Genomic DNA, 54,511 nt, shown 5'->3' with positions numbered 1-54,511 from the left:
GGTCCGTAATGGCGAAGGGCTGGTCGATCACGAGGCGCAGGGTCGGACGTGCGAAGTAGACTTCCTGGTCCTTGCCGTTGACGGTGATCTTGCCGCTGCCCGGGACAAGCCATACGCGGGCAGTCGCGTCCTTGCGGCGACCGGTGGCGTAGGCGCGGCCCTGTGCGTCGAGTTCCTGCTCGCGCAGGGGAACGTCGGCTTTGGCGGCGATGTCAGCCGAATCGCCCTGCGGCGCGTCGGAAGCGATATCCTTCAGATCGGCGAGATCCGAGACGGTGTCGTTCTTGTTTTCGTCAGCCATTATGCAACAGCCTTGTTCTTGCGGTTCATCGAAGCAACGTCGAGCGTCTTGGGCTTTTGCCCGTCATGCGGATGCTCGGTGCCGTTGTAGAGGTGGAGCGCCCTCATCTGCGCGCGGCCAAGCGGGCCACGCGGGATCATGCGCTGAACGGCCTTTTCGAGGACGCGCTCGGGGAAACGGCCTTCCAGCACCTTGGCCGGAGTGGTTTCCTTGATGCCGCCCGGATGGCCGGTGTGCTTGTAATAGATTTTGTCGGTCATCTTCTTGCCGGTGAATTTCACCTTGTCGGCATTGATGACGATGACGTGATCACCGCAATCGACGTGCGGAGTGTAGCTCGGCTTGTGCTTGCCGCGCAGGATGTTGGCGATGATCGCGGCGAGGCGACCGACGACGAGATTCTCGGCGTCGATGATGTGCCATTCCTTTTCGACCTCGGCCGGCTTCGCCGACTGGGTCACTTTCGTGAGAGCCTTCATGGGCTTGATGTCCGTTTGCTCGAGTTTGTCGCACCCTGCAGGATGCGTTTTGTCTGGCGGACCCGCATAAACGGATCTGCAAAGCGCGCGCCCAATGGCGCCCAATGCGTGATTCGTCAAGCTAATCCGCGGGTCTCACGTGGGGTAAAATAATACCCCAAGCCCGTAGAGGGCAAAATCAGTGGCGGATATTACCGCCGCCGCCAAGATTTCGAAGCCAACTTTCAGCGGCCTTGCCCGCTACACATTGCCAGCCGAGTACAGCAGGCGCGTCGTAGGGATGTAGTTCCTCGAGACGCGAAATTGCCAGTTCCAGCAGATCTTCATCGGTCTTCAAGAGTGCGGGATATTCCTCGCCTTCACCCTTCTCGCCGCCCCATATGAAAAGCGATTGGATCGGGCCGCCGACATTGATGCAGCCGATCAGGCCTTCATCCAGCAACTGCTCTCCGATCTTGCGGGCGCTCTGGGTGTCGGGAAAGGGGCAGTAGATCAGCGCGCTCATCGGGCTCGTCCCAGCACATGGGCTCCCCATATATAAGCCGCCACCAGAAGTGCGCCAACGAGTTGGTGCAATACGGCCAGATGGAAATCCACGCCGGTCATCACGGTTGCGATGCCAAGCAGGATCTGGAGTCCGAATGCCGTCTGGATTGCAATCGAGACACGCCGATCCAGCGCTTTGACCTTGCGGGCCATGATTATCAGTGCTGCCACTGCGACCCAGGCCCACCATCTGTGCATCCAGTGAATAAGGAAGGGATCATGCGTTGCCGCCCAGAACAGGCCCTGAGAAAGGTCGAATTCAGGTATCAAGCGTCCCTGCATCAACGGCCAGCTGTCCGAAGCGAGTCCGGCGTTCAGCCCGGCGACCCATGCCCCCAGGAGTAGCTGGGCGAAAAGTATCACTCCGGTCCATGCTGCCAGCGCAGTCAGCCCGGCGGGCTTCGCCTGTCCGGCAGCCAGTCGCCTGAGATCCAGTGCGGTCCAGATAAGCCCGCCAAGCAATATCAGCGCAGTACACAAATGTATGGCCAAGCGGAAATGACTCACATCCGTCCGCGTTTCGAGACCTGAGGCCACCATCCACCAACCGAAACTGCCCTGCAGACCGACCAGCGCCACCAGCGCAAACAGGCGCCAGAAATAACCTTGGGGAATCATTCGGCGGATCGCGAAGATTATCAGCGGCATTGCCAGTGCGAGCCCTATGACACGGCCTAACTGGCGGTGAATCCATTCCCACCAGTAGATTGACTTGAAAGCTTCCAGATCCATGCCTGCCGGCCCGTTGATCTGCTGATATTCCGGAATACGCTGGTAGAGTTCGAATTCCGCCTGCCAGTCAGCCTGGCTCAGCGGCGGCAACGCCCCCAGAAGCGGTTTCCACTCGGTAATGGAAAGCCCGCTTTCGGTCAGGCGGGTTATGCCGCCGACCGTGACGATGGCCACGACCAGGGCGGCAACGATGAAAAGCCAGTTGGCAAGTAGCCTGGGGCGGGCATGCGATGTAGCATCGGTCATGGCGGGCGTGTTCGCTTCGATGACGGGTTTTCGCAAGTGCAAATGCCTCAATCGACGTAGCGACCCGGCAAATGACGAAATACGTCCCGATAGAAACTGGCTCTTGTAACAGGTAATACTATCACATATCTGCCATGACATGTTGCAACGCGCCATCAATCCGATTCGGCAGCGGCTCGATCGTATCGGCATCGGGCTGTCCGGTCTGTGTGCGCTGCACTGCCTTGCCAGTATTGTGCTGGTTTCGGGGCTTGGTATCGGCGGCGAACTCTTTCTCGCGCCTGATATTCACCGTTGGGGTCTGGTCGTGGCAACGCTGGTCGCGGCCGTCGCGATCGGGTGGGGCGCGCTGCGTCACCGGATGGCCATGCCCTTCGTCATTGCGATGACCGGGCTGACCTTTATGGGCGCCGCTCTCGCCGTTCCGCACGGCTACAAGGAAGCAGTGCTGACGATCATCGGGGTCGGCCTCGTGTCGCTCGGCCACATCCTCAACCTTCGTCACTGCCACTCTGCGGCTTGCAAGGAGCGCTGCGGGGACTAAGTGACGCGGGCTATGATAAGCCTGACCGTCAATGGCGAAACCCGCCGCACCGCCGCCTCCACCATCGCCGAACTCGTGCGCGAACTGGATCTCGACCCCGCCAAGGTCGCGGTCGAGCATAACGGCACTATTGCGCCGCGCAGCGAACTCTCCAAGCATACGGTTGCCGATGGCGACGTGCTTGAGATCGTGCACTTCGTTGGCGGTGGACATGCGGACGATAGCTGGAGTGTCGCGGGGCATACCTTCCATTCCCGCCTGATCGTCGGAACAGGCAAGTACAAGGATTTCGAACAGAATGCGGCTGCACTCGACGCCAGCGGGGCCGAAATCGTCACCGTGGCTGTCAGGCGGGTCAATGTGAGCGATCCGAACGCGCCGATGCTGACCGATTATATCGATCCGAAGAAGGTCACTTATCTCCCGAATACCGCAGGTTGCTTTACGGCCGACGAAGCCATCCGCACACTGCGCCTCGCGCGAGAAGCAGGGGGGTGGGACCTCGTGAAGCTCGAGGTGCTGGGCGAGGCGAAAACGCTTTATCCCGACATGCGCGAGACGTTGAAGGCGACAGAGGTGCTGGCCAAGGAGGGCTTTCACCCGATGGTTTACTGTGTCGACGATCCCATCGCTGCCAAGCAGCTAGAGGAAGCGGGTGCGGTGGCGGTCATGCCCTTGGGGGCGCCGATCGGCTCCGGGCTCGGTATCCAGAACCAGGTGACGATCCGGCTTATCGTGGAGGGGGCGAGTGTCCCTGTGCTAGTAGATGCGGGCGTCGGCACGGCCTCGGATGCGGCAGTGGCTATGGAACTGGGCTGCGACGGGGTCCTGATGAATACCGCGATTGCCGAAGCCAAGGACCCGATCCGCATGGCGCGTGCCATGAAGCTCGCCGTCGAGGCAGGGCGCGAAGCCTATCTCGCAGGCCGGATGGGCCGGCGCAAATATGCCGATCCGAGCTCGCCACTCGCGGGACTAATCTGAAGGTCGGGGGAAGGATGACGGACTTGCAAATCGAACTTGAGGAAACGGATAGCAAGGGCCGCTATTTCTACCGCCCGGAAGGTACCGATGATGAAGCGGAGATTACATTCTCGCGGGTCAGCCCTACGCGAATCATCGTCGATCATACTGGTGTTCCCGACACTATGCGCGGCCAGGGTATCGGTCAGCGGCTTGCCGAATTTGTGGTAAGGGATGCGCGGCAGAAGGGCATTTCCATTATTCCACTCTGCCCCTTCTTCAACGCGCTGGCGCAGCGCCACAAGGAATGGCAGGACGTCGTTCAACTCTAGCCCTTCCGTCCTTGCAGCGAAAAATTAACCATATTCGCCGACACTCCGATTCGACAGGGGAGTCGAATCATGGCTGTTACCAATGCTGCATCGCTGACCATCGCCGAGATGCGCGAATTCGCCGGCTTCACCGCTGCCGAGCAGCGCTATATCCGCCGCAGCCTCGATATCGGGTTAAGTCGTTGCGATGCCTTTCGCATCTGGGGCCGTACCCAGGGCGAAACCGCGGCGATCCGTAGCCAGTATGTTGCCTATCAGGAACTGAAGGCCCTGCGTGGTGCCATCCCGCATGAATCGGGCTTCGATGCCATCGAAAGCTTCATCGGCAAGATCACCCGCGTTGCTGCGTTCGATCTCGCACAGGAACGAATCGAGTGTTTCTCGGCCTTCCGCTTCTTGTACGAACGTCTGCTTGGCCCCGATGCTCGTCCATGGCTGCCCAGCGCCTTCTGCGCTGCCGCTGCTCTGCCGCAAATTCGCCCCGAACGCCGCAAGATGTTGCTGCAGTCATTGAGCGAAGCCGCAGCGACGGCTCCCGGGTGGAGCGACCGCGCGCCGAGCTTCTATCCCGAATTTATCGAGGAAGTGGCTGCTTGATTGATGGCAAATTCCACCGAGGCGATTTCAGCTGTAAATCATTGGCGCGGCCAGTGTCTTGATAACTTCGCTCGCGTCGAGAGGGCGATAATTGAAGCATTCTCTTCACATGGCATTTCTAATGCTAACCCTCCGCCAAAACTACACGAGAGCGCCGCTCAGCGGACCCGCAATCTAGCTTCGGCCTTGAAACAAAGTTTCGGCAAAAATCCTAAAGCTGCGAAAGCTGCCGCTCGTCTCCTCCATTGGTCACTACGAGAGAAACAGCGAAACTCGCTCGCTCACGGCTGTTTTACCGTGAGGGGAAATGATGCGAAGGATTGGTCGTTGGTGAATGAGACTGTCGAAGTAAAAAAGGGTGTGGCCGTCTCGACCAAAACCCCGATTTCCGCCATTGAAGCAGTGGCTTTTCTCGAAGCGATTATCAACGAACGAAAGGAATTGGAGTCCGCTTTGGCCGATCTAAAAGATCTGTCGAGCTAGTTCCGATAGAGCCCTTCTATCCGGTCGCCATAGCGTTCCTTGATCTTGTGGCGGCGGATTTTCATCGAAGGGGTCATTTCTTCGTTCTCGATGGTGAATCCTTCGTCGGCAAAGGTGAACTGGCGCACTTTCTCGATCACCGACAGATCTTTGTTCACCCGGTCAACTGCCTTTCGCACAGCACTGCGGAATTCGGGATCGTTCTGCAGCGCGGCTATGTCGAATTTCTTGCCGTTTTCGCGCGCCCATTCGAGTGCCCATTCGGCATCGGGCACGATCAGGCCGACGATATAGGGGCGCTTGTCACCGGCCACCATTGCCTGACCGATCTCGGGCTGTAGCGTAAGCATGCCTTCGACCTTTTGTGGGGCGATGTTGTCGCCCTTGTCGTTGACGATCATGTCCTTCTTGCGGTCGGTGATGACGATGCGGTTCTTCTCGTCGAGATGGCCGATATCGCCGGTATGGAGCCAGCCGTCCTTGATCGTCCGTTCGGTCTCAGCCTGGTTCTGCCAGTAACCGTGCATAACCAGTTCGCCGCGGCACAGGATCTCGCCGTCTTCCGCGATCCGGACCTCCACTCCGCGCATAGCGGGACCGACAGAATGCATGGCGATCCCGGCACTTGGGCGATTGCACGCCACGACCGGACCGGCTTCGGTCTGGCCATAGCCTTGCAGCATGGTCAGTCCCATCGCCTCGAAGAAAATGCCGACTTCGGGATTGAGCGGTGCGCCGCCTGAAACCATGGCCTTGATGCGTCCGCCGAAGCGCTGGCGTATCTTGGGTTTCAAAAGACGGCCGACGATCGCATCCTTGATCCCGTCGCCGAATTTCGATTTCCCCTCTGCCCGCCGCTCGCCGACCTCCAGCGCGGTCATCATCAGTTTTTCGGCCAGGCCGCCCTGCTTCATGACCTGCTTCATGATGCGTGCCCGCAAGACCTCGAACAGGCGTGGGACAACGACCATGATGGTCGGTTTAGTTTCCTCGATATTGCTGGCCAGCTTTTCAAGGCCTTCGGAATAATAGATCTGCGCGCCCACGCCGATCGGCAGGAATTGCCCGCCGGTGTGTTCGTAGGCATGGCTGGCGGGAAGGAAGGAGAGGAAGCGCTCCTCATCGTCGATACCGAAATCCTCAATCAGGATTTCCGCCGCGCCCGCGATATTGCAGAGGATCGCTCCGTGGTGCTGCATAACGCCCCGCGGTGCGCCGCCAGTGCCGCTGGTGTAGATGATACAGGCGGTATCGCCGCGACCGATCTTCGCAATGCGCTCTTCGACCGCCTTGCGTGCCTGTGCCGGATCGCCTTCCAGCATTTTCGCCCAATCATAATAGCTGAAACTGCCTGACTGCTGGCGGTGGAGATCCTCGATCCCGATCACATGCTCGGCAATACCGGTGGCCTGCAAGGCTCCGTGTAAGGGGCCAAGAAGCTTCTGATCCGAAACAATGACCGCTTTCGCCCCCGAATTGTCGAGGATGTGAATGTGGTCACGCTCGGTATTCGTAACGTAGGCGGGTACCGTGATGCATCCAGCAGCCATGATGGCGAGGTCCGATATGCACCACTCTGGCCGGTTCTCCGATACCAGGCATACGCGGTCGCCGGGTTGCAGGCCGAGGCGACGGAGGCTTTCCGCCAGCAGGCAGACCTGATCGGCTGCTTCGCGCCAGGTGATCGTCTGCCATTCTCCGTCGCGCTTGGCGCCGAGAAAGGCGCGATCGGGCCGCTCGTCCGCGCGTTTCAGGAAGAGTTCGACAAGGTTGTTGGCGGAATCGATATCCGACAGCACGGCAGGCTCCTCGAAATTATTATTCTTTTGTTGTGCGACCAACTGAGCGCGGATGCTTAAGCTCCCCCCGACGCTACGGCAAGAGAGGCTCTCGACTCCTCAGGGCATTTCGAGCTGGCTGGCGAGCCGCGGATCGCGCGCGCTCTGCCATTCGCCGCCGCGGTACAGCAGGGCGCCGCCCTTGAGCGGAGCGGGGCGGATCTGCAATTCCCGATGTCCGAGCGCGCGGAAGGCATCGGCAGACGCTTCCAACCATGTACCTTCTTCCAGTAGTACCTGGTTTCCGAAAGCCATCACGAAAGGAAGGCCCAGCGTTTCCTCCGCATCCAGTCCGAAATCGATAGCACCTATGATGCTGCGGGCGGTTTGTACGGGAATGGTGCTGCCGCCCGCGGCGCCGACAACCATGAAAGGCTCGCCTTGCGGGTCGTAGACCACGGTCGGTGACATCGAACTGCGAGGACGCTTGCCACCCTCCACCCGGTTGGCAACGGGCTTCCCTCCGACTTCTGGCGAGCGGCTGAAATCCGTGAGCTCGTTATTGAGATAGAAGCCGCCTACCATCAGCCCAGAACCGAAAGCGCCCTCGATGGTCGTAGTATAGCTGACCATTGTCCTGTCGCCATCGATTACTGCGAGATGGGATGTGCCCTTCTCCTCCGGCTCGTCGCCATCGGCCAGTGCCTGGAACGCACCTCGCGGATTCCCGGCCTCCACATTGGCCATGGCATTATCTTGTGAAATCAGGGCACTGCGCTGCGTCAGATATTCTTCGGCGAGCAATCCTTCAACCGGCACGCTGACGAAATCGCTGTCGGCAAGATAGATCTCGCGGTCGGCATAGGCGAGACGCTGCGATTCCAGGAACAGGTGCCAGGTGACGGGATTATCGATCCCCATTTCCGCGAGATCGAAGCGTTCCAGTTGGCCGAGCATCTGCTGCACCGCCACACCTCCCGAAGTGGGCGGACCCATCGAGCAGATGCGGTACTCGCGATAGGGCGTGCACACCGCTTCGCGCTGCCTGGCCTCGTACCCTCCGATGTCATCCAAAGTCATCGCACCCGGCCGGGGCGTTGCTGCGGCTACAGTAGCAGCCAGTTCTCGCGCCAGATCTCCCGAGTAGAAACTTTCCGGCCCTTGCTTTGCGATGGTCTCGAGCGTGCGGGCCAGGTCCTCGTTTCGTATCAACGTGCCTACAGGGTACGGTTCGCCCGAAGCATCGAAAAACAGCGCGCGGCCACTTTCGCTGAAAGCGGCGCGATTCTTTGCGGTGGATAGCGAGTTGTTCAGTCTCGGATTGATGCGGAACCCTCCCCGCGCAAGGCGTATGGCGGGCACAAACAGCTCGGCCCAGGCGAGCCTGCCATGCGCCTCATGAGCCTTTGCCGCGAGTGCGATATTACCCGGCACGCCTACACTCAGCCCGCTCAGAACGGAATCCATGAAGGGCGGAACCTTGCCTTCTCCATCGAGGAACCAGTCCGGTGTTGCGCCGTCCGGTGCGGTTTCACGCCCGTCATAGGTGATGACATCGCCATCGGCCTCGCCCCGGACGAGGAACCCGCCCCCGCCGATGCCCGAACTCTGCGGTTCCACCACGGTCAGCGCCAGCATCACCGCGATCGCCGCATCTGTGGCGCTCCCTCCCTGCCGAAGAATTTCCTCTCCGGCAGCTTGCGCGCGCGGGTCGGCAGCACTGACCTGGCCGACGAAGGCCTTCGCTTCGGGCTGGAGAGGGGCGGTGGCGCAGGCGGAAATCGCAAGCGCGGCGATCGCAAGGGGCAGTGTCCGTAACATCACGCGCGACGCTATTCGCTTCCAACCGCCTCTGCAATCGAGGAAAAGCCGTCACGCAGCATCAGGTGTTCTAGGCCGTGTATAATCTTTCGCGGCAGGCCCGGACCTTCGTAGACCATTGCGCTGTAAAGCTGGACGAGGCTGGCACCGGCCCTGATGCGCGCCCAGGTCTGCTCCGCAGTGGCGATACCGCCGACGCCGACGAGCGGTATTGCTCCCCCGGTTGCCTTGCGAAAATCCCGTAGGCGCTGCAGTGCGAGATCGTGCAATGGCGCTCCAGACAAACCGCCTGCTTCGCCCGCATGGGGAGAGGCAAGGGCGGGTCTGGAAATGGTGGTATTCGAAACGATCAGCGCGCCTAGTTGCTTGTCGATTGCAATCCTTGCGATGGCGTCGATGTCGGCCGGTTCCAGATCAGGAGCAACCTTGAGAAACACGGGCGGACCCCCTGGTCCCCGCGCATCGAACACCGCATCGAGCAGGCTGATCAACGCACTTTCGTCCTGCAACGCCCTAAGCCCCGGTGTGTTCGGGCTGGAAATGTTCACCGCGAGGTAAGTGGCCAGCGGCGCCATGATCCGGGTCATCTCGGCATAATCGGCGATGCGGTCGGTACTGTCCTTGTTCGCGCCTATGTTGATGCCGAGGACACCGGCGCGCTGTTTCCTCTGCGCAAGCCTTTGTGCTGCTGCTTCGGCGCCGCCATTGTTGAAACCCATGCGGTTGATGACTGCCCTGTCCTCGACCAGCCGGAAAAGACGTGGCTTGGGATTGCCCGCCTGCGGCCGCGGGGTGATCGAACCCACCTCGGCGAAACCGAAGCCCAGGGCGAGGAGCTTGTCAGGGACCTCGCCATCCTTATCGAAACCGGCGGCCATGCCCAGCGGATTGGGGAACCGGATGCCCGCCACTTCGGTTTCCAGCGGACCTGCTTCCGCAATCGGCCCCAAAGGAGCCATCTTGAGGGCCGCCAGCGTCAGCCGGTGCGCATGTTCCGGATCGAGGGCAAACACCGCGGGGCGAAGGAGATCGAACAGCATTGCGCGGCCTATGACCGAGGTGCAGGACCGTGTCGAGTATACCCATTGTCCTGCGGCGGGACTCTATTGTAAAATTCCGCCAAAGTGGCTTCTCCGGCACGACCATGTCGCGTGGATACAATCATTTGAAACAGAGAACCGCTATCACGATTCCTGCGACCCGAAGGGCTCGAAGCAGTAATGCAACGAGTTCTCACCTATAGAGGGCGGCTCCCTGTGGGCCGCCCTTTTTTGTCTAATATCGCAGGGCTCTCCATCCTTGTCGTATTTATACTGTTTACTGGTAGACCCCGACATGCTTGGACGTACTCCAGCGACATCACGAGAGGGTAAAAATGCGGCTTTTCAGCAAGTTTTTCGCTTCGGGCATATCGGCACTGGCCTTGTCGGCCTGTGCGACAACCCAACCCATGCCCGCGGAAAACGCCCAGGCGCCGGAACGCTCGCAATCGGAAAAAGAACGTCTCGCCGGGCTGTTCGAGGAATACGACCGCGCCTCGCTCGAGCTGTCGCCCCTGAGCAAAGCCTATCGCGGAATCCGGGATGAGGATTACGGGGAATGGGGCGATTTTTCCGAGGCCGCCGAAGTGCGCGAGGAGGAATTGCTGCAATCGACTGCAGCGAAGATGCGCAGCGACTTCGATCTTTCTGCTCTCTCGGCCGAAGACGCGCTGAGCTACCGTCTGTTCGCCGCCATGGCGGAGCGCAGCGCAGCAAGGTTTCCCTTCCGCGACTATGACTACATCTTCGACCAGATGAACGGTGCGCAAAGCCAGCTTCCGGCGTTTCTCATCAATATTCACCGCGTAACAGATACATCCGATGCCGAAGCCTATATCAGCCGGATCGAAGGCATGGGCCCCGCACTCGATACGCTGCTTGCACAATCGCGCGAGCATGCCGATGCCGGCATCATGCCGCCCGACTGGGTCTATCCCTACGTGATTTCGGACATCGAGAACCTGCTGGCAGCAGGTAACGACAACGCAATTCTCGAGGATTTCCGAGGAAAGGTCGCCGAACTCGATGGCAGCGCGACAATGATCGAGACGGCCGAAAGCGCATGGGCTTCCAGCGCCAGGCCGGCATATGAGCGATTGCTGGCGGAAATGAAGCGCCAACAGGCTATCGCGCCGACCGATGACGGCATCTGGCGTTTTCCCGAGGGCGCAGCCTATTACGAAGCGCTGTTGGCAAACTACACCACCACCGACCTGACCGCCGACGAAATTCACAATATCGGGCTGCGCGAGATCGAGCGGATCCACGGCGAAATGCGGGCGATCATGCAGCAGGTCGGCTTCGAAGGCGATCTGCAGGATTTCTTCCAGTATACCCGCAGCGACGACCGCTTCTATTATGATAGCCGCGAAGCCTATCTGGCCGATGCGGAAGCGAAGCTGGATGCGATGGAAGCGAGACTGCCCGAATATTTCAACACGCTTCCCACAGATCCGCTGGTCATCAAGCCGGTCGAGGCATTTCGCGAGAAGAGTGCGGGCAAGGCGTTCTACCAACGTCCCGCACCCGATGGCTCGCGGCCCGGCACCTATTATGTGAACCTCTACAATCTGAACGACATGTCGAAGAACGAGCTGGAGGCTCTCGCATATCACGAAGGGCTTCCTGGCCATCACCTCCAGCTTTCGATCCAGACCCAGCTGGGGGATGTGCCACCCTTCCGGCGTTTCGGCGGAGTTACGGCCTATAGTGAAGGTTGGGGCCTTTATTCCGAGGAACTGGGCAAGGACATGGGCTTCTATACCGATCCCTACTCCGATTTCGGACGGCTTGGCATGGAGCTGTGGCGCGCGGCCAGGTTGGTGGTCGACACCGGCATCCACCACAAGCGCTGGAGCAGGGAAGAGGCGATTGCCTATCTCACCGAGAACACGCCAAATCCCGATGGCGATATCCGGAAGGCCATCGAGCGTTACGTCGTCTATCCGGGACAGGCGACCGCCTACATGATCGGCAAGTTGAAGATCATGGAGCTGCGCGGACGCGCCCGGGAGCAACTGGGCGAAGATTTCGACATCCGCGCCTTCCACGATGTCATTCTCACCAGCGGACCCGTACCGCTCTCGATCATGGAAGAGAACGTCGATAGCTGGATCGCGCAAAACCGGTCTGCAAGCTGATCTTTGCGCTGACGGGGCGGACAGTATGGCCGAGGGGGACACGGGCGCGGCAGATTATGCGTTCGAGTGGGTGGAATCGCCCACCGATATCGCGCCCTATCTGAATTCTCTCTACATTCTGCGCTCTGGTGGAGCCGTGGTCGAAGATATGATGCCTGCGTACTCCGGGCAGCTGGTGGTATTGTTGCAGGGCGGCGGGAAAATGTTCTTCGCTGGCGGCGGTCTGGCCCATGCCCGCTCTGCTTTTTTCCAATGTCCGTTAACCCGGGCGCACAGGTTCGAAATCCAGCCGGATACCGTCATGCTCGGTGTGTCGCTCAATTTCCGCGGCTGGGCTGCACTAACGGGCCTCTCCGTGGATAAATTCAGGGATTGCGCCCTGCCCGTCGAGGAGGTTCTTTCCAAACCACTTGCCGAGCGCCTTCTTGCGATCTCTCCGCGCATAGGCGCCGGTGCACTTTCGCAGCGTGAGGCGCTGGAAGAGCTCGCTTCGATTGTGCGGGACGGGATTTCCCCGATACCGGTTCGCCACAGGCAGGTGATTGATCGCACACTCCTATGGCTGTCGTCGTCCCTCAAGCCGGAGGTCGCGACGCTTTACGAAGCGCTGCCCTATTCGGAGCGTCAGGTGCAGCGTTTGGTTTTGCGCTTTTTCGGCCAGCCTCCCGTGAGACTGATTCGGCGCTACCGCGCGATCCGCGCGGCTACGTTGCTATCGCTGCCGGAGCTTGCGCCTGGACTGGAAGCCGAAATCCGCGAGGCGTTTTACGATCAGGCTCACATGATCAAGGAAATACGTCACTTCACCGGCCGCACGCCGAGGCGGCTGAAACCGAAAGAGAAGTCGGTCGTCAAGGAAACCCTCGGCGAACCCGGCTATGGCTCGGTCGATCTCTTCGGCGGCAGTCAGGACGAGGCACTGGGACGCGGCTGAAGGCCCTGAGCCAATTGCTAACGACTCGCAATTGGCGGTTTTCCGTTGAATTTCGAAGGTCCGGCCCATAGCTGGTTAATCGGAGCGGATTCGTCCGATTTGAAATTATGCGCCTTTCGAACCTTGCAGATTATGCCGTCGTCACGATGAGCCAGGCTGCCCGCCATTGCGGCGGGGGCAGGGTCAGTGCGTCGGATCTCGCAGCCGAAACCGGGCTTCCGGCACCCACTGTACAGAAACTGGTCAGCAAGCTGGTTGGTGCAGGGCTGCTGCGGTCGGTGCGCGGCGCCGGTGGCGGGCTGCAACTGGCCCGCCCGGCCGCTGCGATCAGCCTTGCCGATATTGTCGAGGCGGTGGAGGGGCCGATCGCACTGACCGCCTGCATCGAAGGTACCGAATGCGTGGTGGAACACGAATGCCGCATCAGGCCGCACTGGCCGATGGTCAACGAAGCTCTGCGCGGCGCGCTGGCGGGGATCCCGCTGACGCAGCTGGCGCAGGAAAAGGAAGTAGCGTGAACGAACAGGTGGACATCCAGGACCGCGAAGCGAAGGAAGCCGCTGCGAAGGCTGCGGAATACGAGCATGGCTGGTCGTCGGACATCGAGACCGAATTCGCCGAGAAGGGGCTGACCGAGGATACGGTTCGCTTCATTTCGGCCAAGAAGGGCGAGCCCGAATGGATGCTCGACTGGCGTCTCAAGGCCTTCCGCATCTGGCAGGAAATGGAAGAACCCAACTGGGCGAAGCTCGGCTATCCGGCGATCGATTACCAGGACGCCTATTACTACGCTGCTCCGAAGAAGAAGGTGGAGCTGGAATCGCTCGACGAACTCGATCCCGAGATCAAGCGAGTTTACGACAAGCTTGGCATCCCGCTTGGGGAGCAGGAGGTCCTTGCCGGAGTCAAAGGGGCGAAGAAGGTCGCGGTCGATGCAGTGTTCGATAGCGTCAGCGTCGCCACCAGCTTCCGCGAGGAGCTGAAGAAGGCGGGCGTAATCTTCCTGTCGATCAGCGAGGCGATCAGGGAATATCCGGAGCTGGTGAAGAAGTGGCTCGGCAAGGTCGTGCCGCAGAAGGACAACTATTTCGCCACGCTCAACTGCGCGGTCTTTTCGGACGGCACCTTCGTCTACATCCCCGAAGGGGTGCGCTGCCCGATGGAACTCAGCACCTATTTCCGCATCAATGCGGAGAATACCGGCCAGTTCGAACGCACGCTGATCGTTGCCGAAAAGGGCAGCTATGTCAGCTATCTCGAAGGCTGCACTGCACCTATGCGCGACGAAAACCAGCTCCATGCCGCCGTGGTCGAACTGGTCGCGATGGAGGATGCGGAGATCAAGTATTCGACCGTCCAGAACTGGTACCCCGGCAATGCCGAGGGCAAGGGCGGGATCTACAATTTCGTCACCAAGCGCGGGCTCTGTCAGGGTGCGCGCAGCAAGATCAGCTGGACGCAGGTCGAAACCGGCAGTGCGGTGACGTGGAAATACCCTTCCTGCGTACTCAATGGCGAAAACAGCGTGGGCGAATTCTACTCGGTCGCCGTCACCAACAATTACCAGCAGGCCGATACCGGCACCAAAATGATCCATAACGGCAAGGGAAGCCGCTCGACGATCATTTCCAAGGGCATTTCGGCAGGCAAGTCGAACAACACATATCGTGGCCTTGTGCGCGTGGCGGCCAATGCCGACGGGGTGCGCAACCGCACCGAATGCGACAGCCTGCTGATCGGCGACCAGTGCGGCGCGCATACCGTGCCCTATATCGAGGTGAAGAACCCCTCCGCCCAGATCGAGCACGAGGCGACCACCAGCAAGATCAGCGACGACCAGCTCTTCTACGCCATGCAGCGCGGTCTGGATGAGGAAGAGGCGATGGCACTGATCGTCAACGGCTTCGCCAAGGACGTGATGAAGCAGCTGCCGATGGAGTTTGCTGTAGAGGCGCAGAAGCTGCTGGCGATTTCGCTTGAGGGGAGTGTGGGGTGATGCTCGGACTCTTGTCGATACTTTTCTTGATTGGTTTCCCCGCCGCGGTAGCCGCTTTTCTGGCTTATAGGATTAGCGTGGAGCTGCGCACGGGCCGCAGCTATGTCTTCGGCTACTGGACCAATCGCGAGGTTCAGCCGCGCATGTTCTGGTTTGACATCATGCTGAAGGCGGTCGGCATCGTTATTTTCATCTACCTGCCACTCTCGGTGGTTTGGACTTCGGTAGGATCCTTCGTCCAATGACTGACCGCAAGACGCTCCAGCTTCGCGATCCATCCGAGACCGCCGACGAGGCCCCTTCGATCAAGAAGAAGGGCCGGGGTTGGGAAATTTCGGAGAAGCGTCTCGACGCCCTGCACGAACAGGCGCGCGAGATGCGGCGCTATTCGACCGAGGCGCACAAGGCGCTGGCCGAGCGTTTCGCCAAGGCGGACATGGGCCGCTATACCTTCAAGCGCCACGCCGTCGTCGGCAGTGCGATCGTCGATTTCAACTGCCACAATCTCGGCATGGCGATCATGATCGACGAGGAAGGGCAGGACGATGCCCTCGCCAAGCGCCGCGACAAGAGCCTCGAATCGGTCGGCATTCGCGTGATGCGGATTGCCGCCAGGGACATCCTCGAGAACATGGACGCGGTTCTCGAACGTATAACGCTCGGCATGCGCAGCCGCATCGCCGACAAGCAACAGGCGCGCCGCGAGCACCAGCGCAGCAGCGCGCCGCGCCCCCGCTACACCAGGAACGACAATGCTTAAGATCGACAATCTCACCGCCGAAGTGGGCGGTACGCAAATCCTCGACGGCCTAAGTCTCGAAGTCCCTGCCGGAGAGGTCCATGCCATCATGGGCCCCAATGGTGCCGGCAAGTCGACGCTCTCCTATGTTCTGGGCGGTCGACCGGGATATGAGGTGACGGGCGGATCAGTCACCTTCCGGGGGCAGGACCTGCTCGACATGGAACCGCACGAGCGCGCTGCTGCCGGCCTGTTTCTTGGTTTCCAGTATCCGGTCGAAATCCCGGGTGTTTCGAATGTTCAGTTCCTTCGTGAAGCGCTTAATTCGCAACTGAAATCGCGCGGCGAAGAACCGCTTACGGGCGGCGAATTCCTCAAGCTGGCCAAGGAAAAGGCCGCTTTGCTCAAGCTCGACATGGACATGCTCAAGCGCCACGTAAACGTCGGCTTTTCCGGCGGCGAGAAGAAGCGCGCAGAAATGGTCCAGATGGGCATTCTCGATCCCGCCTTTGCCGTACTCGACGAAACCGACAGCGGTCTCGACATCGACGCATTGCGCGTCGTGGGCGAAGGGATCAACGCAATCATGCGCAATCCCGCCAAGGGCGTGCTGCTGATCACTCATTACCAGCGCCTGCTCGAGGTGGTGAAACCCGATCGCGTGTCGATCCTGAGCAAGGGGCGGATCGTCAGGACCGGCGGGCCGGAACTTGCCCAGCAACTCGAAAGCGAAGGCTACGATGCCGTGATGGAGGCCGCATGATTCTCGCTGCACTCACCCTCCTGCTTGTTCAATCTGCCGCGCCTGCAGCCGCATCGACGCCGACCGAAGAGGACGTCGCGCGCGAAACTGCCGCGATCGATAAGGTGTTCGATAAATGGCAGGGCGGCGTCTACAAGAAAGAGGACGACAAGCTGACGTGCCGCATGAAGCAGAGTTCGGGCGACCAGGCGGTCGACCTGCTGCGCTGCGGTGCCATGATCGGCTGCTATGCGCCTCGCGCAGAAGAGCTCGATACCATCGCCGCCTCCGATGCACCCGCCGAAGACCGCAAGGCACAGATGCAGGAAGTGATGGACGAGGTTCAGCCCTGCATCGAAAAGGCCCACCGCGAGGGTAAGCGCCGCATCGCCATCGTGAGGGCGGCAGAATGAGCGGGACGCTCGACCTTCCGACCCGCAAGGATGAAGCCTGGCGCTATGCCGCGGTGGAGAAACTGCGTGCGGACGATCTCGGCAAATGGCGTCAGCTCGACGTGGCGGCAGGCGAGAGCGTGCGCGAACTTGTCGTCATAAGCGACGAAGATTCCGGCGAAACGGAGCTGGTCCAGCTGCGCGTGAACCTCGGCGAGAATGCCCGCTGCGAGATTTTTGGCGTCATTGCTTCGGGCGAATATGCCCGGGTCGAAGTGGAAGCGACGCTCGGCAAGGGCGCGCATTTCGAAATGGGCGGCATCACCGTCGGCGGCCGCGATACAGTGCGCGAGTTCGTCACCCACGTGATCCATGCCGAACCCGATGGAACGAGCAATCAGACCGTACGGAGCGTCCACTGGGGCAAGGGAACGGGCAACTTCCTCGGCAGCATCGATGTGGTGCGAAACGCCCAGAAGACGGACGCGGCGCAGGATTTCAAGGGCCTGCTCCTCGAAAAAGGTGCAAGCGTGAATGCCGTGCCGCAGCTGGAAATCTTCGCCGACGATGTGAAGTGCGCGCATGGCGCCACCGTGGGCCAGCTCGACGAGAGCGCACGCTTCTACATGGCCGCGCGGGGGCTCTCGCCCGACCTCTCTCGCCGACTTCTGGTACAGGCCTTCATCGGCGATGCGCTGGTGGGTCTGGATGACGAGAAAACGCAGGAGCGGTTGATGCAGATCGCGCTGGACAAGCTGGACAAGCACTTGTGAGCGAAGCTGCCACCCTTACGCGGAAAGCCGATTTTCCCGGCCTTGTCACCCAGGACGGCAAGCCGTGGCACTATCTCGACACGGCCGCCTCGGCACAGAAGCCGCAGGTCGTTGTCGACGCGATGAGCCGGGCGCTCGGCCGCGACTATGCGACCGTGCACCGCGGCGTCTATGGCCGTTCGGCGCAGATGACCCTGGGATACGAAGCAGCCCGCCGCCGGGTCGCCGATTTCATCGGTGCGCGGTCGGAGAACGAGGTGGTGTTCGTACGCGGCGCAACCGAAGCCATCAACCTTGTGGCGGCGACCTGGGGCATGACCCGCATTGGCCAGGGCGATCGGATCATCCTCTCCACGCTCGAACATCATTCGAATATCGTGCCGTGGCAAATGCTTGCCGAACGGACCGGAGCGGAAATCGAGGTTTGCCCGCTGACCGAAGACGGCCGGATCGATCTCGGCGGACTGGAAGCACTCCTCTCGCAGCGAACCAAATTGGTAGCATTGGCACATGTGTCGAATGTTTTAGGTTCGGTACTCGATGCACGCAGGGCCGCCGATCTGGCTCATTCTGTCGGCGCGAAAATCCTGCTCGATGGCTGTCAGGCCGCCCCACGCATGAAGCTCGACATGGCTGCGCTGGATTGCGATTTCTACGTTTTCTCCGGCCACAAGCTTTATGGTCCCACCGGCATCGGCGTACTTTGGGCGCGCGAGGACATTCTCGACCATATGCCTCCATACCAAGGCGGCGGTTCGATGATCGAGAAGGTCGCATTCGACGGCACGACCTATGCCCCGCCTCCGCAGCGCTTCGAAGCGGGGACACCCATGATTACCGAGGCAATCGCGCTGCATGCCGCCATCGACTATGTCGACGCGCTCGGACCGGATTGGCTGTTCGAACATGAAACTGCCTTGGCAGCCAAGTTACGCGCCGAACTGCGCAAGCTGAACGACGTGACGCTTTTCGGACCTGAGGAAAGCGCCGGAATCGTATCCTTTGCACTCGATGGGGTTCATCCGCACGATTTGGGCACCATATTGGATGAAGAAAACGTCGCCATCCGCGCCGGACATCACTGCGCACAGCCTTTGATGGAGTATCTGGGCGTTCCGGCCACGGCCCGCGCCAGCTTCGGCCTCTATAGCGACGAAGACGATATAGCCGCGCTGATGCGCGGAATCGAAAGGACCCGGAGGATCTTCGGATGAACAAGCCAAGCGACGACAAGGATTTCATTGCCGCCCCCTCGCCTGCCGATACGATTGTCGGCAAACCCCCGCGGGCGCGTGTTGCGGACGCCGTCGATTCCGATGAGACTGCTGGCGAGAAGCTCGAGCGCAAGCGCGATTATCTCGAAGGCTTCCTCGCCAAAAAGCCCGAGACGGAAAGTGCTTCGGGTCCGGGCGGCAAACTGCAGCAGGCGGTGATCGATGCGCTCAAGGAAATCTACGATCCCGAAATTCCGGTCAATATTTACGATTTGGGCCTGATTTACGGCGTCGAGGTCGACGACGAGTGCGATGTCACCGTCATCATGACGCTGACCACACCTCATTGCCCGGTGGCCGAAAGCATGCCCGGCGAAGTGGAATTGCGCGCCGCCAGCGTACCCGGTGTCCGCGATGCCGAGGTCAATCTCGTCTGGGATCCGCCCTGGGGCCCCGAAAAGATGACTGACGAGGCCCGTCTCGAACTGGGGATGCTGTGAGCGATGCCCAGCCCGGCACTCTCGCTTGCTGCGAACGGCACCGCACTGCGCTTCCGGTGCTCACGGACCGGAAGTCCGCTGCGCCCCGGTTCTCGTGCGGCACCATTCTCGCGGCGCGATAGCACCAATCTGGACACCGCTCAGGAGAGCGAACGATGACCGAAACGAAAACCCGCCCCGCGCCCAAGGCCGCCGTCGTCCTGACGAAACGTGCCGAGGAGCGCATTGCCGAACTGATGTCCAAGGCACCCGAGGATGCGATCGGGGTCAAGCTCTCGACCCCGCGCCGCGGCTGCTCGGGGCTGGCCTATTCGGTCGACTATGTTTCCGAAGAGGCCAAGTTCGACGAGAAGATCGAGACGCCAGGCGGAGTGTTCTACATCGACGGGGCCAGCGTACTCTACCTCATCGGAAGCACGATGGACTGGGTCGAGGACGATTTCTCTGCCGGATTCGTTTTCGAAAATCCCAACGCCAAGGGCGCCTGTGGCTGCGGCGAAAGTTTCATGGTCTGAGGCTGACTAGCGCCGCAGGGCCCGGACACAACTTGCGCGGTCCACGTCCTCGCCATCGCTTGCACGCCGTGCATCTACATGGGTGGCGCTGGGTTCTGCGCCAGGCCGGAGCGGATATAGATAGATATCCAGCACGCAGGGACTGCCGCTGAACTGAAGCTTCATCGCGTCGCCCTCCTTAACCTCCAGCCTCGGCGGGCCGAAGATATTGGCGAGCGCCGTCGCGTTCCGGCCGATAACCCCCTCGAGACCTGGCACGTTCATCACCTTAGGCGCGATGAATGCCCCGGTCGAAGGCGCAGGCCGCACCGGCTGCTGTGGAGGTGGGCGAGTACTCGTCACGGGCCGCTGTTCTGCCGGAGTATAGGTCTTGGGCGCGCTCACGCAGCCTGCGAGGCTTGCGGCGAGCGCCACAAGGGCGAATATCTTATGCAAGGGTGGCTCTCCTGCGATGCACAAGGTGGGTGGCGCTCGCCGCACCAAGAACCGGGGCGAGCAGATTGAGGAACGGGACCATGAGTAGCGCCGCGACTGCTCCGCCAAGCAGAAAGCGCCTGCCCTGGCCCAGCGGTGCGATCTCGGCCGTATCCCTGCGATGCCGCAGCCAGACCATGTCCTGCAGCTCGCGGCCGAGCAAAAAGGCGTTCACGGCCCAGAACAACAATGCGGTGCCGATACCGGTGACCAGGAGCAGGATCGCGAACGGCAGGGCGACGAGATTGACCAGCAATGCGCGCAGGGTGGACCGCACGCCGTTCCGCATCTCCTCGTGAAAGGCGAGCGACCGTGCGGCGCTGGCGGCTTCAGGGTAATGCCTCGCCTCGACTGCCCGGACCACTTCTTCCGCAAAGAACTGCAACACGAACAGGGCGACGAAACGGAACAATAGCCACGCGCCGATCAGCGTGGCGAGGACGGCCAGCAGCGTTCCGGCATCGCTCCCCTCTTCCAGCCCCGCCCATTCCAGCGCGGCTTCGAACCCGAAACTCAGCCCCCAGCCGAGAAGGAGGAAAATTGCCAGCGTGATCAGCAGGCTCTTTCCCAGCACCTTGAGGATCGCCGGATCGCCCAGCTGGCTGAAGGACAGGGCAAGGGCGCGCGGAAGTGAGATCATCTTGCCGGATCGAATCGCCCGTGCACGCAGACAAGTCAACGCCGCCCTTGGCCTTTGTACGACGAACCGCTAACCGCGCCCGACACATTCCAAGTTTCGTTCACCTTCCGGAGTTTTCATGACCGACCCCCGTTACGACGTCGTCGCGATCGGCAATGCCATCGTCGACGTGATGGCCCCCTGCGAAGACGAGCTGATCGAAGAGCTCGGTCTTGCCAAGGGCGGGATGACGCTGGTCGATACCGAGCGCGCGCAGGAGCTTTACGACGCGATGGGCCGCGCCACCGAAATCTCGGGCGGTTCTGCGGCGAACACGCTCGCCGGGATGGCCGCGCTGGGCGCGCAATGCGCCTTCGTCGGCCAGGTTGCGAAGGACCAGCTGGGCGACATTTTCGCGCACGACATTCGCGCCGTGGGCATCGATTTCGACACTACCCCGCGGGAAGGCGATCCGCCGACTGCGCGCTGCCTGATCTTCGTTACGCCCGATGGCGAGCGGACGATGAACACCTTCCTCGGCGCTTCGCAATTTCTGCCGCCCGCCGCGCTCGACGAAGAGCTGATCGCCAGCGCGGGCGTGCTCTATCTCGAAGGCTACCTGTGGGACCCGGAAGAGCCCCGCAGCGCCATGCGCCGCGCGATCGACGTCTCGCGCGGTGCGGGCCGCAAGGTCGCCTTCACTGCCAGCGAAAGCTTCGTGATCGAGCGCCATGGCGACGATTTCCGCGCGCTGATCGAAGAAGGAAAGATCGACATCCTCTTCGTCAACGAACACGAGCTGGCGACGCTGACCGGCAAACCGGACTTCGAAGCCGGTCTCGACGCGCTGAAAGGCAAGGTTCCCACGCTCGTCGCCACCCGCAGCGCCAAGGGCGCAGTGGTCATCGCCGATGGCGAGCGGGCCGAAGTCCCCGCCGAGCCGATCGCCAAGGTGGTCGATACCACCGGCGCGGGCGATCTCTTCGCCGCCGGTTTCCTCAGTGGCCACACCCGCGGTGAGGATCTCGAGACCTGCCTGCGCATGGGCGCGATCTGCGCGGGCGAGATCATCAGTCACATCGGCGCACGCAGCGAGAAGGACCTGAAGGCGCTGGTGGCTGAGAAGCTGGGGTAGCCCCCGGACCGATCATCGGGTTACGATATCGACTTGCCGCCTCGCCGCATCAATTGCCATTGATCGATCATCATCATCACGCGCCAAATCGTGCTTTCCGATGTTCCAGTAGGCATCGGCCCGCATCCGCAAGGCGAAATAGTCCTCTGGATCGATCTCCAATGCCTGTGTAAGATATCTGATTACTATGGGATAGTTTTCGCTCTGAAAGGCCAGAACCGCCTGTCCGCGTAAAACAACCGGCCAACCGGGATCGCCCTCCCTTATATGTTTGAAATCGAGCTCGGCCATTTTCCGATTCCCAAGCCATGCATGGGCGATTCCGCGGTTTGCAAGTGCATAGGGATTGTCCGGATCGCTATGATGAAGTTGTGTGAAATCATCGATTGCTTCTCGAAACCGTCCGGAATCCAGATACGCTAAACCCCTGAGCAGGTATGCTTCCTCATTGTCTGGCCGCAAATCGAGTGAGGCAGTGAAATCCTCTATCGCCAGAGGAAGATTGCCCTGCTGCTCGTAAATAACTGCACGATTGTAGAGAGCGTAGGAATCTTCGGGATCGATCTGAAGCGCCCCGGTGTAATCACGCAGCGCGAGCGCATCCTTGCCCAGGCGGTGATGGACGCGTCCGCGACCCGCGAGCAGCTTGGCACGCCGTTCTGGACTAAGGCTATCCTCTGCCAGCATGGAGTTACAGGATTCCAAGGCTTCGATCAGTTCGTTTCGTTCGCCAAAATCGTTGCAATCTGGGTATTCGTTGTCGTAAATTACTCCTAGCGACGCGGTAAAAAGTGCCGCCCCTAAAATACCGTTCCAAATAAGCGATGCCCAATAGCGTTTGGGGTGTTCGGCTTTGCGATAGGCCTGAGCCACGCCGCGAACCAGAGGTTCTATTTCTCCGCTGCGCCAGCCGGATACGGCCGTCCCGAAAGCGTAGCTCCCCATTGCGCCGAACAACGTCGGAGCAAAGTAGTCAGACTTGGCAAAATCCTCGGCAAGAGGAGTGAAAATGAATACGCCTATTCCAATCAAGCCCAAAAGTATCGCGAGGCTTCGATATAGCTGTGGTTCCGATTTCCAGCTCAAGTCCTCCTCGGGAAGAGTAATGTCGCGGGGCACCCTGCCATGAGTAAAGTACCGCCAAGCATAGGTCGCTGGAGCCAAAGCCGTTATTGCCAGAGCAAGGGCGATCCAGATTTGCGGAGAAACATTATCGAACATGGGATGGTTAAATTATCCCCGCTCGCGCCGCACTTCCCTCTGGCCGATGTCGCGGCGGCAGAAACCATCCGGAAAGTCGATCGCATCGACTGCGGCATAGGCGGCGGCTTGCGCTTCGGTCGCGCTTGACCCGCTTGCCGTCACGTTGAGGACGCGGCCGCCACTGGCGACCAGCTGGCCGCCTTCCAGTTTTGTCCCCGCGTGGAAGACCTTGGCACCGTTCGCCTCGGCCTCGCCCAGGTCGATGCTGCCGCCCTTCTTCGGCGTGCCCGGATAGCCCTCCGCCGCCATCACCACGGTCAGCGCGAAAGTGTCGCTCATCCTGGGCGCCTCGATCTCGCCCAGCCGCCGCTCGGCGCAGGCCAGCATGAGTTCCACGAGGTCGCTTTCCAGCCGCATCATCAGCACCTGGCATTCGGGATCACCGAAACGCACATTGTATTCGATCAGCTGCGGTCCGGTCTTCGTCAGCATCAGCCCGGCGTAGAGTACGCCTGTGTAGGGCATGCCTTCCTCGCGCATGGTGCGCACGGTGGGTTCGATGATCTCGCGCATCGCCTGGTCGCGCAGGGCATCGGTGAGCACGGGCGCGGGCGAATAGGCACCCATCCCGCCTGTGTTCGGTCCCTCGTCGCCGTCGCCCACGCGCTTGTGGTCCTGCGCGCTGGCGAGCGGCACGATGGTCTTGCCGTCGGTCAGCGCGAAGAAGCTCGCCTCCTCGCCGGTCAGGAACTGCTCGATCACAACTTCGGAGCCTGCGCTGCCGAAGCGGCCGTCGAACATTTCCGACAATGCGTGCTGCGCTTCCTCGCGAGTTTCGGCGATAACCACGCCCTTGCCCGCGGCCAGCCCGTCGGCCTTGAGGACGAAGGGCGGGTCGAATTTCTTGAGCGCACCCCATGCCGCCTCTAGCGAGGTGCAGCGTTCGAAGCGCGCGGTGGGAATATTGGCGCGGGCGCACAGATCCTTGGTGAATCCCTTGCTGCCTTCCAGCTGCGCTGCTGCCTTGGAAGGGCCGAAGCTGAGGATGCCCGCCTCCTCGAGGCTATCCGCCACCCCTTCGACCAGCGGGCCTTCGGGGCCGATCACCACCAGGCCGATGGCGTTATCCTCGCAGAACTTGACCACCGCACCATGATCGCTGCTATCGAGCGCGACACAGGTGGCGCATTCTTCCATGCCGGGATTGCCGGGGCTCGCCCACAGCTTGTCGCAGCGCGGCGATTGCGCCAGTTTCCAGCACAGCGCATGTTCGCGGCCGCCGCCGCCGAGCAAGAGGATATTCATGGCCGCAAGTTTCCCACCGGATAGAGACAATGACGGACTGGTAGCGAAGCCCCGCCCCGGCGACAACGCCGAGCCGCTGTCGGTGAGCGAAATCTCGCAAATGCTCAAGCGGACGGTGGAGGATCGCTTTGGCTTCGTGCGGCTGCGCGGCGAACTGTCGGGCGTGAAACGCGCGGCGTCGGGCCATCTCTATGCCGCCCTGAAAGACGACAAGGCGGTGATCGATGCCGTGATGTGGAAGGGCAATGCTGGGCGTCTGCCCTTCCGGCCGGAAGACGGGCTGGAAGTGGTCGCCAGCGGCAAGATCACGACCTATCCGGGCCGCTCCAAGTACCAGATCGTGATCGAGCGGATGGAACTGGCGGGCGAAGGTGCGCTGTTGGCGCTGCTCGAAAAGACCAAGGCGCGGCTGCAGGCCGAAGGGCTGTTCGACGAGAGCCGCAAGCGGGCGCTGCCCTTCCTGCCGCGCACAATCGGTGTGGTCACCTCGCCCACCGGCGCAGTGATTCGCGACATCCTGCACCGGCTGGCGGATCGCTTTCCGAGCCGGGTGATCGTCTGGCCGGTGCTGGTGCAAGGACAGGGCGCGGCAGATCAGGTGGCGGGCGCGGTCCGCGGCTTCTCAGCCATGGCGCAAGGCCATCCCGATCGGCCCGATCTGGTGATCGTGGCGCGCGGCGGCGGCTCGATCGAGGATTTGTGGAGCTTCAACGAGGAGGCGGTGGTGCGCGCCATCGCCGAATGCTCGATCCCCACGATCAGCGCGGTGGGGCACGAAACCGACACCACGCTGGCCGATTTCGCTGCCGATCGTCGTGCGCCGACGCCCACTGCCGCTGCCGAGATTGCCGTACCTGTCCGTGCCGAACTTGCCGCCGCCCTCGCCGATTATGGTGCGCGCAAGAAACGCGCGATCCTGCGCCCGGTGCAATTGGGCCGCGAAAGGCTGGAGGCGCGCGCCGAGCGGCTGCCCTCGCCCGAGGCGCTGTTGCAACCGCAGGCGCAAAAGCTCGACGAATTGGCCGACCGGCTGCGGCGCGGATTGCAGGACCGTGCAGGGCAGGGGCGCGAAAAGCTGGGCAATTTGCGGCTTTCGCCAGCCATGCTGACACGCGGCTTGCGCGAGGCGCAGCGTTCGCTCGCGGGCGTGCGCCTGTCGCCTGCGGTGGTGCGCAAACCGATTGCGGAAGGCCGCGAACGGCTGGCGGCGCTGGAACGCGTGATGCGCTCGCTGGACCCCGATACGGTGCTAAAACGCGGCTATGTGCGGGTTACTGGCCCCGACGGGCGGACCCTGACCGACCGCGTCGAGGCCGCGAAGGAGGCACTGCTGACGCTCAAGTTCCGCGACGGCGACCTTGCCGTCTCGACCGGCGCCGCGCCACCTGCCCCAAGCTCGCCAGCACCGCGGCCCAAACCAGCAAAAAAGGGAACGCCGCCCGCGCAGGACGATTTGTTCGGATAGACACGGCCTGCTAGGGAGCTTCCCATGCTGATGAACAAGAATTCGGGTCCCGCTTCGGGCGAGGCCAAGCTGCAATACGGACCCAATGGCTTTCGCGTGCTGCGCGCGGGCAATCACGTGTTCTGCGCGGCGAGCGGTGTGCCGATTCCGCTGGAGGAATTGCGGTACTGGTCGGTCGAGCACCAGGAGGCCTACGCCACGCCCCAGCTCGCAACGGAGCGGCTAAAACCGTGAGATTACGCCGGGTCGCGCCGCTTTTCCTCCTTGCCGTTTCAGCCTGTGTGGCGCCCTCGCAGCCGGTGCCGGTTGAGCCTGCACCGCCCAGCGAGGTTGTGCAGCCGGTGCGCGAACCTGATCCTGCGCCCGCGCCTTCTCGCCCGGCGGTATTCTCCTTCGAGGGCGAGCTGACGCAGGGCGGCTGGATCCGCGGCACGGTTCCCGGTGGGACCGAAAGTGCGGCATTGGGCGAGAACGAGCTTGTCTTCGACGAGAAGGGCAATTTCTTCGCCGCATTCGACCGCGATGCAGGGCCGAGCGAAACGCTCGTCGCCACGCTGGCCGATGGCAGGGTGATCGAGAGCCCAGTCGCCATTTCGCCGCGCGATTGGGACATAGAGCGGGTCAATGTCGCCAGGCGTCCCTCGTCCTCTTCCGAAGCCTTTCTTGCGCGCCGCCGACCCGAGCTCGAAGCAATCTGGAACGCGCGGCAGGAGGAAACCCCGGCCGAGGGCTGGCGACAGGACATGGTCTGGCCGGTGACCGGACGTATCTCGGGCCGGTTCGGATCGCAGCGCATCTACCGCGGCGAACCGGGCAGCTATCATTCGGGCCTCGATATCGCGGGCGGCGCGGGAACGACCTATGTCGCCCCCGCCGACGGCATCGTGGTACTGGCCGAACCCGATTTCAGCCTCGAAGGACAGCTCCTCATCATCGACCACGGGCAGGGCCTCAACAGCGCCTTCCTGCATTCCTCCGAACTCTTCGTGCGCGATGGGCAGACGGTAAAGCAGGGGCAGCCGCTGGGCCGCATCGGCTCGTCGGGCCGCGCGACGGGGCCGCACCTCCACTGGAGCCTCGTGTGGCGGAACCTGCGGCTCGATCCGCTGCTGTTCCTGCCGCCGATGCCCTGACGACCTGGCTGCCCCGCAGCTACGTCGATCTGGGGGATGCTCCCAGTCCCGAAAACCGGTGGCGTAGAGACTGGACACGGCAAAAGGCGCGCAGGTGAACCCGCGCGCCTTTGCGTGATCGATCAGGAAAGCGCCGAAGCGCCGCGCAGCTTACGAGGCGGCGGTAGCTTTCTTCAGCTCGCGCTTTACCTTCAGCGCACCGGCCGAAAGCTTTTCGTCGCTGGTCTTCAGCAGCCAGTTGTCGAGACCGCCATTATGCTCGACCGAACGCAGGCCCTGCGTCGACACGCGGAACTTGAAGCTGCGATCCAGCTTCTCGCTCATCAGCGTGACGTTCTGCAGGTTCGGCAGGAAGACCCGCTTGGTCTTGTTGTTGGCGTGGCTCACATTGTGACCGACCTGACGGCCCTTGCCGGTGAGTTCGCAAATGCGCGACATGGATTTGTCTCTCGTTCGAATGGCTGGGCGAGTTCCCTTGGCCGCAAATGCGGACGGGGGCCTCATTTATCCCGGAAAGCGGCGCGCATAGCGGCGAGGGTGCGAATCGTCAAGCACGTTGCGCGGGATCGAACCGGGGGCTAGCGAGGCGCTGGTATGACAGGCTGGACCCTTCCGCAACCGATGCAACGTGCGCTCGAACTGGCCGAAGCCTCGGCCGCGGCGGGCGAAGTGCCTGTGGGTGCGGTGATCACGCGCGGCGGCGAGGTGATCGCCGAGGCGCACAATGCGCCGCGAGAGACCAGCGATCCCACCGCCCATGCGGAGATGCTGGCGATTCGCCGCGCGGCGGTGGCGCTCGGGCAGGAGCGTCTGACAGATTGCGAGCTTTGGGTCACGCTGGAGCCCTGCGCCATGTGCGCCGGCGCCATCGTCCACGCGCGGCTGGGCAAGGTCTATTATGGTGCAAGCGACCCCAAGGGCGGTGCGGTCGAACACGGCGCGCGCGTGTTTGAACAGAAACAATGCCTACACCGCCCGGAGGTCTACGCGGGGCTTGGTGGAGCAAGAGCGGCGGAGTTGCTTCGCGACTTCTTCAGGGAGCGTCGCTGAAACTGTCCGTCCGCACAGCATAGTGTTTCCATTTAGAAAAAGGGCTGCATGAAGCGGGTGGGCAATCCGTCGAGCTTTGGTTACGGTCCTGCCCGGAAGGGGGAAATACTGCATGACGAATTTTGGGACTGCGATTCTCGTCGCCGGTGCAAGTCTCGCGCTGTCCGGTGCGTCAGCGATGGCACAGGGCAGCGAGACAATCGGCACCTTTTCGCGCAGCGATCTCGAGGTGGCGCTAGGAGCGAACGATACGAAGTGGGAAGCGCATCCCGATAATAACTCGATCAACGTGATTTTCTCGAACGGCTTTCACGCGAATGCCGCCCTGATGGCGTGCGAGGATTCGGACATTCTGGAGAATTGTTACGGCACCTCGATTCTTGCGACCTTCGCGCCGCCCGAAAATGCGAGCCCGGCGGATATTGCGGAAGCGGTATCGGCCTATAATTACCGTCAGAACTTCGGCCGCGCCTATGTCGATCCCGAAGGCACTCTTTCGGTCAGAATATACATAATCTCCGATGGCGGCATCACTCGCGAGAATTACCGCCGGCAGATCGAGCTATGGTCGATGTCGCTGGAGAAGCTTTACGGCTACTTCGATTCTGCGGAATAGGAATCGCGAAATCGCAATGCTGCTGGGCTGGCTATAGCCCCCGCCAGATTTTCGCCGCCTCGCCATCCTTCGCTCCCGACCGGCGCTCATCACACGCCTTGGGCATGAAGCGTTTATCGTAACAGAGGCGCAGTTCCTCCAGCCATCCCTTGCCGTCCAGATGCACGCCTACCGCTTCGGGGAACCAGCCCGGGTTGGCATCGGCGAAGCGAGTGCGGATAGTGCCTGCAGTGAGATCGTCCTCGCGGCTGATGCGGACGAAATCGGGCCAGCGGAGGCCGCCGAACAGAATGCGCGTGACCTTGAGGTAGGTTTCCGGGCGGCGGGTCATGCAGGTGCCGTGCTTGGCCCATTGGCGCGTGACCAGCGCAGCGTCGGGGCTGATGCAGAGGTTCTTGCGCAGCGCGGCCAGCTCGATCGGTGTGCGGCTGCACCATTGCGGCCAGCTGCGCCCGCTGTCGGGCCAGAGCCCGTGGACCGTGAAGCCGAAGCGTCCCTCGCGCCCCGAGCATTGCCGCGCATGGCGGCGTTCGCTCTCGCGGAAGCGGCAGAATTCGGGAGTCCAGCTCAAGGCAAGCGTATAGCCCGTCACGGGCAGGCGCCGCGGCTCGCCCTCGTCGACATCGGGCACATGGGTGCTGCCGGGGATAGTGCATTGAAAGGCCTGGGCCGCAACTGCACCCGGCGTTGCGAGCGCGACTGCTGCCGCGATTGCCGCGGCGGATTTCATAGCGGCATAAAGTCCAGACCGATATCGGCTGCGGGCGCGCTCTGGGTAAGCCTTCCTACCGACACATAATCGACCCCGGTGGCCGCCTTGGCGCGGATCGTGTCCAGGTTGATCCCGCCGCTGGCTTCGGTGGGCACGCGCCCTGCCACCAGCGCCACGGCTTCGCGCAGGGTCGGCGGTTCCATATTGTCCAGCAACAGCCGCGTTGCGCCCGCTTCCAGAGCCGGTTCGATCTGATCGATCCGGTCGACCTCGCAAATGATGTCCCTCACCCCGGCCTCGACCGCGCGGCGTACCGCCTCTCCCACGCTTCCTGCGACGAGCACGTGGTTGTCCTTGATCATCGCCGCATCCCACAATCCCATGCGGTGGTTCGCCCCGCCGCCCATGCGCACGGCGTATTTTTCGAGATGGCGCAGGCCCGGAATGGTCTTGCGCGTGTCGAGCAGGGTGCAAGCCGGATTGTCCATCACTCGGACGTATTCGGCGACCATGGTGGCGATGCCCGAGAGGTGCTGGACAGTATTCAAGGCGCTGCGCTCGGCGGTGAGCATGGCGCGGGCATTACCTTCGAGCCGCATCAGGTCGGTCCCGGCGGGAACTTGCGCACCTTCCTCGACGAGGATGTCGATCTGCATATCGGGATCGAGCGCGCGGAAGAAGGCCGCGGCCACGGGCAGGCCCGCGACATGGATCGGATCGCGTGTGTCCATCGTTCCGGAAAAGCGGGCCTGTGCGGGGATTACGCTTTCGCTGGTAACATCGCGTCCGCCGCCGGACATTCCTTCGCCGAGGTCTTCGGCAAGCGTATCACGGATAAAAGCGGAAAGATCGAAACCGTCGAGCTTGAACAACTGACAACTCCCGTTCGTGCTGAGCCTGTCGAAGCACCGTTCTTGCTTTGGGCGCAGCGCTAGAAAAGAGGTACGGCCCTTCGACAAGCCCGGGGCGAACGGATCGAGGACTCAGCCCTAGTGTACGAACCGCGCCACGACGTCGCGGTAGGATCGCGAAACCTTCACCTCGGCCCCGCTATCCAGCACGAGGAAGCATTCGCCATTGGTATGCGGTTTCACCTGGCGGACCTGGTCGAGATTGACGATGGTGCTGCGATGCACGCGCTGGAAGGTCCGCGGGTCGAGGCGACGCTCAAGGTCCTTCATCGTCTCGCGCAGGATCAGCGAATTGTCGCCGGTATAGATGCACATGTAATCGCCTGCAGCCTCGATATGCTCGATCGTATCGACCTCGACGCGGAAAATCTGGCCGCGATCCTTGATGTTGATCAGCCTTTCATAGCGGCCGCCGGTCGTCGACTCGGTCTCGTCGCCATCCATGTCCTCAACCGCCTCGGGCGCCACTTCGGACAGCACGCCGCGCAGCCGGTCGGCCTCGTCGCTGCTCTTCTTTTCGGCCAGGCGCTGGCGCACACGTTCGACCGTGTCGGCCAGCTTGTCTTCGTCGACCGGCTTCATCAGATAATTGACCGCGTTCGCTTCGAAAGCCCGGATTGCGTGTTCCTGGAAGGCGGTGACGAAGACGAACAGCGGGGGATCGATTTCCATCACTCCCTGGACGACCGAGAAGCCATCGAAGCCGGGCATCTGGATGTCGAGGAACACGAGATCGGGCTTCAGAGTCTTGATTGCGCGGATCGCCTCGCGTCCGTTCTGGCAGGTTTCGATCACCTCGACATCCTCGAAGGGTTCCAGCCGCAGCTGCAGGCCCTGGATAGCGAGTTTCTCATCGTCGACGAGGATCGTTCGGATAGTCATTTGGCGGTACTTACCTTTTGGGGGGAATTCTCGGTTGCAACGGCTGAAGCGCTGGCCGGTTTCCCGGCGGTTGTCGCGGGCGGTGCGGCAGACGGCTCCATCTGATCGGCGAATTCGTGCGGAATCTCGATCAGCACCGTGAAACCGCCGCTCTCGGGCGAGCGGATTTCGAAACGGTGATCGTCGCCATAGGCCTGCGCCAGACGGTCGCGGATGTTGGCAAGTCCCACGCCGGTGGAATCGCGCCGCTTGTGCGTGGCCATAACAGCGGGGAGATCGTCCGATGTGCCCACGACATCCACGCCGGGGCCGGTGTCGGAAACCGTGATCCGCAGCCTCGGCCCCACAATCTGGGCGAGCAGGGAAATCTCCGCCCCTTCTTCCTGTGGGCTGACGCCGTATTTGATCGCGTTTTCGATCAGCGGCTGGAGCAGCATGGAGGGTATCTGCGCCTTGGCGGCTTTCTCCTCGACGCGGAAATCGGTTTGCAACCGCTCTTCAAACCGCATCCGCTCGATCTCGAGGTAGAGCTTTAGAGTCTCCACCTCCTGCGCCACGGTAACCTTGCCGCCGGGCTGGGTGACGAGCGTGTGCCGCAGGAAGCTGGACAGGCGCGTCAGCATGGCATTGGCCGGCTCGGTTTGTTTGAGCAGCACCAGCGTACTGATCGAATTGAGCGTGTTGAAGAGGAAGTGCGGATTGAGCTGGTAGCGCAGCATGGCCAGCTGCGCGCTGGTCGCCTGCGCTTCGAGCCGTTCCAGCCGGTCGGCCTGCTGTTCGACCTGAAGGAAGAAGTTGATGGCGTAATAAAGCGCGGACCACGCGCCCAGCAGCGTCAGATCGAAAAAATAGATCCCGATGAAGATGCGCACGAAGTCGGAATCGCCTGAGGAGCCCGTCAGGCCCAGTACCCAGCTGTCGATGAAGGAATAGACGCTGACCGCGATGGCGAGCGCAACTGCCGTCCCGCCCCATGTCACTAGCGGGCGCTGCCGGATGAGATAGGCATAGACCACCGACAGGATCAGGCTGATCGAAAAGCCGGTTATCATGGCGATCAGGATGACAAAGAAGAATTCCAGCGGCTGGCCGCCGGCAAAGGCCGACATGGCGCGTAGCACGGCCGTTCCGCCCCAGCCGGCCAGCTGGAGGTTCCAGAACGCCTGGTTCTTGTTCTCGAAGAAGGGCGTAGGGGTGAGGGGCAACACGGCCATCTGCTTCGCTCTCTAGCGCAATTGCGCGGGGCAATGCCAGTCGCTACTATCGCACGTGAGCAGGAGAGAGATGATGAACAAGCCCGAAAACCTCGCCCATTCGCTGGCCGAACGCGCCAAGTTTCGCGAAATGAAGGAAGGGACCAAGGAAGACTGGGCGATCATCGGGGCCGAATACCGCGAATTTGCCAAAGACCTGCCCGACCGCGTGCTGGAGCATCTGAAACTGCTCGACGGCGATTTCGGGGGCTTTCCCGTCTGCAGGTTGGAGCATTCTTTGCAGACTGCCACGCGCGCGCACCGCGACGGGCGGGACGAGCAATATGTCGTGATGGCGCTGCTTCACGACATCGGGGATACGCTTGGCAGTTACAATCACCCCGAGGTGGGTGCGGCGATCATCAAGCCCTTCGTGACCGAGGAAATCCACTGGATCTGCCAGAATCACGGCGCATTCCAGGGCTATTACTATTTCCACCATCTCGGGATGGACCGCGATGTGCGGGAGAATTTCCGCGCCTCTCCGCATTTCGAAGCCTGCGCGGAATTCTGCGAGAAATACGATCAGGCCGCGTTCGATCCGGATTATGACAGCGAGCCGCTGGAGTTCTTCGAACCCATGGTCCGCCGCGTGATGGCGAAGCCGCTGGCTTCGATGTACGCGAAAGCCATGGAGGAATAGGGCCTCAGCTGGCCGCGGTACCGGTTCAGCCGTCGCTATCGCCGACGATCTGCGCCAGCCGGTCGTAGCCGACTGCGCCCTCGAAGACCTGATCGTCGAACACCCAGCTGGGCGTCCCCGTGAAGCCGAGCTGGCGTGCGAAGGCAGCATTGCGCGCGAGTTCTGCAGTAACTTCGTCCGAAGAGCCGAATTCGCGGGCGGCGTCCATATCGATGCCTGCGGCTTCAGCAGCGCCCGCGATGCCGGCCGCGGTGGGTTGGCCGTTGGCGAACATGGCGTGATAGAATTGTTCGAACTTGCCCTGCTCCGCCGCAGCAAGACCCATGCGCGCGGCGGCTTCGCTTCCCTCGAAGATCGGCCACTCGCGCACGACCACCCGTAAATCGGGATTGGCGGCAATCAGGCGGTCGATGTCGGGGACGCTGGAGCGGCAGTACCCGCAGGCGTAATCGGTAAATTTGACCAGTGTTTTCGACCCGTTCGGATTGCCCAGCACGGCCCCTTCGAATGGCTGGGAAAGATCACCCGAAACCGATGCCAGCCGATCCTGCGCCTCCTGTGCCTGATAGGCATTGGCCATTTCGGGCAGGATATCGGGATTGCTCACGAGGTATTCGCGCGTTTGCGAATGGCCCAATCCGCTATAGGAAAAGGCCGCTGCACCGGCGAAGCCCGCCAGCAGAGCGACCACTACGGTCAGCACATGTTTCATACTTTACCCACCCTGTTGTTCAGCGCCTGCGATCGTCGCATTCGGCCCTGTCCATTTCGCACAACTGTTCCATCAGCGCACGCGCTTCCATGGCGATATCCTGCGCGCGCAGCCAGTCGGGCGAACCGTAAGGCAATTCTGCTTCGGCCGCCTGAGCACTGCGAAGCGCAAGGGGATATTGCCGGTTCATCACCTGCTGTTCCGCACTGGCGAGTCGTGCGCGCGCCATGTCGCCCCTTGCGGCATAGACTACGCCCAGCTGGTACCAGGCGAAAGGATTGTACCGGTCGCGGCCCACTGCGGCGCGCAGAACGCGCTCGGCCTCTTCGTAATTCGCCTTGTCCTCGGTCGCGATCAGCGCGTGTCCCAGCATGGAAGCGATCAGCGGTTCGGAACGGGTCAGTTCGGTGGCGTTTCGCAGCGGATCGAGCGCTTCATTCGCACGCCCGGATTCGAGCAGGACCTGGCCCTTCAGCTCGAGGAAGTAGGGATCGTTGGGAGACCGCTCGATAAGCGTGTCCGCAGCCGCCAGTGCCCGATCGATTCGCGCCTCCTTGTGATAGGCATAGGCGCGCGCAAGCAGGGCCGGGGTCGAATCGTCGCCCTCGGGGTAATCGCGCAGTGTATGTTCCGGATCGGCGACATAGCCTTGCAGTTTCGCCTTCACCCGCTGGAAACGGCTTTCCCACGCTGCGTTGAGCGGGGCATCCCAGGCGGGATCCTTGCGATAGGTATCGGTCAGCTTGGAGATGCGGTCCCCCGATAACGGGTGGGTGCGATAGAAGCCTGCCTCGTCGTTCTGAAGAATGGCGCGGCGATTTTCCTGATTGAGGAGCTTTTCGAAGAAGGCGAGCGAACCCTTCCCGGTAATGCCTGCCTTGGAAAGATAATCGGCGCCGGCGGCATCGGCGCTCGCTTCCTGGGTGCGGCTGAAGGCGAGGAATTTGCCCAGCGCAGCCTGCTGTCCTGCGGCAATGATGCCCATGGCCGCTTCACCGCCTCCTGCAAGGGCCGCACCGATCCCGGCGAGCATGGACAGGATCGAGATCCTGCTGGCCGTGGCCAGGCCTTCGCCGGTGCGGATCACGTGTCCCCCGGTAACGTGCCCCAATTCGTGCGCGATCACGCCCTGCACTTCATTGGCGGTGTCTGCCGCATCGATCAGCCCGCTGTGGATGTAGACCGCCTGCCCGCCGGCGACGAAGGCATTAATCGACGGGTCGTTGATGAGGACGACATCGACATTGCCCGGTTCCAGCCCGGCCGCTTCGATGAGGGGCGCTGAAATCTCGTCCAGGAAAGCTTCGGTCTCCGCGTCGCGCAGGATCGATTGCGCAGCTGCGGGCTGCGCGACGAGTACCGCGAGCGCGAAAAGGGCGAGGAAATGAGAGAGGAAGCGCATCGGCCGCGACACTAGGGCGTTTCGGCCTGAACCGGAACTGAAACCGGAACTGCGCTGCGGAGGAATTTCACGACCCGGACGAAAAACGAGCGGATTGCGCCGCAAGGGATGGGCGCCGTCTCACGTCATCGCCTCTGCTTCGCCCTTGCCGACCGAGTCGACGATCTTCGTCGCCTCGTCATCTTCCAGGAGGCCTATCGAGGCGAGAAATTCATGGCCTTCGCTGTAACCCTCGCCCAGCCAAAGAGGGATGTCTGCCGCTTCCAGCGCTGCCTTTGCAATCAGTTCTTCCGGGCTCATCGTCTCCCCGACCTTGCGAATGAAGACCGCGCGAATTCGTGCGGGATTGGCAACCGCGATGTCGGAAAAGGCCGTCAGATCGCCCTGCGAATCATCACCGATCAGCGCAAATTTCATCTCCGGATAAGTCGCGACGATCGCTTCGATTGCAGCGCGCTTGTGCGCCCCGTGGCTGGAAGAGGCGAACGTCTGGCGATTCAGGCCCCAGTCACGCAGGCTGATGGGCCCGAGCGGCAAACCGCGTCCCTTCATATAAGCGACGAGATAGGAGAACAGGTTCCAGGGGCTCGATGAGACGTAGAAGAACGGGCGGCGCGAGGCGTATTGGTGCTCGCCAGTGTGGCCCTTGCCTTCGGGCAGGCCCTCGTTGCCACCGAGGGCATTGTAGAACACGTCCGCGCCGGGCACCAGGATACGTTCTTCGGGCATTTCCATCAACACGCGGCGCCAATTGCGCATGACCGCGCGAAAATTGCCGGTGATGCCGGTTTCTATGATCGTGTCGTCGATATCGGAAATTACCGCCAGTCCGGTCGCCGTGCCGGGGGCAAGGACATGGCCGTCGATGCATTGCGCGCCTTCACCGTTGTTCCAGTGCAGGGTTACGGTCTCCCACTGGGGGTGCTCTTCATAGTCCCATTCGCCCTCCAGCCGGATGTCGAAATGGACGAAGCCCTCCTTGTCGGTGATCGCCTGGTGACGCCGCGTTTCACCGCCGGGCGATTGCACTTCCAGCTCGACCGGGAGGTCCTTCACCTCATGGCTGGCGAATTGGGCCATCATCGTGCGAAGCGCGCGCCATTTGCCCCTCTTGCCGAATTCGCTCTTGCGCGAGCGCAGGGCGCGCACGGTGATAAATAGCCGCTCCCGGTTGCGATAACCGAAATACGGCTGGATGCGGACGGGCGCGCGGAATGCGAATGGCATGGGCGGTGCGCTAGCCTGCGCGCCGCCGGTTCCCAAGGCCTTTATTTGCTGGCGAGTTTGAGCGTGGCCGTTTCCATCAGGATGCTGTCATGCGGCACTTCGCCGACAACTTCCGTTTCGCCATTCGCCTTGCGGCGGACCATTACCAGCGCTAGTTCCGGCCCGTTTTGCGATACCGCATCGACCGGGAATTGCTCGACCACGCCCCGGCTCGTGCCGGGATGGCGTTCCGAAGCGATCACCGCCTTGATGCTGACGTCGAAGGCGCGCCCGACAGCTTCGTAAAGTGCCCTGCGGCCGAGATCATCGGTCGTACGGGCAGCTTCCGTCAGGTCGCGCACCGCGGCGAGCAAACCGGTAAGGCTCTCGGGATCCTGCGTCTGCAAAGCATCGCCGCTTTCTTGAGCTTCGGCTCCACCGGTTTCCACCAGCGCGACCGACTCTTCTTCGAAAGCTTCCTCGGGCGACGCGGCTTCGGCGGTTTCGAATTCGCCGTACTCGGCTTCTGCGGCCGGCTCTTCGGCCTCCACTTCGGCATATGCCTCCGTCACCTCGGCTTCCGTCTCGCCGGAGGTTTCCTCGATGATCATTTCCTCGCCCAGCTCGAGCGGTTCTGCGAAAGCCTCCTCCGCGTGCTCGACATTCGCAGTCTCGGTGGGGCCGGATTCTGCCATTTCGGCAAACTGACTGGACGGTACATGTGCCGGTTCCGTCTCGCCGTGGCTGTAAGACACATCCTCCACCGGGACTTCGCAGGCGAATTCCCCGGCCATGTCGTAAGCTTCGAGCTCGTCCTCTTCTTCGTAAGGCTCGGGCGACAGCAACGTATCGACCGATGGTGCCTTGGGACGGAAAAGCTGCCGTTCTTCCTGCGCCTCTTCCTCGTCATCGGACGTTTTATCGGACAGCGTGCCGAGATCGACCGTCTTTTTCCCGCGCGTGCCGGCATTGACCAGCGCCAGCAGGCGGCTGTTGAGATCGATGTTCGCCAGCGGGTTCACCAATTCGTCGACATCTTCAGCTTCCGGCTCTTCCTCGTCCCAATCGGGCAGGCCGTAATCGGCGGCGGTGGTGATACCGGTGGGAGAAACGTCTTCCTCAGCGCCTACTTCCGTTGAAGCGCCTCCAACAACCGGATTGCCGAGCGCATCCACCGCCCGGTTGCGTTTGGGCGTCATGGGCATTTCATAGCTCCGGGAATCCTCTGAATGGGATAGGCCGTCGTCGTAACCGAAGCTGGGGGTCGGCAATTCACCGGAAGAACCCGTCTCCACCTGGGCATCGCGCAGGTCGAGGATGTTATCTTCGCCATCCCAGTGGGTTTCTTCAGCGGTGTCTTCGATGTCTTCGACCGGTTCTTCAGCTGTGTCATAAGCGTCGAAATGAACGATGTCGGCGGTCGTTGCCGGTGTGTCTTCCACCACCGCGCCTTCTGCCACTGTGCCAAAGTCCATCGCGCGGTCTATTTCCTCAAGGAGCGCATCCGCGGTCTGGGCGTCGGCGATTTCCTTCCAGTTGATGACGGCATAAACGAAGTCGATCGTGTCGAAATCGCTCGAATAGGGTAGCAGGATGCCGCGATAGGCGACGGTCTTGCCCCTGCCATTGGCCGATTCGGCCTCGAAACTGACCGGGGCCTGTGCCGAGACTACCTGGAGGTAATTTTCGGCGATCTTGCTCAGCAGTGAATTGCGCGGAATCTCCTGCAAGGTTTCGATGGCATCACCAAGCCTGCATTCCCTGCTCAGCTCCCTGCCGATGAACTGGATGGTGGGCGTGGTGCTGCCGGTCGAGAAATCGAGCAAGACGCTGTAAGGGCCGAAATCTCCAAGAAATTCGGGTTCCAGGTCCTCGATATGCGGTAGCTTCTCGCTGCCTAGCAGGCTTGACCAGTGATTGTAGGCGCGCACCTGCATGCGGCGTTCGTCCTGGCCTACCGGCGAAGGAGGCGGGTTGGAATGCGCGCCGTCGTCGGCATAGCCGCCTTCATCGCTATCGTCGAAATCCCGGCCTGCACCGAATGCGCCGAATTCTCCGCCAAGCCTGTCCATTGCAGCAAGTGCCCCCGAAACGAGTGGTTATCGGGCAAGGCTATGCGCCGCGCGTGCTGAAAAAATGGTTAAGGTTAATCGATTCCTGCGCGCTGCAGCGTCAGAGCATGTACCGCATCTTGATTGCCATCGAACGATCTTCGCCCGTCATTTCGAACACGGCATCGGAAAAGGCCGGCGGGCCCATGCGCACCGGCGCATCGCGGGAAAAGCCGAAGCCTTCCTTTGGCATCATGCCCAGCGCACGGTCTGCCTTGCCGTTGGAATTCTCGTCATGCAACAGTGCGATTGCATAGCGCCCCGGTTTCACGCCCCTGAAAGTGAGGGTTAGCGTGCCTTCGCGTGCATCTACGGTCGCAGCATGGGCACCTGCCACTCCGCGGCATTTCGGGAAGCTCTTTTCGACACCGGTCATGCAGGCGCGCACGATCCCGTTGGCATTGCGCAGGTTGGTGATGGTGATCGTAATCGTCGATCCGTCCTGCTTGGCGGGGACTCCTGCACCCAGTGCCAGCGCAGCGAGCGGCAGGAACGCCAACCGCTTCATAGCGCCTTGCTCAGCCCCTTGTCGGTTCCGCACAGACGGTCCCAGAACCGGAAATAGAGGCCGTAATTGCATCGATACTCTTCATGGTGCCGTTGATGGTGGCTGGCGGTTATCAGCCATCCCCCTAACGCCGAGTGAACCAGTTTGCGCGGAAACATCTCCCAGCCCATGTGGTTGGTCACCCCCATTACGGTCATCACCAGCAGTACCAGGCCGAGCATGGCCACGTGGATCGGCACGGCGAAGACCAGCAGCGGAATGACGATGGCACCGGTGATCGCTTCCCAGGGATGAAAGCTCATCGCGGCCCATGCGGTGGGCGGGCGGCTGGCATGGTGCACCGCGTGCATTGCCCGGAACCAGGCGGGCCGGTGCATCAGGCGGTGGGTCCAGTAAAACCATGTATCGTGCAGGAAGAGATAGATCAGTGGCGCCAGCGGCAGGTACCACAGCGGCAGCGCGTCCCAATGGGTGTAGATCCGCGTCCAACCCCGCTCCTGCCAGCCCCAGGCGACGACCCCCGCAGGTATGCCGTAAATTGCCGCCGAGGCGAGCGACCAGCCGATTTCCTTGCGAATCTGCTCGCCCAGTTTCGCGTGATAGTCCGGCAGCCGGCGATGGGTGAGCCAGGCGAACACCCCGCTCGACGCGAGATAGCGCAGGGCGACGATCCCGGTCATGGCGGCGGCGGAAAGTAGAATGGCGGTCCACATGGCGTAGCGCCCCTATGCCGCAAAACACCCCGCTTTCACAGGCAAACCGGCTATTCGCTGCCGCCCCAGGGCGCGCAATGCGGATCGATGGCAACAGTGGCCCGGCGCATGGCGGCTCGGGCAAGCCGCTCCACCTCGGTTTTGCGGCGCGTGGCGGCCAGCGGGTGCAGCGGCGCCGGCCGAACGATTTCGCCATCGTAACTATCGGCTACCACGATGCCGCAGCAATCGGGGCGATAGTCCTCGCCATTGAGAATATTCCGGTCGAGCTGCGGCGGAAGGCCCCAATAGAAGCGATCGCAGAAGTCGAGATAATCGGGCCACTTGCCGTCGCCCAGCAAATCACCCCGCTGGACCTTCACTTCGACGATGACGATCCTGCCCTTGGTGTCGAGACCCATCAGATCCGCGCGGCGGCCGTTGCGCAGCGGCATTTCAGGCATCAGCCAGATATCGTTGCGGGCAAATAACCTTTGGATGCCGCGGCAAACGCTGCCGGCATCGAGCGGGGTTTCGATAACAGGGGAATCGCTCATGGCGACCAAATGGAACAGAAAGCGAACGCGGTCAAGCGCGCGAACCGCTACTCCGGCGGTGCGAGAGCAAGTATGGCTGCCCGCGCGCAATGGAATTCACGCCACAGGGTGAGCGCGGCACTGGTGGTGTCGTGCCCTGTTGCGGTCAGCGAAAGCAGTGCCCGCAGGCCCGGTTGCATGACTGCGGCAAGATCGTCGACGCCGCGCGCCACCGATTCCAGGTTCAGACCGCCAAGTTCCAATGCCCGCTGCGGGAGACTGCGAATTTCCTCGCTCTCCTCTTCCTCGCCGAGTTGGGCGAGGATTCCGACCGCCGCTGCCGCTTCGTGCACCGCCTCCCATTGTGCGGTGAGCGCAGTAAGCCTGTCCGTGCGCATGCCCGGCTTGTCGGCTGGTGACAGCACCGTCGCTAGCGACAGGTCGAATTCGTGGGACATCGCGCTCATAGCTTGCGAAGCTACGCCAGCGCGCTTGCCAATTTCCTAACGCAGGATTCGCATTCGCGATTTTTCTGGCAGCATGGCGGACGCCTTGCTAAGCGCCCCGGCCACGGCATGCACCCGTAGCTCAGCTGGATAGAGCGCTGCCCTCCGAAGGCAGAGGCCACAGGTTCGAATCCTGTCGGGTGCGCCAAACCTCGAAAATCTACGGAATCAGAGCGCCTTAAAGGCGCAGGCAAAAAGTCGTGTAGCACAAGCGCGTCGCACGAGGACCAATCTCAAGATCGTCATTCCGATTGTCTTCAACAGGATGGAGGAGATGGTCGTCGTCGCCTTACCGTGTATCACAAGCGGCTGTCTGGCCTTTGGCGCCGAGGTGGAATCTATCAATTCAGGGTTCGCGTCCCCTCCGATCTCGTAGCCATCGTCGGAAAGACTCACATTAATCGGTCGTTGAAAACCGCCTCCTATCCGGAAGCCCTCCCAAGGGGGCGAGCAATGGCGTTCGAGATTGCGGAAGCGTTCGAGTCCGCACGGCGGAACGGTGCAGAAACTTGGACAGCGTATGACCCACCTTCGACCAGTGTGGCGGCAAGCGTATTTATCGCTCCAACCAACAGCCTAACGATCTACGAGGCGTGGAACCGGTATCTATCCGATCCCGGTAGTGCGCGGACTCGCAAGACGGTGCTGGCTTACGAGACTGTCAGAAACCTTGTGGTTGCCGTCCTCGGCAAGGACAAGCTGGTGACTGACATCTCTCGGCAGGATTGCCGCAGGGTGATGGAAGTGTTGCAGCAGTTGCCGAGACACTATGAACGGCGTTGGCCCGGTGCGACGCCATACGAGGCTATAGAACTGGGACAAAAACATGCAGTTCAAAAAATGGCCGCGTCAAACTGTAATGGGTATCTGACGCGGTGGGCTGGAATGATGAACTGGCTTGTGAAGGAGGAGTTCGCCACCCGGAATCCGGTGCGCGGCCTCCGGATTGCAGACCCGATCCCGGCCAGAGAAAAGCGGCTGCCATTCTCAATCGATCAGTTGGCCGCCATCTTTCAGGGAGAACCCTACACCGATTTGCTCTCCATCATTGCGGGGCGCACGAAGCCAGAATCTCCCGCGCACTTCTATGTCCCATTGATCGCGTTGTTCAGCGGCCAGCGGCAGAATGAAATCTGCCAACAGACGGTGGATGACATCGTGGAGATCGATGGCGTGCACTGCTTCATCGTCAAGGCAGATACCGCGCTCGGAAAGCGGGTGAAAACCGCATCGAGCGAGCGCATCATTCCCATTCACCCTGCACTGATCCGAGCCCGTCTCCTTGAACACTGGCGCAGAACGAAGGGTGCGAATGAAAGTCGCTTGTGGCCAGAGCTTCCTCTCGACAGGTTCGGCTACGCCTCGGCCTACTTCTCAAAATGGTTTGCGCGATACCTTATCAAGGTGGGCGCGAAGCAGGATCGGACAGCCTTTCATAGCTTTCGGCACAACTTTCGCGATGCCATGCGCGCTGGTCGTGTTGACCGGGAGCTTACCTATACCCTCGGAGGTTGGACGGGAGGTGGTTCTGGTGGTGCTTCGGTAGGTGATTTCTATGGAAGTGGATTTCCAATTTCTGCGCTCTACGAAGCGATTACGAGGGTAGAGTATCCTGTGCCTGCTCTCGCGCCGTTGATGATCGAGAGGGACGACTGATCTCGTCCCTCATGAGTAAGGCGACGACGACCATCTCCTCCATCCTGTTGAAGACAATCGGAATGACGATCTTGAGATTGGTCCTCGTGCGACGCGCTTGTGCTACACGACTTTTTGCCTGCGCCTTTAAGGCGCTCTGATTCCGTAGATTTTCGAGGTTTGGCGCACCCGACAGGAGAGCCAAGGGTTCGCCTATCATCCTGCACGGTAATTTCCATGGTTTCCTGACCATCCTCCACCGTTGCTGATGATGGTTGAGAGGCAGTATCTACGATCTCGGGAGCGTGCTTCCTGGTCATGGGATGAGTGTCGCACAGCCGCACAGGGCGTCAACGAAGTTCAGAAGATGATCCATGGACGCTGGGGGATCGTCTCGTCCCTCGGGTTGGCGAGAACGGTGCGGCTCTCTAACTTTTGGCAATGTCCTCGACCGAAGAGCCAGCGTTGAACTCGCTGCTGACGATCTTCAACATTGCGAAGAAGTCGGACCTAACCGATCATTGCCGGGATGCGGTGATTGATGGCTCGGATTTGGCCAGCCTGATCTTCGCCTGCATGACAGAGGCGATTCCCATTCGCCATTTCCGGTTCCATAAGCATCATCATCCCGAACATCTCGTGCCCAAGGACAGGGATCGCGAGGCATTGGCGCGCAATGGGGTGGGGCCTTTGTCGAAGGACGCGAAGCGGTTCGTGAACAAGATCGGGCAGATGTTCGAGCAGCGACGGCTCCTCAACGCCCATCTGTTTATCCCGGTCGAGTATCCGACTGACTGGCATCTGTTCTACTTCGACCAGAGGGATGTCGATCAGGATCGCAACCACTGGGAGCACGGCGAGCACATCCACCTGATGAACATGATCACCCATCCCCGGCTGCCGGTTCTCGATCTTGTGAAGAAGCTCGATGAGGAAGACCGACCGAAGCTCGGGGGCGGGCTTCACATCAGGTATCGGCGGTAGTCTCGGTCACGCCGCCAATGCCCGGTAAACACTCGCCCGACCGATCTTCATCTCGCGTGCAATGTCGGTGGGGCGCATCCCTTCGGCGTGCAGTTCCTTGACCCGGTTGAAGTCGATGGTCGAGGGGCGGCCTTTGTAGACATTGCGCAGCTTGGCGGCTTCGATTCCCCTGCGCTGGCGCGCCTTGATAAAATGCTTCTCGATGGAGCCCACAAGTCCGAAGACGATCAGCAGAACTTCCCCCATCATGTCCGAACCGTCGAAGGTGATCGCCGGGTCATGGATGCGCAGGATCGCCTTCTTCTCGACGATGCGCTTCGCAATGGTGAGCAGGTCGCCGGTATCACGGGCCAGACGATCAGGATGAAGGGCGAGAAGTTCGTCGCCAGGTTCGAGCAGACGCAGGGCCGCTTCAAGCTGGTCACGACCGTTGAGGGATGATCCGTTCCCGGTCTCGCAGAACACCACCACTGCACCAAGGTCTTCGAGCCGAGCCTTCTGGCTCTGGATGTCCTGCCCCTCGTTGGTGCTGATCCTTGCGTAACCCAGCGTCTTGCCCATCCAGCCTCCAAGTGTCTCGTATGGATGTAAGACCCTCTCACAGAACTGTCTTTTGGCAAGAAAAACCACCCGTGCGAGACGCAGATTCCGTCTCGGGAAGTGCCTTAAGTCCGGTTACCTAACTGAGGTGGGGCGCGCGCCGCAAAGCATCATCACACGCATAATTGGATAGGACTCTAGCAGTTCTGGAATCCATCAAGAAAATGGTCGAAAGATACGAGCATGGTTCAACTTCATAGTTCGCAGACGCAGTTCATCAGGGAATATGAACGACATTTCCCGCGTCCGTGGAACAAGGCGGTCCACTTCGTCCACGCTCAAGGGCGGTTACTCGATGTCAGAATTGGTAAAGGGATGTTCGATTCTGAGTATCTCGGCGTTTTCGACGGCGAAAAGCTAATCGCTATCATGAACACATGGGCACCCGTAGATTGCTTGCCTCACAGGCATATCGGCAAGACGATTGTCGAGCGGTCCTACCAAGGGCACGGCATCACTCGCCAGCTAATTGAGTGGTGGGTTCAGACGCACGGCCAGTGCCTCGCATCCGATGAAAATCAGACTCACGATGGCGCTTATGTTTGGAAGTCGATGATTAAGCGGGAACCGCGCCTGTCGTTCTCACTTTGGCGGCCTGATGGTCGTGAAGAACCCATTAGGGTCTGCAATGGGTGCATTGTCCCTGACCCGTGGGCTGAACAGCATACACGATTGCTGGCGAGACCAGCCTAACCCCTTGCATCGCGTCCTCTTCTGGATTGCTCAAAACGACATTTGAGAAGCACGGACTTCTACGGCTTCCCGAGGGACAGATGCAGAGGTTTTTCTGGGTCGGGGGTTGGAGTAGGTCGGCTCGCGCCGAACGAAGCAGCCCTCTAGAGTCGGTCTAAATATGAGATGCCCAGAAAGCCTTTCCCTCTTCTCTCTTTCGTCGAACGCTTCGAGCAGAATTCCCACATTCGGGCATTGCGATACCGCTACGACTTCAAAGCCTCTGTGGTCATCGACACCTATGGAATGTTGGATTTTTACAGCGCACGAAATTATGCGTTCTCGTCAGAGATGAAGGGACGAGTGCGACCTCAAGCGGACAAGCGAATTGGCCTCGTGAGTTGGCACTTTGAGCACCCCGAAGACGGCATCTTGTTTGCATTGAAGTTCGGAACGCCGCTACCGCGCAAGGTGTCTTAGTCTCTCTTTCTGCAAAGCTAAGTCACATCGTGAAACAGATGGTGATTGGGATTCCGCAGGCCGCATTCCACGGGCAACGATGCGCCTTACACGGCGGTCAATCTCCGATGGCGAGAGGTCTGGCCGCTGGCGGATAAGACGCTCCCTCGCAGCCTTGCGGATAGCCCAGAATGGCATAGCTGCGTCATCTTGCTTGCCGATTTGCGTCTTTGGTTTGGTGCTAAAGTTTTGTCCGTAGTTTAGTTTTCGTGCCATGCTCCGAGTATATACGAGACGGTATCAAGCCACATTATTTAATTCGAGCTAAAGCCACTTTTCTGCGAGCCTTTCGGCTATCTGTTGCCGCTCCTCACGGCTTAAATGGAACTGGAAAACCTCAAGTTGAGAAGCGGGAATTTGTGCGTCAAAGCTGCCGTGCTCGTCATCGATGAAGCGGCATAAGAAGCGTGCAATGGCTTCTTCTTTCACATACTGGCCGACACCGAATTCGCCGTGCCTTACTAAGTCGGAACGACGAGGTTGAATCTCTGTGGCAGGCCTCCATGACCCATTTTGCACCGAGGGTTGGTCAATTCCCTCGATAGCTTTTCTAAAAGCAATCCGAGCGGCCTTCGTCGGAGGCTGCGGCAATTCGTAGACCGCAGGCTGATTAACCTTTGCCGTCAGCTTCTTGGCTGTGGTGTTATGGCGTTTGAAAACATTGTGCAGCTTTTGGGTCGTCCAAGGCGAACCGCTGGCTGAGGGATGGCCAATGTCGTTTAGCTCGGAAACATAGCCTCTGAGCGTGCGCGGTTGCTCCCAGCGAGCAATCGCAAGGACAAAATTCCACGTCAACTTGTCGTGCAGTGCACTGCGTGACTTGCGGGTCTCCAAGCTGCGTTCGCGACCCAAGTCGGAGTTCTTCAGAGGTCGTGTTTTTCGAGCCATGATGAGAGCAATATTTTCGAATAGCGAACTCCGCCAGTTCAAAGATTCCCACCAAATCTGAAAAAATCGCAGTTTTCATTTTGCATCACCAAAACTGAAAAATGGGACCCTTTTGCTCGGCGAATTTTCGCACTCCCGCTAACTGTCTGGTCGATGGCCATCACGGCGTCGGCATGTCCGATGCAAGTTCGTCCAAGTGGCGGGCGTCGCCCCAGCGCAAGGGGCAAATCAATTGGTTCTTTCCATGGGGGAGAGCCTCACTTCATCGGCCTCCGTCATCGACGAGGGCTAGAAACAAAACCACGTCTTTGGCGAACCAAGTGGCTCGTCAGGACACGGGTGGCGCTACCCATTTTCTGGGAAACGAGCATGACGAAAAATACGAATGTCGGGGTCAAACGGTCGCCTGAATGGAAGGCTGAAGCGACGCCGAGAAGGACCAAGAAAGTTGCCGCAGCTGAAGCTCCTGAGACAAGGAAACTTCAACGACCAGCGAGAACTGAACCCAGCAACTCAGCAAAGGACGTTACGAAGACCAAAACACGCAAGACCGTCGCTCAATGGCGGAAGGTCCTCTTGGAGAACCCGATTGCGCGCCAAATTGGACTTGTCCGCTTCAAACTAGCTGACGTCGGTCAAGTCGGTGGCGTAGGTCTGCGCGCGCTCTACATTTGCGGCCCGCAAGGTGTCGGGAAAACGCACAGCATTGTCGAGCAGGAAGCGGTTTGGCGGTCGCGCAAATTGCGGCCCATCAGGTGCCGACCCCGCAATGTCCACGAGCTTGTTGACCAGTTCAAGGAAGCGAAGGGGCTTGGGCCTCTCATCATGGAAGAGGCAGACATCATCTTTCGCTCGAAGCCAATGTTTGAAATCCTCAAGCAGGCGACCGACCCGAAGACACCCGACATCTTCTCTCGAATGGAGAAAACGAAAGAAGGGAAGGTTCGCGTGGACATCAACCTCAACGTTCCCATCGTGGTGAGCACCAATATGGACCTTTGGGACGACACCCAATGGGACAAGACGTTGATGAATGACCGCGACGCACTTTTCGAACGCTCAGCACCAATCGTGCTTATGCGGGACCCTTTCATGTTGTGGGAATGGAGCGTCTACCTCGCGCTCGCTTCGCACCTCACGCGTGATGTTTGCGTGCGCAATCCGAGCGGAGGGAGGCCATTGCTGCTGTCTAATTCGCTAATCGTTCAAAGTGAAGCGATTAGCTGGTTTACGGATAATGCTCGTGCCCTGAAATCCATCAGCCCCCGCACCCTCAAAAAAGTATCCGAGATTTTCGGAAGACGTCAACGAGGCGATATGCCTGATGAAATTGCCACCATCGAACTCCAAGCGTTGCTGGGAGAAGCGCGAGCTATGCCTCAGCCAACAAACGCGGACTGGGCCAAGCTCTTGCAAGAGATGCCCAAAGCGTCCTCGACAGGTTCCGAGACAATGAAGCCCGAGAGGGCGACGAGCCGATGACGCAACGAGATTTCGAACTATTCCTCGCGACAGTCGAAGCTGACCCCGCAAGGTGGAGTGGCTTCAACAGAAGCCTGAAAGCGCATGCTCCTTTGTGTCTAGCCAACCTCATTGCGTCAGAGACCAAGTGGTCGCCAGAAGACCCACCTCCTTCATGGGACAAGGCGGTAGGCTTGCAACTCACGCTCTATGACAACTGGCTCTACAACGATGGCAAGCGGCCTCGCAAAGGACGTAAAGCGGGAGCGAAGTCTATGCCCAATGCACAAAAGGTTCGATACCAACTCGAACTCGAAGTGTTCGGCGAGAAGCGGAGAGGCAAATGGTGGTTTGGCTTTCTCACGCCCAAGGAAATCCGTGCGCTCGCAGCGAAGCGCAAAGGACGCGAATGGATGGTCGAATGGGGCGACGTTGCTGAAGACAGCGACGGGGTTCTAATTGGATTTGCGCGTTCAAAGGTGAACGGAAACGGCACGAAATATCATGAGGGATACTTGGCAGTTTTCGACGTCGAGGAGACTGCTGTCGTGATTCGAACTCCTCATGGACATCGCGCCTTCAAGAACCCCACGACGGTTACAATGCAAGGCCAACCCCTGTTCGACCCCACTATTATTGAGGGCAAGGTCAAGTCGAGTAGCTTCGCGGCTTGGCGTGTTGGCAGAAATCCCAATATAAAATCCACGGCGTGGGCATCGCATCCATGGACCAAATAAATTGGTTCGGCCTGTTCTCTAATTAAAATATTATGGTCCTGTTTATGTAATAAACACTAATTAGAGAACAGGTCACGTCGCGACCTTTGCTCAGGTCAGCCCTTCTGTCGAAGTGGCGCTGCGCGCAGGCTATTTTCGTGGAGCGAATCTTAGGCGCGCTTCGCTTCACTCGTGACTTCGCTTTCGCGCAAGGGACGCGGCGGCCACAAATCGATTTCAGAGCAAGCACCTGCTCGATGAAGCAGAGGCTAAATCATCTCCGTCTCAGTTGCTTCGTCGAGTTCCTCGAATCCGAAATCGAGATTGAATTGGAGCAGGTCCGAGCAAATGAGATTGTGCAGCGAATCCCAGCGTGTTGGTGCTCTCGGTTCGCGTCGTTCGATGATAACACCGTGCTCTTCCAAATAGGCTTCAATCCACTCGCGCGTCGGTCTTGAAGGACGACGATTTCGAGATTTGAACAGCCCTTCCAGCTTCCAACCCGCCTTCCCACGAACAAGATGCACAACGGTGCGATGCTCGGCGCGAGAAACCATTGCGAAAGCATTTCCTTGCCCCTCATCGAGAAACGCACATGTGTAATTGCGCAGGCAGTTTCGAAATTCACGTGCAACAGCAAAAAGCTCTTCGCCAGTTTCGATTGGGCGATAGAATTCCGAAGCTGGCACGGGATGGGGAGGAGCTTTGGCCCGACGAGCAGCCCTTTGAAATACCGAGGACAGCGCGCTTTGTGTTCTCACTTCCCGTAGTGACCTCACCAGCCATTCCTCATCGACACCATTGTCGAGAAGAACACGAAACGCTGTCACGACATCGCCTGCTTCATTCTCGCTCATAAGAGCCTCGACGAGGGAAGGTGTCCGAAGCGAGTTAGGGAGTGCATTGACGGTCATAAGCTTCGAATGGTCGAGCCGAGGAAGGTGGGCCAAACATTTTCTGGCTTCGCTATCGTCGGAGGAGAGCAGGTGCTTCAGGAGAGAGTAAAACTGCTCGGGATGAATAGCAGGCCCTGACCGACCTAGTGCACGCCGTAGTCCCCTTGGAACGTCACCATCATAGGCGACGCTCAGAATTTCGTGATGTGGGGCAGACAACAGGAACTGGCCGACATCCTTCGTCTCGCTGTCCTTCGGCAGCTTGGCGGATAGATACGCAGCAACGACGTGTCGGCGCTCTTCGCTCATGCGAAAAAGCGCACCACAGAAGGAATGATGCAGGTCGATTTCTATCGCCAGAAGAATGACCCACGACGAATGAGTAGTAATGATGGTCAATAAAAGTCCCCTTACAAATGTAAGGGGACTGTTCCAAACCGATAGCGCGCCTCATTCATCTTAGTGGTATATCACATATCAGTTTTTGAGCGAGCTTAAACAACGTGGCCGCTCAACAAGTGGGCTTACTTTCGGAAAATCTCTTTGCGGTGATATTCAAGGTAAGGCAGATGCTTATCGTCGAGTGCTGGTGAGCACTGGTCATTCGTAATTCCCCAAGCTTTGAGAACTTCGACATCTAGCTTCTTGGACACCATGAGCTTGCCGTCCGCCCCAAAAGAAATCCAACCTTTATCGAACAGATGGTCCACATGAGGAGCAAGAAGAAAGCCGTTATAGCCGTCTAAACGCTCAGCATTCGAACAGTCCCTCCAAGGCTTTATGTGGCTCGCAATGAGCATCGCCTTTTCTGCAATGTCGGTGAGTCTGCATTTCTCGCTTATGGATTGGACATTGCGGCGAAACTCGCCTTGACCCCGACGAGCCATGACAAGCTGTTCCTTCTCGGTTTGCTTGAGGCTTGCATCTGCCAGAAGCCGTGCAATCTCTTGTTCCTCAGCGATGTCTTCGCCCGCAACATCATCAGACTCCGTGAGTGGCTCTGTCGGCTCTTGTCCGCCCTTTTCTTCAGCGGCCAGTTGTTCACCTGCCGCACGGCCTTCCTGAAAAGCTTCATAAGCGCATTTATGGCGGTGCGGTCCTGCTTGCGACGCTGGCAAATCAACCAGCATATCATGTGGAGCCGAAGCGTGCTCTTGGTCACACTCTTCAGCAGGGCCTTGGAAACTTTTCCCTAATGCGGCTTGCTTGCCCGCTTCATATGCGCAGACTGCACATTTGTGCCTACCTGTGCCTGCTTGGCATTCAGAAAGCTTTCGCACCACCTGAATAGGTGCGGTATTGCCGTGAGAACATTCGACCATTTTTGACTCCCTCAAATTTGAGGGATGAGTTAGGCCGCTAAGCTCTTCTGTGAAAAGGACCATCGCTCTGAATCAAGGGGGTTTTCACCCACTTGTTCGAGTTGACGATGAGGAAACTATTGCGGGCGAAAAATCGCCAATAGTTCCTGAGCATTGCCACGCGTAGAGGCCTTGCTGGATATGAAGCGTCTGACCGCAAAGCTCTGAATTTCTGCCCCGCGATACAAGGCACGAGCGTCGGCGGTGTCATGGTTAGAAATCAAAACAGCAATACCGCGCTGCGCGCTTTCCCGCGCAACTTCCGCCAAACGTTTTTGATGGGGGAAACCAAAGCCCTCTTTAGCGTAGCTGGTGAAATTCGACGTGGCAGAAAGCGGAACGTATGGAGGGTCACAATAGATGACGTCTCCCTCTGTCGCCCGCTTCATCGCGTCCTCAAAGGATTCGCAATGAAACTCAAATGACTGTGTTCGCTTGCTGAATTCTAGCACTTCGCGCTCAGGGAATTTGGGTCCTTTGTAACGACCGAATGGGACATTAAATTTGCCCCTCCCGTTATATCGGCAAAGACCATTAAACCCGTGCCGATTGAGATAAACGAAAAGCACAGCGCGCCGAAATGGGTCAGTCGTTGTGTTGAATTCGGCCCTCAGGCTATCGAACGCTTCTCGGGTGTTGGCATTCGCAAAGGTGGCTTTGCCCTCCGCGATGAACTCAGATGCGTTGTCCCGAACAGCTTCATAAAGTTCAATAAGGTGGGGATTGAGGTCAGACACGAGAGCTTTCTCGTAGCCAGCGTTGATTGCGACTGCTGCTGACCCAGCAAACGGCTCTATCAGCCTTTTGCCAACAGGCAGGCGCGGAAGAATCTCGTCCAGAACTCGGAATTTTCCGCCTGCCCATTTCAGAAATGGACGCGCCCTCGTTGGCATCACCAACTCTGTTTGGGCATCTTTGGAAACGCTGACACTCGGCATTCGGAACCACTATCAGGAAATGGCTATACGACAAGATTTGCACGCTTGAGACAGTGGATTTCCGTCCGAGCTAATCGCCTTCAGAAGCCCCGCTCCCGACAAAGAGCGTCTATCTCGTGAGCCTTCATGCCTTTGGAGAAGTTCACGACCTTTGACACTTCTAAACCTTCGTGGACAAGCTGATGCATTGCTAGCCTTTTGATACGCTTACCAAGCTTCGTGTTGCGCTTGTTCTCTTCGGCAATCATCCCAAGATAGATGCATGTCAGAGCAATATCGATTGCTACAGCATCATCGCCGAAGCGTTCACTGACTACCGTAATCCCGCTGAGCACATCATCTTCGACCTGCCTGTTCGTGCGCTCGTAAATCCGCTCGTAAATGCGCCATAACTCTTCACTTCCGTGCCGATTACAGACATCGGCAACAACTGCGAAATAGTCGGAATCCAAAGGCGCTCGGCGATTACCGTCCTTCTCGATAACGAAGACACACCAATCATCGAAACTCCCACGGCCAAAATCTATCTTTCGACCATCTGCGAAGGTTTTCAATTTTTATTCTCCGAGTTTCTTTCGAGGGTGGATGCGCCACGCGTCGTTGAAATTCGGTTAGGAGAAGGACGTCCAGAGCAGCCTGACTGATTTCCCCACCTCAGTTAGGTAACCAGAAGCGAGACAGATTTGAGACGCCGAAACTGTCTCATGTGGGTTCGTTTTCCTTGACGAAACACAGTTCTGTGCAACGGTCTTAGAGCCATACGAGACGGTTGGAGAGAGCATGGGCAAGACGTTGGGTTACGCGCGCATCAGCACGAATGAGGGTCAGGACATCCAGAGCCAGAAGGCTAGGCTCGAAGAACTTGGCGCGGTCGTAGTCTTCCATGATGTCGGCAATGGCTCTTCCCTCAACGGTCGTGACCAACTTGAAGCTGTCCTTCGCCTGCTCGAACCCGAAGACGAGCTTCTGGCGCTTCATCCCGACCGTCTTGCCCGCGACACTGGCGACCTGCTGACCATCGCCAAACGCGTTGTCGAGAAGAAGGCCATCCTGCGTATCCACGACCCCGTCATCAGCTTCGATGGCAGCGACCTTATGGGCGAAGTCCTGCTAACCGTGTTTGGTCTTGTGGGGTCCATCGAAAAGCACTTCATCAAGGCTCGGCAACGTCGTGGGATTGAAGCCGCGAAATTGCGGAATGCCTACAAGGGCCGTCCCGCGACCATCGACCCCGATGAGGTCAAAGCCCTTCGAGCAAAGGGCATGGGGGCCTCTGCAATCGCCCGTGAGATGAACATCGGTCGTGCCAGCGTCTATCGAGCACTGGCAGCGTGAAGGGCACCAGAACGGCTCTACGGCCATCCCAGCACCATCGTCTTCGTCATGAAGCACCTCAACATCGTTGACGGAACGATGAACTGTGCCACGCTCGAAGAATGACCAAACCCACCGTTGCCGAAAACGCCGATGCCATCGTCACCATCACCATGACCGAAACCGCCGCTGGCAATGAAACGGATGGTCACGATGACGATGACCAACGTTGGGCGGAGGCCGTCATTACCAGCCTGCCATCACGCTCACGCGAAGCACGAAAGGCGTTGGTAAAGGCTCTGTGGGACGGTGAGGGTTCGATGCCTCTTCTGGGACTCGAACTGACCGACGTTGAAAACAAAGCGGAAAATGCTGGTCTGGATGGAGAATCGACCCACGAAAACTCGCACCTTCCTCTTCTGGGCACCATCCTATTGAAATCATTGGATAAAAATACAGAACCACGGTCTTCGGAGCGTGTTTGCTACGGTTCAATGCTACGGTTTGAACCCGACGGCCAAGACTTAAACCCCAGTGAAATAACGAAAAGCAATCCTCGCGGCTGCTATTTGGAGCGAAGCTCCAAATGGGAGATATCAAGTCCCTCGAAGTTGAGTTTTGCGATTGCCTCGGAAAGTGCCTTAACTCGATGTCCCGCTCCATAGTTATCTGCCGCAATCTGAGAATTGCCTGATGTAGCCCAGCCTCCGAGCCACATCGCTACATCATGCTCGATACGAGCCGCTCGTAATTCATCTCTGAAGTTATGGCGGAATGAATGGAAACACGTCCGTTGTTCATACGCTCCGCAATTACGGGTGAATTGCGTAAACCACTTGGAGAATCCAACAGACCGCTTTCCGTTGGGACCAACCCCCAACTCAGGAAAAAGCTTAGCATGTCGTGTGTTGCGCCGCTCGTGCAGGAACTCCGAAAAGCCGCAGCGATAAAGCGCAGCATGGACGGGAATTAAACGTTCACTTGCGGCTGTTTTTAGAGATTTTTCCCGTTTATCGAATTCAGATGTCCCCGTAACAATGAAGCATTCTATTCCGTCTATCAGACGCAAATCGACGACATCCAACTGGCAAATCTCGTTCAGTCTCATTCCCGTATGCAGGGCAATCAGCGGTATCCAGAAGCGCGCATTGCGAGGCTGCTCACCACCTGAAATTGCATAACCACGCTCGCCATTCTTACAGCCTCTATAAAGTGGTGAATTGAATATGCGCTCAAGCTGCTTGCGGGAGAACGGATTCCGCTTATCCCTCTTTGAAACCAAGTCTGGCAAACGGAGACCCTTCATAGGGTTCCGAACAAGAAGCTCCTCATTGACAGCCCAATTTAGAAAGCTTGAAAAGTTCGCAAGGTTCACGTTGGCGTGGGCCGCACTGACTACTTCAACCTGACCCTCCGAGCGGGCCAATTCCGATGCTTGACGGAATGAAAGCTTCGGAAATCGCTTTCTCGAATTTCGAGGTAGGTGGCGAACTACATCAAGAAAATCACGGCATTCTTGGCGTGCTAAGCTCTCGACAGGCATAGCTCTGTCAACAATCGAGAGCACCAGGCCCTGTTGACAAACTGGATTCACAATCGCTGCGAGATGTGATTCAAGATAGCTTTTGCGGAGGTTATCTTGGCG

Annotated in this window: 61 protein-coding genes and 1 tRNA gene (1 of these 62 cut by a window edge); 31 read left to right on the top strand and 31 right to left on the bottom strand. The window is 59.7% G+C overall.

Translation table 11 applies throughout. The features are described from left to right. The 4 genes from rpsI to K3180_RS02685 all read right to left on the bottom strand — a co-directional run. Nucleotides 1-301, bottom strand: the 5' portion of a protein-coding gene (gene rpsI / locus K3180_RS02700; protein WP_247710259.1) for a 30S ribosomal protein S9. Its footprint begins 224 nt before the window's first position; only the first 301 of its 525 coding nucleotides appear in the window; it begins with the start codon at nt 299-301; the stop codon falls past the left edge of the window. Beyond that, nucleotides 301-780, bottom strand: coding sequence for a 50S ribosomal protein L13 (rplM, locus tag K3180_RS02695; protein ID WP_221538136.1), 480 nt, complete (start codon nt 778-780; stop codon nt 301-303). The genes rpsI and rplM overlap by 1 nt, the downstream gene beginning before the upstream one ends. A gap of 178 nt (nt 781-958) precedes the next feature. Then, nucleotides 959-1,285 (bottom strand): divalent-cation tolerance protein CutA, encoded by a 327-nt coding sequence (cutA, locus tag K3180_RS02690; protein WP_221538135.1) that lies wholly within the window; start codon nt 1,283-1,285, stop codon nt 959-961. Next, the gene (locus K3180_RS02685; RefSeq protein ID WP_221538134.1) at nt 1,282-2,304 is read right to left on the bottom strand and encodes a COX15/CtaA family protein; all 1,023 of its coding nucleotides are present in this window, start codon (nt 2,302-2,304) and stop codon (nt 1,282-1,284) included. The genes cutA and K3180_RS02685 overlap by 4 nt, the downstream gene beginning before the upstream one ends. A gap of 139 nt (nt 2,305-2,443) precedes the next feature. Between K3180_RS02685 and K3180_RS02680 the strand changes: the two genes are divergently transcribed. The 5 genes from K3180_RS02680 to K3180_RS02660 all read left to right on the top strand — a co-directional run bounded on the left by K3180_RS02680 (nt 2,444) and on the right by K3180_RS02660 (nt 5,223). Then, nucleotides 2,444-2,848, top strand: a complete 405-nt coding sequence (locus tag K3180_RS02680) for a MerC domain-containing protein (RefSeq protein WP_221538133.1) — start codon at nt 2,444-2,446, stop codon at nt 2,846-2,848. Between the two features lie 12 nt (nt 2,849-2,860). Next, the gene (gene thiS / locus K3180_RS02675) at nt 2,861-3,832 is read left to right on the top strand and encodes a sulfur carrier protein ThiS (protein ID WP_221538132.1); all 972 of its coding nucleotides are present in this window, start codon (nt 2,861-2,863) and stop codon (nt 3,830-3,832) included. Between the two features lie 14 nt (nt 3,833-3,846). Continuing rightward, nucleotides 3,847-4,143: a GNAT family N-acetyltransferase gene (locus K3180_RS02670; RefSeq protein WP_221538131.1), complete on the top strand. Its 297-nt coding sequence runs from the start codon at nt 3,847-3,849 to the stop codon at nt 4,141-4,143. 69 nt (nt 4,144-4,212) lie between these two features. Further along, nucleotides 4,213-4,740, top strand: coding sequence for a hypothetical protein (locus K3180_RS02665; RefSeq protein ID WP_221538130.1), 528 nt, complete (start codon nt 4,213-4,215; stop codon nt 4,738-4,740). Between the two features lie 3 nt (nt 4,741-4,743). Beyond that, nucleotides 4,744-5,223 (top strand): hypothetical protein, encoded by a 480-nt coding sequence (locus K3180_RS02660; RefSeq protein ID WP_221538129.1) that lies wholly within the window; start codon nt 4,744-4,746, stop codon nt 5,221-5,223. On the opposite strand, the gene K3180_RS02655 is transcribed toward K3180_RS02660, so the two are convergent. From K3180_RS02655 to K3180_RS02645, 3 genes are all read right to left on the bottom strand, one after another. Further along, a complete protein-coding gene (locus K3180_RS02655) occupies nt 5,220-7,022 on the bottom strand; it encodes an AMP-dependent synthetase/ligase (RefSeq protein ID WP_221538128.1) in 1,803 nt (600 codons plus the stop codon). The genes K3180_RS02660 and K3180_RS02655 overlap by 4 nt on opposite strands. A 99-nt stretch (nt 7,023-7,121) precedes the next feature. Beyond that, nucleotides 7,122-8,822 (bottom strand): gamma-glutamyltransferase, encoded by a 1,701-nt coding sequence (gene ggt / locus K3180_RS02650; protein ID WP_221538127.1) that lies wholly within the window; start codon nt 8,820-8,822, stop codon nt 7,122-7,124. A gap of 11 nt (nt 8,823-8,833) precedes the next feature. Next, nucleotides 8,834-9,862: a quinone-dependent dihydroorotate dehydrogenase gene (locus K3180_RS02645; protein WP_221538126.1), complete on the bottom strand. Its 1,029-nt coding sequence runs from the start codon at nt 9,860-9,862 to the stop codon at nt 8,834-8,836. Nucleotides 9,863-10,272: 410 nt separating this feature from the next. Between K3180_RS02645 and K3180_RS02640 the strand changes: the two genes are divergently transcribed. From K3180_RS02640 to K3180_RS02585, 12 genes are all read left to right on the top strand, one after another. Further along, nucleotides 10,273-12,003 carry a DUF885 domain-containing protein gene (locus K3180_RS02640; protein ID WP_247710258.1) on the top strand — a complete coding sequence of 577 codons (1,731 nt, stop codon included), beginning with the start codon at nt 10,273-10,275 and terminating at the stop codon, nt 12,001-12,003. Nucleotides 12,004-12,028: 25 nt separating this feature from the next. Next, a complete protein-coding gene (locus K3180_RS02635) occupies nt 12,029-12,937 on the top strand; it encodes an AraC family transcriptional regulator (RefSeq protein ID WP_221538124.1) in 909 nt (302 codons plus the stop codon). 107 nt (nt 12,938-13,044) lie between these two features. Next, nucleotides 13,045-13,455: an RrF2 family transcriptional regulator gene (locus K3180_RS02630; protein WP_221538123.1), complete on the top strand. Its 411-nt coding sequence runs from the start codon at nt 13,045-13,047 to the stop codon at nt 13,453-13,455. Then, nucleotides 13,452-14,933, top strand: coding sequence for a Fe-S cluster assembly protein SufB (gene sufB / locus K3180_RS02625; RefSeq protein ID WP_221538122.1), 1,482 nt, complete (start codon nt 13,452-13,454; stop codon nt 14,931-14,933). Before K3180_RS02630 ends, sufB begins: the two co-directional genes overlap by 4 nt. Beyond that, the gene (locus K3180_RS02620) at nt 14,930-15,178 is read left to right on the top strand and encodes a hypothetical protein (protein WP_221538121.1); all 249 of its coding nucleotides are present in this window, start codon (nt 14,930-14,932) and stop codon (nt 15,176-15,178) included. The genes sufB and K3180_RS02620 overlap by 4 nt, the downstream gene beginning before the upstream one ends. After that, a complete protein-coding gene (locus tag K3180_RS02615; protein ID WP_221538120.1) occupies nt 15,175-15,693 on the top strand; it encodes an endonuclease domain-containing protein in 519 nt (172 codons plus the stop codon). Before K3180_RS02620 ends, K3180_RS02615 begins: the two co-directional genes overlap by 4 nt. After that, on the top strand, nt 15,686-16,435 hold the full coding sequence (sufC, locus tag K3180_RS02610) for a Fe-S cluster assembly ATPase SufC (RefSeq protein ID WP_221538119.1): 750 nt from the start codon (nt 15,686-15,688) through the stop codon (nt 16,433-16,435). The genes K3180_RS02615 and sufC overlap by 8 nt, the downstream gene beginning before the upstream one ends. Continuing rightward, nucleotides 16,432-16,827 carry a hypothetical protein gene (locus K3180_RS02605; RefSeq protein WP_221538118.1) on the top strand — a complete coding sequence of 132 codons (396 nt, stop codon included), beginning with the start codon at nt 16,432-16,434 and terminating at the stop codon, nt 16,825-16,827. The genes sufC and K3180_RS02605 overlap by 4 nt, the downstream gene beginning before the upstream one ends. Beyond that, complete coding sequence (locus K3180_RS02600; protein WP_221538117.1) at nt 16,824-17,579, top strand: SufD family Fe-S cluster assembly protein; 756 nt, start codon at nt 16,824-16,826, stop codon at nt 17,577-17,579. Before K3180_RS02605 ends, K3180_RS02600 begins: the two co-directional genes overlap by 4 nt. Then, nucleotides 17,576-18,793, top strand: a complete 1,218-nt coding sequence (locus K3180_RS02595; protein ID WP_221538116.1) for a SufS family cysteine desulfurase — start codon at nt 17,576-17,578, stop codon at nt 18,791-18,793. Before K3180_RS02600 ends, K3180_RS02595 begins: the two co-directional genes overlap by 4 nt. Further along, entirely contained in the window at nt 18,790-19,293 is a 504-nt protein-coding gene (locus K3180_RS02590) for an SUF system Fe-S cluster assembly protein (RefSeq protein ID WP_221538115.1), read from the top strand. The genes K3180_RS02595 and K3180_RS02590 overlap by 4 nt, the downstream gene beginning before the upstream one ends. Before the next feature lie 155 nt (nt 19,294-19,448). After that, nucleotides 19,449-19,808, top strand: a complete 360-nt coding sequence (locus K3180_RS02585) for a HesB/IscA family protein (RefSeq protein ID WP_221538114.1) — start codon at nt 19,449-19,451, stop codon at nt 19,806-19,808. A gap of 6 nt (nt 19,809-19,814) precedes the next feature. Here the strand turns inward: K3180_RS02585 and K3180_RS02580 are convergent, their stop codons facing one another. Together K3180_RS02580 and K3180_RS02575 are read right to left on the bottom strand one after the other, a co-directional pair. Beyond that, the gene (locus tag K3180_RS02580) at nt 19,815-20,243 is read right to left on the bottom strand and encodes a hypothetical protein (protein WP_221538113.1); all 429 of its coding nucleotides are present in this window, start codon (nt 20,241-20,243) and stop codon (nt 19,815-19,817) included. Further along, nucleotides 20,236-20,922, bottom strand: coding sequence for an EI24 domain-containing protein (locus tag K3180_RS02575; RefSeq protein WP_221538112.1), 687 nt, complete (start codon nt 20,920-20,922; stop codon nt 20,236-20,238). The genes K3180_RS02580 and K3180_RS02575 overlap by 8 nt, the downstream gene beginning before the upstream one ends. Before the next feature lie 118 nt (nt 20,923-21,040). On the opposite strand from K3180_RS02575, the gene K3180_RS02570 reads away from it, so the two are divergent. Then, nucleotides 21,041-22,036 (top strand): adenosine kinase, encoded by a 996-nt coding sequence (locus K3180_RS02570; RefSeq protein ID WP_221538111.1) that lies wholly within the window; start codon nt 21,041-21,043, stop codon nt 22,034-22,036. A gap of 12 nt (nt 22,037-22,048) precedes the next feature. Here K3180_RS02570 and K3180_RS02565 read toward each other — a convergent pair whose 3' ends face one another. Then, complete coding sequence (locus K3180_RS02565) at nt 22,049-23,257, bottom strand: tetratricopeptide repeat protein (protein ID WP_221538110.1); 1,209 nt, start codon at nt 23,255-23,257, stop codon at nt 22,049-22,051. A 12-nt stretch (nt 23,258-23,269) separates the two neighbouring features. Then, nucleotides 23,270-24,544 (bottom strand): phosphoribosylamine--glycine ligase, encoded by a 1,275-nt coding sequence (gene purD, locus K3180_RS02560; protein WP_221538109.1) that lies wholly within the window; start codon nt 24,542-24,544, stop codon nt 23,270-23,272. Here purD and xseA point away from each other — a divergent pair. Genes xseA through K3180_RS02545 form a run of 3 tightly spaced genes read left to right on the top strand, consistent with a single transcriptional unit; the run spans nt 24,543 to nt 27,142 of the window. Next, nucleotides 24,543-26,009, top strand: coding sequence for an exodeoxyribonuclease VII large subunit (xseA, locus tag K3180_RS02555; protein WP_221538108.1), 1,467 nt, complete (start codon nt 24,543-24,545; stop codon nt 26,007-26,009). The genes purD and xseA overlap by 2 nt on opposite strands. Nucleotides 26,010-26,033: 24 nt before the next feature. Further along, nucleotides 26,034-26,243 (top strand): DUF2093 domain-containing protein, encoded by a 210-nt coding sequence (locus tag K3180_RS02550; RefSeq protein ID WP_221538107.1) that lies wholly within the window; start codon nt 26,034-26,036, stop codon nt 26,241-26,243. After that, nucleotides 26,240-27,142 carry a peptidoglycan DD-metalloendopeptidase family protein gene (locus K3180_RS02545; RefSeq protein WP_221538106.1) on the top strand — a complete coding sequence of 301 codons (903 nt, stop codon included), beginning with the start codon at nt 26,240-26,242 and terminating at the stop codon, nt 27,140-27,142. The genes K3180_RS02550 and K3180_RS02545 overlap by 4 nt, the downstream gene beginning before the upstream one ends. A gap of 150 nt (nt 27,143-27,292) precedes the next feature. Here K3180_RS02545 and rpmB read toward each other — a convergent pair whose 3' ends face one another. Next, nucleotides 27,293-27,580 carry a 50S ribosomal protein L28 gene (rpmB, locus tag K3180_RS02540; protein WP_221538105.1) on the bottom strand — a complete coding sequence of 96 codons (288 nt, stop codon included), beginning with the start codon at nt 27,578-27,580 and terminating at the stop codon, nt 27,293-27,295. Nucleotides 27,581-27,736: 156 nt separating this feature from the next. Here rpmB and K3180_RS02535 point away from each other — a divergent pair, with 156 nt between their 5' ends. After that, complete coding sequence (locus K3180_RS02535) at nt 27,737-28,192, top strand: nucleoside deaminase (RefSeq protein ID WP_221538104.1); 456 nt, start codon at nt 27,737-27,739, stop codon at nt 28,190-28,192. 112 nt (nt 28,193-28,304) lie between these two features. Then, a complete protein-coding gene (locus K3180_RS02530; protein ID WP_221538103.1) occupies nt 28,305-28,808 on the top strand; it encodes a YbjN domain-containing protein in 504 nt (167 codons plus the stop codon). 31 nt (nt 28,809-28,839) lie between these two features. Here K3180_RS02530 and K3180_RS02525 read toward each other — a convergent pair whose 3' ends face one another. The 4 genes from K3180_RS02525 to K3180_RS02510 form a co-directional block, all read right to left on the bottom strand. Then, on the bottom strand, nt 28,840-29,538 hold the full coding sequence (locus K3180_RS02525) for a ribonuclease T2 family protein (RefSeq protein ID WP_221538102.1): 699 nt from the start codon (nt 29,536-29,538) through the stop codon (nt 28,840-28,842). Beyond that, nucleotides 29,535-30,392, bottom strand: a complete 858-nt coding sequence (gene nadC, locus K3180_RS02520; protein WP_221538101.1) for a carboxylating nicotinate-nucleotide diphosphorylase — start codon at nt 30,390-30,392, stop codon at nt 29,535-29,537. The genes K3180_RS02525 and nadC overlap by 4 nt, the downstream gene beginning before the upstream one ends. A 117-nt stretch (nt 30,393-30,509) precedes the next feature. After that, a complete protein-coding gene (locus K3180_RS02515; RefSeq protein ID WP_221538100.1) occupies nt 30,510-31,313 on the bottom strand; it encodes a LytR/AlgR family response regulator transcription factor in 804 nt (267 codons plus the stop codon). Then, nucleotides 31,310-32,527, bottom strand: a complete 1,218-nt coding sequence (locus K3180_RS02510) for a sensor histidine kinase (RefSeq protein WP_221538099.1) — start codon at nt 32,525-32,527, stop codon at nt 31,310-31,312. The genes K3180_RS02515 and K3180_RS02510 overlap by 4 nt, the downstream gene beginning before the upstream one ends. A gap of 73 nt (nt 32,528-32,600) precedes the next feature. Here K3180_RS02510 and K3180_RS02505 point away from each other — a divergent pair, with 73 nt between their 5' ends. Continuing rightward, the gene (locus K3180_RS02505) at nt 32,601-33,209 is read left to right on the top strand and encodes an HD domain-containing protein (RefSeq protein WP_221538098.1); all 609 of its coding nucleotides are present in this window, start codon (nt 32,601-32,603) and stop codon (nt 33,207-33,209) included. A 25-nt stretch (nt 33,210-33,234) separates the two neighbouring features. Here the strand turns inward: K3180_RS02505 and K3180_RS02500 are convergent, their stop codons facing one another. From K3180_RS02500 to K3180_RS02465, 8 genes are all read right to left on the bottom strand, one after another. Further along, nucleotides 33,235-33,921 (bottom strand): DsbA family protein, encoded by a 687-nt coding sequence (locus K3180_RS02500; protein WP_221538097.1) that lies wholly within the window; start codon nt 33,919-33,921, stop codon nt 33,235-33,237. Between the two features lie 19 nt (nt 33,922-33,940). Then, nucleotides 33,941-35,323 (bottom strand): M48 family metalloprotease, encoded by a 1,383-nt coding sequence (locus tag K3180_RS02495; protein WP_221538096.1) that lies wholly within the window; start codon nt 35,321-35,323, stop codon nt 33,941-33,943. 120 nt (nt 35,324-35,443) lie between these two features. After that, nucleotides 35,444-36,550 carry a phosphatase domain-containing protein gene (locus K3180_RS02490; protein ID WP_221538095.1) on the bottom strand — a complete coding sequence of 369 codons (1,107 nt, stop codon included), beginning with the start codon at nt 36,548-36,550 and terminating at the stop codon, nt 35,444-35,446. Between the two features lie 41 nt (nt 36,551-36,591). Beyond that, the gene (locus K3180_RS02485) at nt 36,592-38,601 is read right to left on the bottom strand and encodes a PAS domain-containing protein (RefSeq protein WP_221538094.1); all 2,010 of its coding nucleotides are present in this window, start codon (nt 38,599-38,601) and stop codon (nt 36,592-36,594) included. A 100-nt stretch (nt 38,602-38,701) separates the two neighbouring features. After that, on the bottom strand, nt 38,702-39,148 hold the full coding sequence (locus K3180_RS02480) for a DUF2141 domain-containing protein (protein ID WP_221538093.1): 447 nt from the start codon (nt 39,146-39,148) through the stop codon (nt 38,702-38,704). Continuing rightward, nucleotides 39,145-39,861, bottom strand: a complete 717-nt coding sequence (locus K3180_RS02475) for a sterol desaturase family protein (RefSeq protein WP_221538092.1) — start codon at nt 39,859-39,861, stop codon at nt 39,145-39,147. Before K3180_RS02475 ends, K3180_RS02480 begins: the two co-directional genes overlap by 4 nt. Nucleotides 39,862-39,911: 50 nt before the next feature. Then, entirely contained in the window at nt 39,912-40,397 is a 486-nt protein-coding gene (locus K3180_RS02470; protein ID WP_221538091.1) for an MmcB family DNA repair protein, read from the bottom strand. A gap of 47 nt (nt 40,398-40,444) precedes the next feature. Beyond that, entirely contained in the window at nt 40,445-40,843 is a 399-nt protein-coding gene (locus K3180_RS02465; RefSeq protein WP_221538090.1) for a hypothetical protein, read from the bottom strand. Between the two features lie 110 nt (nt 40,844-40,953). On the opposite strand from K3180_RS02465, the gene K3180_RS02460 reads away from it, so the two are divergent. The 3 genes from K3180_RS02460 (at nt 40,954) to K3180_RS02450 (ending at nt 43,501) form a co-directional block, all read left to right on the top strand. Continuing rightward, a tRNA-Arg gene (locus tag K3180_RS02460) sits at nt 40,954-41,030 on the top strand. A gap of 146 nt (nt 41,031-41,176) precedes the next feature. After that, nucleotides 41,177-42,538, top strand: coding sequence for a DUF6538 domain-containing protein (locus K3180_RS02455; protein WP_345719418.1), 1,362 nt, complete (start codon nt 41,177-41,179; stop codon nt 42,536-42,538). Nucleotides 42,539-42,958: 420 nt separating this feature from the next. Then, the gene (locus K3180_RS02450) at nt 42,959-43,501 is read left to right on the top strand and encodes a hypothetical protein (RefSeq protein WP_221538088.1); all 543 of its coding nucleotides are present in this window, start codon (nt 42,959-42,961) and stop codon (nt 43,499-43,501) included. Between the two features lie 6 nt (nt 43,502-43,507). On the opposite strand, the gene K3180_RS02445 is transcribed toward K3180_RS02450, so the two are convergent. Then, nucleotides 43,508-44,062 carry a recombinase family protein gene (locus K3180_RS02445; RefSeq protein WP_221538087.1) on the bottom strand — a complete coding sequence of 185 codons (555 nt, stop codon included), beginning with the start codon at nt 44,060-44,062 and terminating at the stop codon, nt 43,508-43,510. A 1,494-nt stretch (nt 44,063-45,556) separates the two neighbouring features. Beyond that, nucleotides 45,557-46,126, bottom strand: coding sequence for a hypothetical protein (locus tag K3180_RS02440; protein ID WP_221538086.1), 570 nt, complete (start codon nt 46,124-46,126; stop codon nt 45,557-45,559). Between the two features lie 423 nt (nt 46,127-46,549). Between K3180_RS02440 and K3180_RS02435 the strand changes: the two genes are divergently transcribed. After that, entirely contained in the window at nt 46,550-47,662 is a 1,113-nt protein-coding gene (locus tag K3180_RS02435) for a hypothetical protein (protein WP_221538085.1), read from the top strand. Between the two features lie 173 nt (nt 47,663-47,835). Beyond that, on the top strand, nt 47,836-48,378 hold the full coding sequence (locus K3180_RS02430; RefSeq protein WP_221538084.1) for a hypothetical protein: 543 nt from the start codon (nt 47,836-47,838) through the stop codon (nt 48,376-48,378). 248 nt (nt 48,379-48,626) lie between these two features. On the opposite strand, the gene K3180_RS02425 is transcribed toward K3180_RS02430, so the two are convergent. The 4 genes from K3180_RS02425 to K3180_RS02410 all read right to left on the bottom strand — a co-directional run bounded on the left by K3180_RS02425 (nt 48,627) and on the right by K3180_RS02410 (nt 52,106). Next, nucleotides 48,627-49,652, bottom strand: a complete 1,026-nt coding sequence (locus tag K3180_RS02425) for a hypothetical protein (protein WP_221538083.1) — start codon at nt 49,650-49,652, stop codon at nt 48,627-48,629. Nucleotides 49,653-49,777: 125 nt separating this feature from the next. Next, on the bottom strand, nt 49,778-50,575 hold the full coding sequence (locus tag K3180_RS02420; RefSeq protein WP_221538082.1) for an HNH endonuclease: 798 nt from the start codon (nt 50,573-50,575) through the stop codon (nt 49,778-49,780). A 116-nt stretch (nt 50,576-50,691) separates the two neighbouring features. Next, a complete protein-coding gene (locus K3180_RS02415) occupies nt 50,692-51,552 on the bottom strand; it encodes a Dam family site-specific DNA-(adenine-N6)-methyltransferase (protein WP_221538081.1) in 861 nt (286 codons plus the stop codon). Nucleotides 51,553-51,632: 80 nt separating this feature from the next. Continuing rightward, entirely contained in the window at nt 51,633-52,106 is a 474-nt protein-coding gene (locus tag K3180_RS02410; protein ID WP_221538080.1) for a DUF7004 family protein, read from the bottom strand. A 226-nt stretch (nt 52,107-52,332) separates the two neighbouring features. Here K3180_RS02410 and K3180_RS02405 point away from each other — a divergent pair, with 226 nt between their 5' ends. Then, entirely contained in the window at nt 52,333-52,887 is a 555-nt protein-coding gene (locus K3180_RS02405; protein ID WP_221538079.1) for a recombinase family protein, read from the top strand. Nucleotides 52,888-52,988: 101 nt separating this feature from the next. Then, nucleotides 52,989-53,531 (top strand): hypothetical protein, encoded by a 543-nt coding sequence (locus K3180_RS02400; protein ID WP_221538078.1) that lies wholly within the window; start codon nt 52,989-52,991, stop codon nt 53,529-53,531. On the opposite strand, the gene K3180_RS02395 is transcribed toward K3180_RS02400, so the two are convergent. Beyond that, nucleotides 53,432-54,511, bottom strand: a 1,080-nt coding sequence (locus K3180_RS02395; protein ID WP_221538077.1) for a site-specific integrase, incomplete at its 5' end; no start/stop codon positions are given. The genes K3180_RS02400 and K3180_RS02395 overlap by 100 nt on opposite strands.

Source organism: Qipengyuania huizhouensis (assembly GCF_019711635.1).
GTDB classification, from domain to species: Bacteria; Pseudomonadota; Alphaproteobacteria; order Sphingomonadales; family Sphingomonadaceae; genus Qipengyuania; species Qipengyuania huizhouensis.
This window is presented reverse-complemented; position numbering and strand designations above follow the sequence as displayed.

Bases quoted from the DNA above. Each gene is read 5' to 3' on its own strand.
- K3180_RS02615 (WP_221538120.1), top strand. From the start codon at position 15,175: ATGACTGACCGCAAGACGCTCCAGCTTCGCGATCCATCCGAGACCGCC.
- K3180_RS02405 (WP_221538079.1), top strand. From the start codon at position 52,333: ATGGGCAAGACGTTGGGTTACGCGCGCATCAGCACGAATGAGGGTCAG.
- K3180_RS02685 (WP_221538134.1), bottom strand. From the start codon at position 2,304: ATGACCGATGCTACATCGCATGCCCGCCCCAGGCTACTTGCCAACTGG.
- K3180_RS02605 (WP_221538118.1), top strand. From the start codon at position 16,432: ATGATTCTCGCTGCACTCACCCTCCTGCTTGTTCAATCTGCCGCGCCT.
- K3180_RS02415 (WP_221538081.1), bottom strand. From the start codon at position 51,552: ATGCCGAGTGTCAGCGTTTCCAAAGATGCCCAAACAGAGTTGGTGATG.
- K3180_RS02525 (WP_221538102.1), bottom strand. From the start codon at position 29,538: ATGAAATCCGCCGCGGCAATCGCGGCAGCAGTCGCGCTCGCAACGCCG.
- K3180_RS02575 (WP_221538112.1), bottom strand. From the start codon at position 20,922: ATGATCTCACTTCCGCGCGCCCTTGCCCTGTCCTTCAGCCAGCTGGGC.
- K3180_RS02490 (WP_221538095.1), bottom strand. From the start codon at position 36,550: ATGCCATTCGCATTCCGCGCGCCCGTCCGCATCCAGCCGTATTTCGGT.
- K3180_RS02565 (WP_221538110.1), bottom strand. From the start codon at position 23,257: ATGTTCGATAATGTTTCTCCGCAAATCTGGATCGCCCTTGCTCTGGCA.
- K3180_RS02590 (WP_221538115.1), top strand. From the start codon at position 18,790: ATGAACAAGCCAAGCGACGACAAGGATTTCATTGCCGCCCCCTCGCCT.
- K3180_RS02515 (WP_221538100.1), bottom strand. From the start codon at position 31,313: ATGACTATCCGAACGATCCTCGTCGACGATGAGAAACTCGCTATCCAG.
- thiS (WP_221538132.1), top strand. From the start codon at position 2,861: ATGATAAGCCTGACCGTCAATGGCGAAACCCGCCGCACCGCCGCCTCC.
- K3180_RS02670 (WP_221538131.1), top strand. From the start codon at position 3,847: ATGACGGACTTGCAAATCGAACTTGAGGAAACGGATAGCAAGGGCCGC.
- K3180_RS02665 (WP_221538130.1), top strand. From the start codon at position 4,213: ATGGCTGTTACCAATGCTGCATCGCTGACCATCGCCGAGATGCGCGAA.
- K3180_RS02450 (WP_221538088.1), top strand. From the start codon at position 42,959: ATGTCCTCGACCGAAGAGCCAGCGTTGAACTCGCTGCTGACGATCTTC.
- K3180_RS02585 (WP_221538114.1), top strand. From the start codon at position 19,449: ATGACCGAAACGAAAACCCGCCCCGCGCCCAAGGCCGCCGTCGTCCTG.
- K3180_RS02645 (WP_221538126.1), bottom strand. From the start codon at position 9,862: ATGCTGTTCGATCTCCTTCGCCCCGCGGTGTTTGCCCTCGATCCGGAA.
- rpmB (WP_221538105.1), bottom strand. From the start codon at position 27,580: ATGTCGCGCATTTGCGAACTCACCGGCAAGGGCCGTCAGGTCGGTCAC.
- cutA (WP_221538135.1), bottom strand. From the start codon at position 1,285: ATGAGCGCGCTGATCTACTGCCCCTTTCCCGACACCCAGAGCGCCCGC.
- K3180_RS02495 (WP_221538096.1), bottom strand. From the start codon at position 35,323: ATGCGCTTCCTCTCTCATTTCCTCGCCCTTTTCGCGCTCGCGGTACTC.
- K3180_RS02635 (WP_221538124.1), top strand. From the start codon at position 12,029: ATGGCCGAGGGGGACACGGGCGCGGCAGATTATGCGTTCGAGTGGGTG.
- K3180_RS02470 (WP_221538091.1), bottom strand. From the start codon at position 40,397: ATGAGCGATTCCCCTGTTATCGAAACCCCGCTCGATGCCGGCAGCGTT.
- K3180_RS02480 (WP_221538093.1), bottom strand. From the start codon at position 39,148: ATGAAGCGGTTGGCGTTCCTGCCGCTCGCTGCGCTGGCACTGGGTGCA.
- K3180_RS02660 (WP_221538129.1), top strand. From the start codon at position 4,744: ATGGCAAATTCCACCGAGGCGATTTCAGCTGTAAATCATTGGCGCGGC.
- K3180_RS02510 (WP_221538099.1), bottom strand. From the start codon at position 32,527: ATGGCCGTGTTGCCCCTCACCCCTACGCCCTTCTTCGAGAACAAGAAC.
- K3180_RS02465 (WP_221538090.1), bottom strand. From the start codon at position 40,843: ATGAGCGCGATGTCCCACGAATTCGACCTGTCGCTAGCGACGGTGCTG.
- rplM (WP_221538136.1), bottom strand. From the start codon at position 780: ATGAAGGCTCTCACGAAAGTGACCCAGTCGGCGAAGCCGGCCGAGGTC.
- K3180_RS02600 (WP_221538117.1), top strand. From the start codon at position 16,824: ATGAGCGGGACGCTCGACCTTCCGACCCGCAAGGATGAAGCCTGGCGC.
- K3180_RS02445 (WP_221538087.1), bottom strand. From the start codon at position 44,062: ATGGGCAAGACGCTGGGTTACGCAAGGATCAGCACCAACGAGGGGCAG.
- xseA (WP_221538108.1), top strand. From the start codon at position 24,543: ATGGCCGCAAGTTTCCCACCGGATAGAGACAATGACGGACTGGTAGCG.
- K3180_RS02630 (WP_221538123.1), top strand. From the start codon at position 13,045: ATGCGCCTTTCGAACCTTGCAGATTATGCCGTCGTCACGATGAGCCAG.
- K3180_RS02485 (WP_221538094.1), bottom strand. From the start codon at position 38,601: ATGGACAGGCTTGGCGGAGAATTCGGCGCATTCGGTGCAGGCCGGGAT.
- K3180_RS02435 (WP_221538085.1), top strand. From the start codon at position 46,550: ATGACGAAAAATACGAATGTCGGGGTCAAACGGTCGCCTGAATGGAAG.
- K3180_RS02475 (WP_221538092.1), bottom strand. From the start codon at position 39,861: ATGTGGACCGCCATTCTACTTTCCGCCGCCGCCATGACCGGGATCGTC.
- K3180_RS02680 (WP_221538133.1), top strand. From the start codon at position 2,444: ATGTTGCAACGCGCCATCAATCCGATTCGGCAGCGGCTCGATCGTATC.
- K3180_RS02570 (WP_221538111.1), top strand. From the start codon at position 21,041: ATGACCGACCCCCGTTACGACGTCGTCGCGATCGGCAATGCCATCGTC.
- ggt (WP_221538127.1), bottom strand. From the start codon at position 8,822: ATGTTACGGACACTGCCCCTTGCGATCGCCGCGCTTGCGATTTCCGCC.
- K3180_RS02500 (WP_221538097.1), bottom strand. From the start codon at position 33,921: ATGAAACATGTGCTGACCGTAGTGGTCGCTCTGCTGGCGGGCTTCGCC.
- K3180_RS02530 (WP_221538103.1), top strand. From the start codon at position 28,305: ATGACGAATTTTGGGACTGCGATTCTCGTCGCCGGTGCAAGTCTCGCG.
- K3180_RS02550 (WP_221538107.1), top strand. From the start codon at position 26,034: ATGCTGATGAACAAGAATTCGGGTCCCGCTTCGGGCGAGGCCAAGCTG.
- K3180_RS02505 (WP_221538098.1), top strand. From the start codon at position 32,601: ATGAACAAGCCCGAAAACCTCGCCCATTCGCTGGCCGAACGCGCCAAG.
- K3180_RS02420 (WP_221538082.1), bottom strand. From the start codon at position 50,575: ATGGTCGAATGTTCTCACGGCAATACCGCACCTATTCAGGTGGTGCGA.
- K3180_RS02535 (WP_221538104.1), top strand. From the start codon at position 27,737: ATGACAGGCTGGACCCTTCCGCAACCGATGCAACGTGCGCTCGAACTG.
- sufC (WP_221538119.1), top strand. From the start codon at position 15,686: ATGCTTAAGATCGACAATCTCACCGCCGAAGTGGGCGGTACGCAAATC.
- K3180_RS02400 (WP_221538078.1), top strand. From the start codon at position 52,989: ATGACCAAACCCACCGTTGCCGAAAACGCCGATGCCATCGTCACCATC.
- K3180_RS02640 (WP_247710258.1), top strand. From the start codon at position 10,273: ATGCCCGCGGAAAACGCCCAGGCGCCGGAACGCTCGCAATCGGAAAAA.
- purD (WP_221538109.1), bottom strand. From the start codon at position 24,544: ATGAATATCCTCTTGCTCGGCGGCGGCGGCCGCGAACATGCGCTGTGC.